We start from the raw sequence: 57,671 nt of genomic DNA on the forward strand, positions 1-57,671 counted from the left end.
GTTTTAGCGGAAGTCCAGCGTACAGCACCAGCATTTGAAAGTGATGTGTTGGTCTTAAACTTAAGTGATGTCGACCACATCATCGACACCATTATTAGCGATAACGCAGACTAGCTTGAAAGGAGCCGTTGTGGCAGATATTCAACCACTTAAGGGTGCAAAACTGGTATGGGCAACCATTGCGTTGTCCCTTGCGACCTTCATGCAGGTGCTTGATTCCACGATTGCTAACGTGGCTATCCCGACTATTGCCGGTGACCTTGGGGTTTCTATGTCTCAAGGGACATGGGTGATTACCTCTTTTGGCGTATCGAATGCGATTTCAATTGCCATTTCTGGTTACTTAGCGAAGCGTTTTGGTGAAATCCGTGTTTTCTTATGGGCAACGGCACTTTTCACATTATTTTCATTACTTTGTGGGTTTTCCGATAGCCTTGGTATGCTGATTTTATACCGCGTATTGCAAGGGGCCGTCGCCGGGCCAGTGATCCCGCTTTCACAAAGCCTTATCATGCGTTGCTATCCGCCAAAAATGCAAAATATGGCGTTAGCATTTTGGTCGATGACGATTATTTTAGCCCCAGTATTCGGTCCTATTTTTGGTGGTTATATTAGTGATAACTTCCATTGGGGCTGGATATTCTTTATGAATGTGCCTTTAGGCATTTTCGTCATTATTGTCGGCTCAATTATCCTAAAAGGGATGGAGTCGACGGTTGTGAAAGTGCCATTCAATGTGATTGGTTTGGCACTACTTTCTGTGGGAGTTGGTTGCTTACAAGTTCTGCTCGACAAAGGTAAGGAACTGGGATGGTTGGCGTCTAATGAAATTGTTATCTTAGCCGTTGTTTCAGCGATTGCATTGGTATTCCTCGTTATTTGGGAACTCACAGATAAAAACCCAATTGTCGAATTATCGTTATTTAAATCGCGCAATTTTACCATCGGAACGATTTCTGTCAGCTTGGCATATATGGCCTATTTCGGCGCTATTGTTTTGTTGCCACAACTTTTACAGGAAGTTTATGGCTATACGGCAACATGGGCAGGGCTCGCATTGGCGCCCATTGGCTTATTGCCTGTGTTGTTCTCGGCTCCAGTGGCAAAATTATCCGATTTTCTCGATATTCGCTGGATAGTGACCTTTAGCTTTGTATTCTATGCAATTTGCTTCTTCTGGCGTGCATATACTTTTGAACCTAGTATGGGCTTTTCTGCTGTGGTTTGGCCGCAATTGGTACAAGGGATGGCTGTGGCTTGTTTCTTTATGCCACTGACTACATTGACACTTTCAGGTTTACCGCCGGAAAAACTCGCTTCCGCGTCGAGTTTAGCTAACTTCTTCCGTACCTTAGCGGGTTCAATAGGGACTTCCATTACCACAACGCTGTGGAGTGATAGAGAAGCCGTGCATCATAGCCAATTAACGGAATTTATTACCGATTACAATCCTGAATCTTTAGGGATGTATCAAGAAATGGCCGCTCATGGGCTGAGTACCGAACAGACTTCCGGTTTTATTGCCCAGCAAATTACTAGCCAAGGGTTAATTATTGCTGCAAATGAGATTTTCTGGTTATGCGGTTGGGTATTTATTGCGCTGATTATTACCGTTTGGTTTGCTAAGCCACCATTTGGCAGTAATGCGAAATAATTAATGGATGGGGCTACGTATTTTAGCCCCATCTAGCTTATAACTGGGATTTAGGGATCACATTCTCGAAACTTAGAGTGGGTCGGTTCGTTTCGATTTCTTTGAGTGGTTCGATTTCTTTAAAGGTGTTTAAGCAGCGTGTGACTAAGTTTTGATAATCTTTAGTTCCGCTGGTTTTCCAGGCAATTTCTTTGTCTGATAAAGCGCGCAAGACTTTGGCTGGAGTACCGACAATTAAACTATTTTCTGGAAAGATAGCTTCAGCTTTGACGAAGGCGCATGCGCCCACTATGGAATTTTCGCCAATTACGGCTCCATCCATAATTACACTATTCATCCCGACTAGCGCATTACGTTTGATATGGCAGCCATGCAAAATTGCCCCATGACCAATGTGCCCATTTTCCTCGACGATCGTTTCATATTGCGGGAAACCGTGCATGACACAATTATCTTGCACATTGGCACCATCTTTAATGACCAAGCGACCAAAGTCCCCACGTAAGCTGGCGTTTGGGCCAATATAGACATTTTTGCCAATAATAACATCACCAATCACCACAGCAGTAGGGTGCACAAAACTTTCAGGGCTTACGACGGGCGTAATACCATCGATTTGATAAAAAGGCATACAGGCTCCTGTAATGTGTATTTAGGCGGCTATATCTCTGAGTACTCCACCAAAGCGGCGATAATAAGCGCTGGATGGCTGAGGTAGTTCGCCAACCGTCGTTTCGCACTGTTCAGAAACATATTGGGTTGCCGCTTGATCAATGCGTTGATAAATATTGGTGCAAAGATGGCGAGCAATATGGCCTTCCCATTGTGTAGGAAGGAGTTCATCAGGTAATAACGGGTCTTTAAGCGTGACACGGCGGTAGAAGTGGATCAGTAACAAACGTAGCTGAAAACAGTGTTCAGGGGAAATCTGTGCGTCAGTATTTTCTTTAAGGAGTAGTGCAAGTGGCCTAAATAAGGAAATAAACTGATGGTAATGCTCTGAAATTTCTTGCAAAGACCAAGCGTGTGAAACCAGTTCTTTGAGGTTTTTTTCTGAGCGGCTATAGGGGTAATCGGCATGAAAATAAATGGCATTTTCCGTGGCATTGAGTTCATTGAGTAATGTCGGTACATCACTTTGTGCACAGCTTGGTGCCGCCATGAGTGACGTGTTAAATTGCCCGAAACCGAGCCAACTCAGTTCCTTTTTTAGCCTAATTTTTTCGTCTTTATCAGCCGCTTCGAGGAGTAGTAAATCCCACTTTCCATCCCAATCAGGCTGCCCTGCGAGGTAAATTTTATTTTCTGCTCGGCGAAACCGACTTTGCCCACGCTCAGAAATGCGGTAATAGCTGCGACGGCCGATTTTTTCTACATCGAGCCAACCTTCTTTTTGTAAACGGAAAACGGAGGTTCGAACAAAGCGGTCAGTAAAGCCCATCGGTTCTAACAGCTTAGTTAAGCTTCCTAGCCACACTTCACCACCACGATGGTGCAAAGCATCACCATAGAGTGAGCTAATTAGAGACGTACCACTAATGGGCTGGCTTGCTATTGCATGTTGTATGAATTGGCTAAGTTTATTTTCCATTTATATTTCATCTATAAAATTTATGTATCAGAAGGCTTACTGAATAGTAGACATAAATTTAAAGGTTGTCTTCCATTACCTGTTTTGAACACTTTCTCAGAGATTAAGGCATATCAGAGTAGTTCATCTCAATATGCCTTAATAATTTGAATTAAATCGCAATTCTAGTATCAATTACTCGTTCGGCTTTGCCTTGAGAACGAGGGATATCGCCGCAATTGACAATACTAATACGGGTGCTAATGCCAACCATGGATTTGATTCGGTGCTTTAAATGGTGGCAGATATTACAGCGTTCATCATAAGTGAGTTGTTCAGGGTGTTTGAGCTCAACACGGACAGATAAGTTGTCCATATTGCCTTGGCGACCAATCTCTAACTGATAGTGGGGAGAAAGCTCCTTAAACTGCATAATTTGTTCTTCAATCTGAGAAGGGAACACATTCACGCCGCGAATAATCATCATGTCATCTGAACGACCGGTGATTTTACCAATTCGACGCATATTACGATTTACCCCCTGCATAAGGTGGGTGAGGTCGCGAGTTCGGTAACGAATCACAGGCATAGCTTCCTTTGTCAGGGTAGTAAACACTAACTCACCATGTTCACCCGCCCCCAAGGTTTTTAAGGTATTGGGGGAAATAATTTCGGGATAAAAATGGTCTTCCCAAATCGTTGGGCCACTCTCTCCTGAGTCTGCACACTCCATAGCGACACCAGGCCCCATGACTTCAGATAAACCGTAAATGTCCAATGCCTTAATACCAAGGCGGGTTTCAATTTCTGTTCTGAGGGATTCTGTCCAAGGTTCAGCGCCAAAGACACCCAATCTAAGTGAGCACTTACTAGCGTCTCCACCCATGATTTTTTCAAGCTCATCAATAATACTCAGGCAGTAAGATGGAGTTACCATGATCACATCGGGTTTGAAATCCGCGATTAGTTGCGCTTGTTTTTCAGTTTGCCCACCAGACATAGGAATAACTGCGGCTCCTAGGCGCTCCGCACCATAGTGGGCACCTAGGCCTCCGGTGAATAAACCATAGCCGTAAGCAACATGGACTTTATCGCCTCGGACAGTGCCTGCTGAACGTAAACTACGTGCGATCAGGTCAGCCCAGTTATCGATATCTCGTTGGGTGTAACCCACCACCGTTGGGCGCCCAGTCGTTCCCGAAGAGGCGTGAATGCGGATGATTTGGTCCATTGGCACGGCAAAGGTGCTAAATGGGTAGTTTTCACGTAAATCCTGTTTGGTCGTGTAAGGGAATTTTTCGATATCACTCAGTTGTTTGAAATCGTCAGGGTGTACACCCGCATCATCGAATTTTTTACGATACATGGGGACGTTTTCATAGGCGTGAGTGAGTGTCCACTTCATTCTAGAGTACTGTAAAGACTCGATCTCATCCCGCGATGCAAATTCAATTGGGTCGATGCTATCTTGTATATTGCTCATAATTGCCTGTCCTCATAATTATTATGGTCACCAGTTCACGTGAATAAATGACGTTTCTGGTATTTGCCTGAGCAGGTGTCGGGTTTTCAGGCTGCTTTTATTTGTATTAAGACGTTGTTCAGACTCGTTCAATAATCATTGCTATCCCTTGGCCAACACCGATACACATGGTGCATAATGCATAACGCCCCTGCTTGCGGTGCAGCTCATTGATAGCGGCAATAACAAGCCTTGCTCCACTCATTCCAAGTGGATGGCCTAACGAAATGGCTCCCCCGTTAGGGTTAACGTGTGAGGCATCATCAGGTAAACCAAGCCCCCTTAAAACGGCGAGTGCTTGAGCGGCAAAGGCTTCGTTTAGTTCAATAACATCCATTTGTTCGATGGTGAGCCCTGCCATTTTTAATACTTTTTGCGAGGCAGGAAGTGGACCGATCCCCATCAATCTTGGCTCAACGCCGCAAGTGGCTGTAGCGATGATACGAGCCCGTGGTGTTAGCCCTTGCTGCTTGGCAATAGTGCCGGATGCGATAATCAGTGCGGCAGCTCCATCATTAACACCAGAAGCATTACCTGCCGTTACAGTCCCGTTATCGCGAAACGGGGTTTTTAGTTTTTGTAATTGTTCAAATGTCGTTTCTGCTCTTGGATGCTCATCTTCACTGACGACGTATTCATTTTGACGTTGTTTAACCGTGACAGGGATGATTTCTTGCGCAAAAATACCGTTAACTTTTGCAGTTTCAGTACGCTGTTGACTGCGTAATGCAAAAGCATCTTGGTCTTCACGGCTAATTTGGTAGGTTTCAGCCACATTTTCCGCAGTTTCTGGCATCGAATCTGTGGAAAACTGTTGTTCCATCAGCGGGTTGATAAAGCGCCAGCCAATAGTGGTATCAAATACTTGCGCTTGGCGTGAGAATGCAGATTCTTGTTTGCCCATGACAAACGGCGCTCGGCTCATGGACTCGACGCCTCCGGCAATCATGAGCCCGGACTCACCAGATTTGATACTTCTTGCCGCTAATGCAATGGCATCTAGCCCAGAACCACATAGGCGGTTAATGGTGGTACCAGAAACTGAAACAGGGAGCCCGGATAACAGTCCTGCCATGCGAGCTACATTACGGTTGTCTTCTCCTGCTTGGTTTGCGCAACCTAAAATGATGTCGTCAGTTAATGACCAATCGAGTTGCGGGTGCCTTTCCATTAAGGCTTTTAATGGCACTGTGGCAAGGTCATCAGGACGTAATGGTGATAAAGCGCCACCGTAGCGGCCAATTGGGGTGCGGACACCATCACAAATAAACGCATCTATCATGATTGTTCTCCTGTTAAACGATGGCCTAACCGATGAGAGCGACCGTGAAATAGAGCGAGTGTTTTGCCATCTTGGTTAGTTATCTCGACTTCATATAAGCCGTTACGTTTGCCTTGGTGTTTCATCGTGGCAGTGGCAGTCAGTAAGTCACCTTCAAAACCGGGACGAATAAAATCAATGGAACACATTGAGGCAACAGCGGCATGCCCTTGGCTATTACAGGCGTAGGCAAATGCAGTGTCGGCAAGGCTAAATAATTGCCCGCCGTGGCAGGTTTTATGGCCATTAAGCATTTGTGCTGTGATAGGCATCTTCAATTGCGCAAAGCCTTCTTCGACTTTTTCAATGGACATACCCATAGCTTTTGCACATGCATCATCACGGTACATAATGTGAGCTGATTGCTGGGCCAGTGTATCGTTTGGCAGTGAAATCATGGTTGCTCCTTGAAAGATAAAGATTGATAACCGGCTGCTAATTGCCTTAAAAGTGGGTTTGGCCGATAACGGCTATCGCCATAAAACTGTGCTAAATTTTCAAGTACGGACAGCACGCGTTGCCAGCCAAGTTGCATCCCCCAAGCGAGTGGGCCTTTGGGGTAATTCACACCAAAACACATGGCATTATCGGTATCTAACGCAGTTGCTATTCCCTTATTGACGATATCTAATGCCTCATTGCACAACATCGCGACCGTTCTCATGGTTAACAGCGCAGGGTAGTCTGGTAATACAATCACGTGTTTGCCTAATGATTGAAAAAATGCGATTGCTTGTTGGTTTTGCTGCGTATTATTTTGTGCTGCACAGCTTATCGTGATGGCTTTTGCTGTAAGGTAATTTGCTGACAAATCAAAATGTACGACCGCTTGTTTTTGTATTTGCGCATGTGATGACGCCAATTCACCATTCGTTAACATAATAATAACGTCATTAACAATAAGTGTTGGGAATTGTTCGGAATGTTGTGTTAATCCTTCGAGAGAGATCCCATTTTCAGTTAAAAGCTGCGCAAACTCAGGAAATATCTGCCAATCGCCATGAGCTTTTATGTTTAGAGGCTGGTCAAGGTGAATTTTTTCTGCGACTAAAGGTAAAGGCTGGGGTTTATTATCATCATAATGATAAAATCCTTGCTTCGATTTACGGCCTAAATGACCCGCTTGGACTAATTCCAATTGCATTAATGAGGTTTGAAAGCGTGGGTCATACCCAAAGGCCTGAAATACCGATTCAGTCACCGCATAGTTCACATCATGACCAATTAAATCTGTTAGTTGTAATGGCCCCATAGCGAAACCACCGGCGTCACGTATGGCGCTGTCTAATGTGGCAGGGGACGCAATTTGTTCTTCAAGGGCACGCATTGTTTCTGCGTAGAAAGGCCGAGCCACACGGTTGACAATAAAACCAGGGGTGGAACGGCAAATCACTGGCACTTTTCCAAATGATAGCGTCAATTCTTTTAGCTGTTTTATCACCGTATCTGATGTTTCTAGCCCGCGGATCACTTCAACCAATTTCATCACGGGAGCGGGATTAAAAAAGTGTAATCCTGCAAGACGTTCTGGATGAGTTAATTGTCTACCGATTGCGGTAATTGATAACGATGAAGTATTACTAGCAAAAATGGTTTTTTCGTTACAAATGCCTTCAAGTTCACTGAAAATGGTTTGCTTTACCTCAAGTTTTTCAGCAACAGCTTCTATTACCAATTGTGCTTCTGAGAGCTCAGGTAAACTTTGCGCAACGCTAATGCAGTTAAGCAGTTCTTTTGTTGCTACAGCTTGGGCTTTTCCTTGCTCCACGCGCTTATTGAGCCGTTGAGTCATTTCGGTAAGGGAGTGACGTAAAACCTCTTGGTTAACATCAAACAACAAGACACGTAAACCCGCGCTCGCGGCAACTTGCGCAATACCAATACCCATAGTGCCTGCGCCAATAACGGCGACGGTATTGATGGCTAAATTCAAAGGTAAGGTCATGATTATCTTCCTTTAAACTGGGGTTCACGTTTATTTAAAAAAGCACTAACTCCTTCACGATAATCTTCACTTCTCCCGCCAAGGCGCTGTAAGTCGCGCTCAAGGTTGAGTTGCTCATCAAGAGTGTTAGTTGCCGCGGCATAAATGGCTTTTTTGATAAGCCCTAAGCCATAAGTGGGTTGGGTCGCAAGGTGTTGCGCAAGCTGTTGAGTGGTATTAATGAGTTCTTCATTTTCAGTGACTTGCCAAATCATTCCCCACTGTAATGCTTGCTCCGCACTTATTTTATCGCCTAATAATGCCATCCCCATTGCCCGTGCATGGCCGACTAATTGAGGTAAAAACCAACTCCCCCCTGAGTCAGGAACCAAGCCAAGGCGGCAAAAAGATTGAATAAAACTGGCACTTTTTGCGGCAATGACAATATCACCAGCGAGTGCAATGGCGGCTCCTGCACCCGCTGCAACACCATTGACCGCGCAAATAATTGGTTTTGGTAATGCGGTTAGGCGACGGATCAAGGGGTTATAATAAGTTTCAACAGAGAAACCGAGATCAGGAACTTCACTACCCACGCTCACATTGCGATCATTCAGATCTTGTCCGGCACAAAATCCACGGCCTGCGCCAGTGATCACTAAACAGCGTACGGTTTCATCGCGTTCTGCTATTTTGATTACTTCACTGAGCTGACGATGCATTTCATCGTTAAAACTATTCAGCCTATCGGGGCGGTTGAGAGTGACGGTGAGAACCCCATTTTCTAAAGTAGTGAGGATCATTGCTTCATTGGTCATGATTATTGTCCTGTAAACTGAGGTTTTCGTTTTTCGAAGAATGCCTCGATCCCTTCACGTCGATCGTTGGTACCCGCTAAAGTCACAAAATATTGGCGCTCAAGCTGTAACCCCTCAGTAAGGTGGTTTTCTTGAGAATGCACCAGTGATGCTTTCGCGGCTTGTACCGCTAAAGGCGCATGCATCGCGATGCGCTCTGCCAGTTTTTGGGCGCGTTCTACCACCAATTCATCCACACAAATCTCACTGATTAACCCTGCTTGCAACGCGTGTTTTGCATTGATTGGTTCACCCGTTAGTACCATTTGCATGGCGAGGGATTTGCCCACCGCGCGGATTAAACGCTGCGTTCCTCCCGCGCCTGGCATTAAACCCAGAGTAATTTCGGGTAAGCCGAAGCGAGCGGACTCACCGGCAATGATGATGTCGCTGGCGAGTAATAATTCAAAACCTGCCCCTAGTGCATAACCATTTGCAGCAGTAATAATAGGTTTTGATATCATGGATAACCTGCGCCAAACTTGTGGGCGTTTATCGGTGATCGCATTCGCAACGGTTTGTTGCTGTAGTTCTTTAAGGTCGGCACCGGCTGCGAAAAAACGTGGATTTCCGGTGATTACGATCGCACCGACCTCATCATTTATTTGTGCTTGTTCGAGGTGCTGAACGAGCAACTCTAAGCAGGCGGTGTTCAGGGCATTACGCACTTCAGGTCGGTTTAACGTGAGTGTCAAAACGCGGTTATGTTGTTGTGACAAAATCCAGTGGTTTTCCATTACAGCTCCTACACGTCAAAGTCTAAAACAACACCATCGCCTTTTGGCCACGCTTGGCAGCTAAGAATGTACCCCGCAGCGATTTGGTCGGGTTCGAGGCTGTAATTGACCCCCATTTCCACTTCACCAGAGCGCAATTTACATTTGCAGGTTGCGCAAACGCCCCCTTTACAGGCGTAGGGCAAATCCGCACCTTGGCGCAGTGCGGCATCCAAAATACTGTCGTCTTGGCTATCCATGGCGATATCCATCGTTCTGCCATCAAGGTGAATACTGACTTGACGTGTTTCGCTAGTCATAGCTGTTGTGGGTTTGAATTTAGCGCCTGAAGTATTGAAACGCTCGGTGTGAACATATTCCTTTGGCATGCCATAGCCGACTAGCGTGTCATGTACCTCATCCATCATGCTGTCGGGCCCACAAATAAATGCCCGATCAAATTGTTTAAAATTTAATAAGGTGTTATTTAAGGCGCTGAGCTGTTGTTGGCTAATCCTGCCGCTGAGTAGTTCGCTATCTTGCTGTTCTTGGCTGAATAGGTAGAGAACTTGGAAACGTGTTGCAAAACGGTTTTTTAGGTCTGCGATGCTTTCTTTAAACATCACTGAGCGGCTATTTCGATTACCATAAATCAACACAAAACTGCTTTTGGGTTCAGTTTGTAATGTGGCTTTAATAATGGAGAGCAATGGTGTGATCCCAGAGCCAGCAGCGACGGCAAGGTAGTGTGCGTGGTTATCTGCTTCTGGCTGATAGCCAAATTGCCCTTGCGGAATCATCACATCAAGGCTATCGCCAACTTGTAGCTCTTGGTTAACGAAATTAGAGAAACGCCCCTCGTAAATGGCTTTCACCCCAATTTTTAGCGTGTTTTCATCCGGTGAGCTGCAAATGGAATAACAGCGACGTAGGTTTTCACCATTAATAGAGGCTTTTAATGTGAGGTGTTGCCCCGGGCGGTAATGATATTGCTCTCGTAATGCATCGGGTACGTTAAAAGTAATAGCGACAGCATCAGGGGTGTCACGCTCAATGGCAGCAATACTTAAACGATGAAATACAGTCATATAGGTGCCCCTAAATACATTTAAAGTAATCAAACGGTTCTAAGCATTCAGTGCATCGATACAATGCCTTGCATGCAGTGGAACCAAATTCACTAATTTTTTCGGTCTGCTCGCTGTCACAACGTGGGCAACGAACCGCACCTTTGTGTTCTGGGTGCTCGCAGGACGTACCTTGTGGTGGTGCGATACCGAATTCACGCAAGCGTCTTTTTGCATCTTGGTTCATCCAATCTGTTGTCCACGCAGGGGTTAACAGAATTTCGATATCGATATTTGAAAAACCCGCATTACCTAGAACAGTTTTAATTTCATTGAGTAAAAATTCAGTTGCTGGGCAACCTGAATAGGTAGGTGTAAAAATAACTTTCCAACCCTGAGCCGCAGGTAGCACATTGCGGATCATGCCAAGATCAGTAATAGAGAGTGCGGGTAGTTCAGGATCGGGTATTTGGTGGAGCTGTTGCCAGATCTGGTGAACCTGGGGCGATTGAAGTTCGCAATGTTGCAGTCTCTGTTCCATAGCATCACCACTGGCAGTTCGGGTAAGCGCGTTGCACAAACTGCAATTGTGTTAATAACAAGCCCAAATGTTCAGTATGGCTGCCTTGCTTGCCGCCTAAGCGATACGCTTTTTTCTCCGGCACAGTGAGGGTCGCTTCAGTGAATGTTTCGTTAATGGTGTTTAACCATGCGGCTTGTAAAGAACGTGGGTCAACAGCGATGCCTAATTCGCTAAGTGCGACTTCAACGTTATCAGCATGGAAAAGTTCGCCAGTAAAACGCCATAACTCATTGACTGAACGTTGGATTCGTTGATGACTTTCTTCACTGCCATCCCCTAAACGGATCATCCAACCACGGCTAAAACGCAAGTGATAAACGGCTTCTTTGAGGGATTTCTCAGCAATGGCAGACAGTTGTTCATCACGGCTATGAATTAGTGCTTCATATAATGGAACATGATAAGCATCCATAAAAAATTGGCGCACTAAAGTGTCATCAAAGCCATTGTTGGGTTGCTCAACCAGTAATAAATTGCTGAATTCTCGTTCATCGCGCAAAAAAGCAAGGGTGTCTTCATCGCACTCAGTTCCTTTTAATTGCGCGGCATAGTTCAAAAAGTTACGCGCTTGCCCTAGCAAATCTAAGCCGATATTGGATAACGCAAGGTCAATTTCGAGCTCAGGAGCATGGCCGCACCATTCGCACAGGCGCTGCGCTAAAATTAAGGGGGTATCGCCAAGTCGTAATGTGTAATGGTGGAGCTGTTCTTGTTGGTTCATGGCAAGCTCCTTACATGTTTTTGATACCATCAGGGATGGTATAGAAGGTTGGGTGACGATAGACTTTGGTATCCGCAGGGTCGAAGAAGGTGCTTTTATCTTCGGGCTGTGAGGCAATTAAATGTGCGGCCTTCACCACCCAAATTGAGCAGCCTTCGCTACGCCTTGTATATGCATCGCGGGCATTCTCCAGTGCCATTTGGTCATCAGCCGCATGTAAACTGCCGACATGACGATGCGCAAGCCCTTGCTTACTACGGACAAAAACTTCATATAAAGGCCAATCTTGATTGCTCATGGTGTTTTCCTTTTTGTAAAATGGTCAGTGATTAAGCCGCCGTTTTAACGGATTTTTGTTTGCGGCTATGTGCCATTGCACCTTCACGTACCCATGCGCCGTCTTCCCACCCTTTGCGCTTAGCGCTAAGGCGTTCGTGATTACAAATGCCATTGCCTTTAATAACTTGATAAAACTCTTCCCAGTCGATTTCACCAAAGCGGTAATGACCAAGTTCTTCATCCCAAACCAGATCAGGGTCAGGGATCGTCATACCTAACGCTTCCACTTGCGGAACGGTGTTATCAACAAACTTTTGCCGTAGCTCATCATTACTGAAGCGTTTGATTTTCCAAGCCATGCTTTGAGCGCTGTGCGGGGAGTCCGAATCGTTGGGGCCGAACATCGTGAGAACGGGCCACCAAAAGCGGTTTATCGCATCTTGCAGCATCGCTTTTTGCTCATCGGTGCCTTCTGCAAGTGCCATAACAGCTTCATAACCTTGGCGTTGGTGAAAACTTTCTTCTTTACAGATTTTCACCATTGCTCGTGCATAAGGGCCATAAGAGGCACGGCACAATGCAACTTGGTTCACAATTGCCGCACCATCGACAAGCCATCCAATCACTCCTATGTCTGCCCAACTTAATGTCGGGTAGTTAAAAATGGAGGAATATTTCATTTTTTCATCAAGTAACTTTTGGTAGATATCTTGACGAGAGCAACCGAGAGTTTCGGCAGCGCTATACAGGTATAAACCATGACCTGCTTCATCTTGAATTTTGGCCAGTAAAATCGCTTTACGGCGGAGTGTTGGGGCTCGAGTCAGCCAATTCGCTTCTGGTAGCATGCCGACGACTTCTGAATGGGCATGCTGACCAATTTGGCGGATAAGGTTTTGCCGATACGCATCGGGCATCCAGTCCTTGGGCTCGATGGAAATATCTGCTTCGATTTTGGCTTCGAAGTTAGCCTGATTATGCTCGCTCATTGATCTTTCCATTAAGTGATTCGTTAATGTTATTTTTTATTAAAATAGTGAATCATGTTTATTTAACATCAATGCTAGGAATTGTTAACATAAAGATCAACGTTCATTAACCTTGTTTTGCGATGCACTTCACAATCAATAAGTAAAATTAAAGAAAAAACAATTAGTTAAATTTATTGCTTTTTGTGTGGTTTTAATGGAAATAGGCATTTTATATAAAATTGTTCTTAATTTGTTAAATTTAAATTAGCTTCTATGATTATTTTTATGATACATATTTGTCATCTGATTTGAATTGATGTTTTTTATTTCTGGAGAGGAATATGCAGCATTTAACAAGTTACATTATGGGAAAATGGGTACAAGGTGAGGGCGAAGGGCGAAAAATTCACCATGCGCTAACGAATGAAACCTTATATACGGTGACGACTGAAGGGTTGCCGTTAGCAGAAAGTTTGCAATATGGCCGCCAAGTAGGGGGCGAAATATTGTCAGCGATGACATTCCAGCAACGCGGGCAAATGCTTAAGGCCCTAGCAAAATACCTACTGGAACATAAAGCGCAGTTATATGCGATTTCGGCACAAACTGGCGCAACCAAAGCGGATAGCTGGGTGGATATTGAAGGGGGAATTGCCACATTGTTTTCTTATTCGGGGCTCGCTAACCGTGAGCTACCAGATGACACGATTTGGCCTGAAGATGAAATGATCCCGTTATCAAAACAAGGGCAATTTATTGGCCATCATATTTTAACATCTCGCCGTGGCGTTGCCCTGCACATTAATGCATTTAACTTCCCGTGCTGGGGTATGTTAGAAAAACTGGCTCCAACATGGCTTGCTGGCATGCCTGCTATTATCAAACCAGCAACCGCCTCAGCACAGTTAACACAGGCGATGGTGAAGTTAATGGTGGATAGCGGCCTGGTACCTGATGGCGCAATTCAACTGGTTTGCGGTGGTGTTGGCGATATGTTTGAACACCTCGATTTTGAAGATGTGGTGACTTTTACAGGGTCGGCTAGTACAGGGCAAAAACTAAAATCGCATCCATGTATCATTGCCAAATCAGTGCCTTTTACAATGGAAGCGGATTCACTGAATTGTGCAATTTTAGGTGATGACGTCCAGCCAGAACAGCCTGAATTTGCTTTATTTATTAAAGAAGTCGTTCGTGAAATGACAGCGAAAGCGGGACAGAAGTGTACCGCGATTCGTCGCATTATTGTGCCGAAAAACCAGCTCGAAAATGTGAAGCAGGCGTTATTGAAACGTTTATCTGCCACAACAGTGGGCGATCCTGCGGTGGAAGGGGTTAGAATGGGTGCATTGATTAACTTAGAACAGCGCCAAGACGTACAAGAGAAAGTGAATTATTTACGTGACCATGGCTGTGAAGTCCTATGTGGTGGGCAATTCGAAAAGCTGGATGTTATTGGAGCAGATAGCCAGTACGGGGCTTTCTATCCACCAACGTTGTTGTATTGTGCAGAGCCGCTTAATTCGACTGCGGTACATGAAATTGAAGCTTTTGGCCCTGTCGCCACATTAATGAGCTATGACAATATCGAACAGGCGGTGCAGTTGGCGATTTTAGGTGGAGGTAGTCTTGCGGGGACGTTAGTCACTGCTGATGCACAAGTCGCGCAAACGGTCATTCGTGCGAGTGCGCGGGCACATGGGCGGATGCTAATTTTAAACGAAGCATCCGCCGCGGAGTCCACAGGCCACGGTTCACCGCTTCCGTTACTGGTACACGGCGGCCCAGGTCGTGCAGGTGGTGGTGAGGAGCTTGGTGGGTTGAGAGCAGTCAAACACTATATGCAGCGTACTGCCATCCAAGGCAGCCCTTCGATGCTAACAGCCATTACCAAGCAATGGATTCGCGGGGCAGACACTATCGCTGATGTGGTTCATCCATTCCGTAAACATTTTGAAGACTTAGCGATTGGCGACACATTACTGACTGCAAGGCGTACCGTTACAGAGGCCGATATTGCTAATTTTGCTTGTCTCAGCGGTGATAATTTTTATGTTCACGTCGATAAAATTGGCGCAGCACAGTCGTTATTTGGTGAACGAATTGCGCACGGCTATTTTGTCGTTTCAGCCGCTGCAGGGTTATTTGTTGATGCAGGTGTTGGGCCCGTAATCGCCAATTATGGCATGGAAAGTTTGCGTTTTATTGAACCGGTGAAAATCGGAGACACCATACAAGTTCGCCTAACGTGCAAGAAAAAGATCAAAAAAACGCAAAAACTTGCTGAAGATAAACCCAATGGTGTTGTTGAATGGGATGTGCAAGTGTTTAATCAGGATGATACCGTTGTGGCGTTGTACAGTATTTTAACGCTGGTGGAGCGTCGTGTAGGTGATTTTCATTAGTCATTATACGATATGAATTAATTATTGAGCTAATAGGTGCATTTTCAATCATTTTCTGTTGTGATGAGTTACTAGCAACTGAATGTAGGGAAACAAAGATGAAAACGCACCACCAAGCGGTTTATCAACAATTTGACCAGCAAGCAAACTCGTATTTAACCAGCCAAGTTCATGCACAAGGTGAGGACTTACTTGTTTTGCAACAATTGCTACAAGACTGTCAGGGCGAGGACGTGCTTGACCTTGGCTGTGGAGCAGGGCATGCCAGTTTCCATGCAGCGCCGTTGGTGAAGTCAGTGACGGCTTATGATTTATCGGACTCAATGCTCAATGTTGTGGCTAAAAATGCACAAGAACGTGAATTAAACAATATCACTACCTGCAAAGGGACTGCGGAGTCTCTACCGTTTGATGACAATTGTTTTGACCGAGTGATTAGCCGTTATTCAGCACACCATTGGCACGATGTGGAACAAGCACTACGTGAGGTGCGCCGAGTGCTCAAACCGGGTGGAAAAGGCATTTTTATTGATGTGGTATCACCGGGGCATCCATTATTGGATATTTACTTACAAACTGTCGAAGTGCTTCGGGATACTTCACACATTCGTGATTATTCCGTTGGAGAATGGTCTGGTATGTTTAATAATGCAGGGCTATTTGTTCAACGAGTACAAAGTTTCCGTTTAGCGCTGGAATTTACCAGTTGGGTCGAACGGATGCGTACACCAAAGGCACTCGTTGAGGCTATCCGCCACTACCAAGGAACATTAAGTGATGAGGTAAAAAGCCACTTTGCAGTACAAGCAGATGGCTCATTTACCTCAGATGTGATGTTGTTTGAATTTCAGTGCCAATAACTATTTATTGCGCTAAAAATTGTTGTGACAAAAATTATTGTACTAAAAACTGCGCTTGGTTCAATTGGCTAAGCGCGTTATTTACTGCAAAAATCGCACCGCGAACATCAGGAATACCAAAGGATTTTAATCGTGCACTGTGCTTGGTGAGATAAGCTTGTGCATCAGTTTCTGAAGCAAACAGATACACACCACCTGCCATTTGCGTTTGTGGGTTTTCAGTCCAAATCTTCCAAATAAAGCCCGGCTCTTGGTTAATTGATTCCGCCAAATCATTCATTGCGGATGCCATTTCATCACCCCATGGCCCCTGATACGGAAAATCAACTTGTAAAATAACGCTCATATCTGCTCCTTATGATTGAAACGTTATAGTAGTTCTTAAAGCAAATAATAACTTTGCTATTTATCGTATTTTAAACGATTTATTGCTTCAAACTATTACGCTTACCTGCCTCAAACGCAGCCAAAGTCGCTAACCGAGCTTGTTTATGGTCAACAATCGGCTCTGGGTAATTAAGCGCAGTGTTGCTGATCACAGCCCATTCATGAGGTGTATGAATATATTTGTCGGGGACTTGCTGCAATTCGGGCAACCAATGGCGAATAAAAGCCCCTTGCGCATCAAACTTTTTCCCTTGAGTGGTTGGGTTAAAGATACGAAACCAAGGGGAGGCATCAACGCCAGTAGAGGCTGACCACTGCCAACCGCCGTTATTTGCGGCTAGACTGCCATCAAGTAGTTGGCTCATAAAGTATTTTTCACCTTTGCGCCAATCAATCAGTAAGTCTTTGACTAAAAAGTTAGCCACAATCATTCGTAGGCGGTTATGCATCCAACCCGTTGCATTCAGTTGGCGCATAGCTGCATCAACAATAGGGTAACCCGTTTGCCCCGTTTTCCACGCTGCAAAATCGGTTGAAGAATCATTCCAATGAATGTGTTGCGTCCATTCAATAAATGGTTGGTGGTGGCATAGACGTGGAAACGCGACTAAAAGATGTGAATAAAATTCACGCCAGACTAACTCATTTAACCAAGTGAACGCCCCGCTATCTGGGTAATCCAACACTTGGGGATTTTCTGCTTGTAATCGATTGAAGCATTGGCGAGGGGACAGCACCCCCACCGCGAGGTAAGGTGATAATTGGCTGGTACCATCAATAGAGGGAATATCTCTATCGTTTTGATAATCGCCGACTTTCAGGGAACAAAACTGCCTGAGTCGCGTTAAAGCCGATTTTTCACCGGCAGGAAATTGCTGGGAGTCTTCAATTGGCTGGTGCGGAAATAATGGCAAAGCCTTATCGATGTTGATAGCGGCTGCTCGTTTTTCAGGGGCTCGCAGTGAACGGCAATCTGTCACGGTAAGTTGGGTGAGGAAGGCACGGCGAAAAGGGGTATAGACTTGATACATTTCACCTTTTTGGGTAGTTACGGAGCCGGGGGGCAGTAATAAATAGTCATCGAAAGCATGAATATGTAACCCATGTGGCTGGTTGATTAACCATTCGTCCCGTTGTTTTTCGTTCCATTCATATTGCCGATTAAAAAATAAGGCATCAGCCTGTTGCGCCTTTGCGTAATCAAGTACCCATTGTGCCGCATCGGTGAAATGGTTAACGGTTTGGCAAACCAGTGGAATACCAAGCTCTGCGAGTGAATTCTGCAGTTCAACAAGATTCTGGTGAATGAATGAAATTTGTCGTTCAGCCATATCATGTTGTTGCCACTGCTTAGGGGTTGCCGTAAAAAGGGCAATGACTTTCGCATCTGGGTCTGCACAGGCGGAGGAAAGCGCTTTGTTATCGGTGACCCGCAGATCATTGCGAAACCAGATAAGATGACAAACGTGTTTGGCTGCCATCGCCTCCCTCCTTGGTTGAAGTTTTTGTTGAAACTAAACAAAGAGCCGTTTTACCGGCTCTTCAGACTGCTGACAAACATATTATGTTTGGCGGCAAGTCGAATAGGTTTTGAAAATAAACTAGGAAAATCAATTTATTGATTTTCGGCTGATAACACAAAGTGGGAAAAACCACGCTTTTATCCCGCTTTGTCAACAACCTTAAGAGCCGTTTTACCGGCTCTTTCATGTTTAATCTAATTTAGGGTGCTGATTGATTAAGGATTGGCGTTTTTTCTCAAGCTCAGCAATTTGTTGGTCAATATCTTCAACTTTCTGCTCAATATTGTCAAAGTGCTCGCTAAGAATTTCTTTTGCCTCAGCTTTATCTGATGCCGCAGGTGTTGCTCCACGCAATGGCTTATTCGCCGTTTCTGGCATCCTGATACCCGTATATAAGCCGATTAAAGCAATCACGATTAAGTAATATGCAGGCATATATAAGTTAGTGGTTGATTCGACCAACCATGCCGCAACAGTCGGTGTCGCACCGGCAATTAATACTGAAATGTTAAAGGCAATAGCTAACGCACTGTAACGAATATGTGTCGGGAAAATCGCGGGTAAAATGGAAGCCATAACCCCTGTAAAACAGTTCAACAGCACCGCTAAAATTAATAAACCTAGGAAAATTAAGCCAACAGAACCACTGTTGATTAACATAAATGCAGGGTATGCCAATAAAATCAGACCGACACTACCGGTAATAACAAATGGGCGGCGACCAATTTTATCACTGGTTAAACCGATAATCGGTTGAACAAATAACATACCAATCATAATTGCAATAATAATTAGCACACCATGGTCAGTAGAGTAATTCAGGTTGTGTGATAAGTAACTTGGCATGTAGGTCAGCAACATATAGTAAGTCACGTTGGTTGCGATAACCAAGCCAACACAAATCATCAAGCTTTTCCAATACTTAGTCGCCACTTCACGTACTGAGATTTTTGGTGGATTTTGAATATTGGCTTTATCTTGTTTTTCTAACGATTCAACATGTTGTTGGAACGCAGGAGTTTCTTCCAGTGAATGACGTAGATATAACCCAATGATCCCTAACGGTAACGCTAAGAAGAACGGAATTCTCCAGCCCCAATCATGGAAGTTAGCTTCCCCAACGATACTGGAAATGAGTACTACGACACCCGCACCTAAAACGAAACCGGCGATAGAGCCAAAGTCTAACCAGCTTCCCATAAAGCCACGTTTGCGGTCTGGTGAATATTCGGCAACAAAGATGGCTGCGCCAGAATATTCACCACCTACCGAGAAACCTTGAGCTAACTTAGCAATTAATAACAGAATGGGTGCCCAGATACCAATGCTTTCATATGATGGAATCAAACCAATACAGAAGGTACTGACTGCCATGATGATAATTGTCATCGAAAGGACTTTTTGACGGCCGTATTTGTCACCTAAAATACCAAAAACGACACCACCTAATGGCCTAACTAAGAAAGGCACGGAGAAAGTGGCTAATGCGGCAATCATCTGTACGCTCGGTGATGCGTCCGGAAAGAAAACCTGACCTAGAACATAGGCTAAGAAACCGTATACCCCAAAATCAAACCATTCCATCGCATTACCCAGCGAAGCCGCGGTAATTGCTTTTTTGAGTTTACCGTCATCAATAATAGTAATATCACTAATATTTAACGGTTTTTCTTTTTTCTTCTTGAATCTCATGAAACCATCCTCTTATTTTAATTTCAATAATCGAAACAACAGCACTTAAGATATGGGTTTTCATACATCGGAAAATATAAAACCTTATTATTTAGAATAGACGTTGTTTACGCAATAGATAAGTTTTTAGTGTTTTTATGTCGCGCTGAAATAACAGGCTAAAATAGGTATGTAATAGGTAGAATAATGAGAGTGTCTGTCTTTAAAATACAGCAAAAAAGTCACCTTGAGTTAAAAAATACAGTACTAATACTACATTAATATCGAACAAATGTAAAATGTAGGTGCTTTATACTGATTCATGCGCCTTATTGGGATTTTATATTGGTAATATAACGATTGAATTTAATACTTGAAAAATAGAACTTTGGGGATCAATTAGGTGAATATAAATTGTTTTAAATCAATTTAGTATATGTTTTTTTGGTGAGTTTTAGTCTGTCATAAATATATAAGGTTATTGATTTAATATGGTGGAAACAATGGTGTGACTGTGATGAATAATATATGTAGATAACTCCATCTTTTTATGATGTTCTTGTTTTGCTTAAGTTGTTAATAACTCGTCTATTTATTTATCTTGTTGCTATCCTCTTCTTTTGATAATAACGGTGGATTGTGCTGTTCTGTTTTATATTTAATTTGATGAGTAGGAATGAGGAATTTACTTAGTTACAATCAATCTATTATCGATATTGGGTTTGATATACGCGAGTATGACAAGATTCTACTTTGAATGTTGTTATGTTTCTAAAAGTACCTTTCATATTTTGAGCTGCAAGATATCAAGGGTATCACATCCGACTTAAAAGAGTGCCATTATGAAAAAACAGAGTGTTGCATCCTATATTGCAAAAGTACTTGATAATGCAGGTGTTAAACGTATTTGGGGCGTTACAGGAGACTCGTTGAATGGCTTAACCGACAGCTTGCGTCGTCAAGGCGCTATTGAGTGGCTAGGTACTCGCCATGAGGAAGTCGCTGCCTTTGCTGCGGGTTCAGAAGCTCAGCTAACTGGTAATTTAGCCGTATGTGCAGGCTCTTGTGGGCCGGGAAATATGCACCTTATTAATGGGCTGTATGATTGCCATCGTAATCGAGTGCCCGTGTTGGCAATCGCCGCTCATATTCCATCTAGCGAAATTGGTAGTAATTATTTCCAAGAAACCCATCCAACTGAATTATTCCGCGAGTGCAGCCATTATTGTGAAATGGTCTCTAACCCTGAGCAAATTCCACAAGTTCTTGGTATCGCTATGCGTAAAGCGATTCTGAATAAAGGGGTATCAGTCGTTGTGATACCAGGTGATATTGCGCTAAAAGATGCGCCAGAGTCCGCGAAAGAAACATGGTATCAACCACAAGCGCCACTGATTATGCCTCAGCGAAGTGAAATCGAAAAACTTGCTGAACTGCTGAATCAGTCTAAGAATATCACGTTATTCTGTGGTAATGGCTGCGCAGGTGCCCATGATGAAGTGGTTAAACTAGCAGAAACGCTAAAAGCACCGGTAGTACATGCGTTACGTGGTAAAGAACATATTGAATGGGATAACCCATATAGCGTTGGAATGACAGGTTTAATAGGTTTTTCATCAGGTTACCACGCAATGATGAATGCAGACACGGTTGTTTTGTTAGGGACACAATTTCCATACCGTCCTTTCTACCCAAGCGAAGCTAAAATCATTCAGGTTGATATTAATGCAGGTAGCCTGGGCTCCCACTGCCATATTGATATGGGGCTGATTGGTGATATCAAAGCAACATTAGATGCATTACAGCCACATTTAGAGGCTAAACAAGATACAAAACACCTTGATGGTGCTTTAAAACATTATGCAGAGGCTCGAAAAGGGTTAGATGACCTCGCTAAACCGGGTCATGAGGGGTTAATACATCCTCAGTATCTTGCAACAAAAATTAGTGAATTAGCTGCTGATGACGCGATTTTCACCTGTGACGTTGGAACCCCGACAGTATGGGCTGCGCGCTACTTGAAAATGAACGGTAAGCGCCGTTTAATTGGCTCTTTTAACCACGGGTCAATGGCGAATGCGATGCCACAAGCTATTGGTGCGCAGGCCGTTGATAAAAAACGTCAAGTGGTTGCAATGTGTGGCGACGGCGGTTTCAGTATGCTAATGGGGGACTTTATCTCTCTTTCTCAAATGAAATTACCGGTAAAAATCATCATTCATAACAATGGAGTGCTCGGTTTTGTTGCCATGGAAATGAAAGTGGCCGGTTTCTTAACAGCGGGAACGGATTTACATAACCCTAACTTTGCAGCGATTGCGAATGCTGCGGGTATCAAAGGGATCCGTGTTGAAAAAAGTGAAGATCTAGACGGTGCATTAAAAGAAGCTTTTGCCCATGATGGGCCAGTGGTGGTTGATGTCCTAACCGCCAAACAAGAGCTGTCTATGCCACCAGAAATTGCGGCACAAGAAGCGAAAGGCTTTAGCTTGTATATGTTAAAAGCGATTATGAGTGGTCGCGGTGATGAAGTCGTTCAATTAGTGAAAACGAACTGGTTACGTTAAATCATTATTGTGAATAGTAGGAAAGCCCATTTCAGGTTATTGAAGCGGGCTTTTTAAAATTATTCAATAACCTGCGGCTGATTGGCTACGCCACAAATGAGCGGCAACCAGCGCACGCCATGGGGAGAATTGCGCTAACCATTTTTCTGTTTCTTTGGCGTTGGGTTGTTCTGGTTTATCGAGCAATGTTTGCAAATTACGTCTTACCGCCACATCTCCATGTAAAGAGCCATCTAAATAGTTGAATCCTCTAAGTAAAGCATAGCTCACAGTCCAAGGTCCAATACCTTTGATTTGTAATAATTGTTCAGTTATTTGATTCGCATTGGAATGAGTCACGTGCTGTGATAAATCAATTTGTTGATTTTCGATGGCGTCACAAAGAGCTCTGAGGGCGATAATTTTTCCCTTTGAAAAACCCGTTTGGCGCAGTATTTCGTCATCAACTAACCTGACTTGCGGAACATCGGGGAAACACCAAATACCTGAAGCATGCTGAATCCCCACGGCTTGGATAAATCGCCGACGAATGGCGATAGCTGCATGGACACTAATTTGTTGCCCAATAATAGCCCAAACTAACGCTTCAAATGCACTAGCAGATTGATAAATCCGTAATCCTCTTTGTTTTTCAATGAGCTGTCCAAGTATTGGGGTTTCAAGGTAGCGTTTTTCGAACTCATCAATATTTTGTTTCAAACCAAGTACATGCTGTGCCAGTGTTAGTAAATCTTGCTCATTGATAATGATAGATGGAGAATCAATCGCTAATGAAATCGTTGCTTGTTGTTTTTTAAGTTCCAATGTCATTTTTGTTGCATGTTGTTGCCATATTATGCCTTTATGTAATGTATTTTCTTCTACTATTTCCGCGACATTGTGTTGATCTCTTAAATGAAAGGCAAAAAAATCACCATAAAGGTAATTGGTAGGGAGTGGTAACTGTGCGGTAAATATTTGCATAATGATGGCCTTGTCAGATTGTTCTTTATTAGCAATATAATTGTGAATTAGCGCATTTAGTTACTCATTTTTTGTTGAGTAGGTATGCTATCTTATACAGGGCTATTTATTTTGTATTGATATTATTTGTTTGTTTAATAAGGAAGTGTAAATGAAAACTGAAGGTCACAGTTCATCTCATGGCACTTCGGTACCATCACCACAACCAAGGCAGGAATTAAAAGGCATTGGTGGATGGCTTATTTTACCCATGTTAGGGATAATATTGTCCTTGATTATTTTGCCTTTTTCGATTTATGAGCAAAATGCTCAAGTGATTGAATATTGGATTGAATTAACAGACCCACAATCAAGTTCATTTATTCCATTATTTAAAGAGCTAATCTACTTTGAAGTTTTAGGTAACGTTATTTTATACGCCACCTTACTTTTCCTAAGTTATGTCTTTTTTACAAAGAAAAAACTCACAATTAAAATTTATATTTTTTTCCAGATCTTTTCTTTAGTTTTGACGGTTACGGATATTATACTCGCAAGTATTTTATTGGATTTAGAGGTTGAAGCCTCCGATATCAAAGATATTTTTCGGGCTCTAATTGCTTGTGCCATTTGGATACCGTATTTTTTAGTTTCAAGGCGTGTTAAAAATACTTTTGTAAATTAATAAATAAAATGCTGCGGTTTACTTATTGGGTAGGTAAATGATGATTAAATGCAAACGAGTTTATGACCCTGTTGACGATAATGATGGTTATCGCGTGCTTATCGATAGACTGTGGCCAAGAGGAATAAAAAAAACAGACTTACACCACGACTCTTGGAATAAAGACGTTGCACCTTCCAATGAGTTACGAAAATGGTTTCATCAGAACACAGATCAGTTTGCTCAATTTATCGAGCGATATCAGCAGGAACTTAATAACACAACAGCTTGGCAGGTATTGGTTTCACAAGCAAAACAAGGTGACTTAACACTGTTATACAGTGCTAAAAATACAGAACATAATCAAGCAATTGTACTCAAGACATTTCTTGAAGAAAAAATGCAAAGTAAATAGTAAATAAAGGTTATTTGAATGGATATTCAGCAATCAACCACGCAAACAGAGCCAGCAATAATATCACCAGAGGCTCAGCCGGTAGTTAAAAAGCCGTTACAGGGACTCAGTGGATGGTTAATTTTACCGGTTATTGGTCTGTTTTATATGTTGTACAAAACGGTCACGATGCTATTACAAGAAATTTCGCAAGTACAAACTGCATGGTCATTGGCAACTGAAGCGGATTCTGATTTTTATATTTCAGGCTTTGCGACAGGTTTTTACCTCTTGCAACTAGGTTATGGTGTTTTAATTGCTCTATTTCTTTGGACGTTTATCGCTGCGGTTAAATGGAAAAAACAGGCGAAGTGGCTGTTTATCACCACCATGGTACTGTTTACTTTAATGGTATTAGTTGCTCGTTTTGTGTTCCCATATATATTTGGTTTGGAAATTAACTACTCAAATATTATTACCGCTATAAATGGCAGCTTCTATTGTGTGTTATGGATCCCCTACTTTTTAGTTTCTCATCGCGTCAAAAATACGTTTATCCATTAAAGCAGATGGCCACACCTAATTTGGCAGTGGCCTAGTAGACAGTTATTTATCAGAAAGATTTAGCGTATGGGTTATATTGCAGTTTGCAATAAAGGCGTCATCGTGAGAAACCAGTAAGAGTGTTCCTTGGTAGTCCTGCAATAGCGCTTCAAGTAGTTGTTTTGAATCCAAGTCTAAATGGTTATCCGGTTCATCGAGTAATAAAATAGCGGGTGGGTTCGGGCTATGCGTGAGCGCCAGTAGTGTTGCTTTTAACTGCTCACCACCACTGAGCTGCTGTAGTGGCAGTAATGATTTATCTCCTCGTATTCGCAGCATACCTAATTGCGTGCGCCACTGCTCTACAGTAAACAACGGTTGGTATTGATGAAGTGCTTCAGCGACAGGTAATGTCTTATCGAGTAAGTTGAGGTGTTGGTCTAAATAGCAAAATTCACCGCTTAGGCGGCACTCTCCTGAAGATGATGGCAATAGGCCAGCAAGCACTTTAAGTAGTGTTGACTTACCACAGCCATTACGCCCTTGAATATGCCAATGTTCTCCACTGTATATGGTGAATGAAAGTGGTGATGAATAACCGTAGGGCAAACGCAAGTCAGAAGCAAAAATTGTGACTTTATTACCTTCATTTTGATAGTTAATCGTCATTTTTTGCGGCTTGATATGGCGAGCTCTTTCTTGGTTTTCCTGTTGTTGGCTTTGCAGATTATCCATAACCCGTTGGTGCCGTTCTGCGACATTTGATTGCCTTTTCTCTGCACGGTTCTTTTGCATATCAAGTAGCAGTAAGGATTGCGACCCACCATAGCGAATTTTTTCCCCCTGTTTCTTGCGTTGAGCGGCTTTTTGTAATGTGGCCTGTTGCTGCTTTTTCTCTTGGTGAATACGTTTTTCTAAGCGCTCACTTTGTGCATCAATTGCGGCAATTTCCAAGTTTTTTTGGGTATCGTATAACGCATAATTTCCCCCATATTCGTGTAAGCCTTTTTCCGTTAATTCAAAAATAGCATCCATTTCGCCTAACAGAGTTCTGTTGTGAGAGATAACTAGGCAGCCAGCCCGATGCTCAGTAAGCTTTTGGCTGAGCCATTGCCGACTTTGCGTATCTAAATGGTTATCCGGCTCATCAAGTAGCAAAAAGTGATCTTGATGAAGAAATGCACGGCAAAGGGCTAGACGGGTACGTTCACCCCCACTTAAATGGGAGATAGGAGCTTCCATTGAGATAGCTAGCCCAGCAGAGTCCAATAAACTTTGCCATTGGGAAGGTAAATGCCATTTATCTTCCGTTAGTTCAAAATCTGCCAAAGAACTATTTCCTGCCTCAATGCGTGAAAATGCATGATAAAGTTCCTTGATGCCTAAGGCATCGACGAGTGTTTCGCCCGTTAGCCGAGTTAACTGCTCAACATAGATAAAGGGGAGGTTCCAATGTACATTCCCTTGTGTAGGGCGCAATTGGTTAGCAAGAATACGCATTAAAACCGATTTTCCTCTGCCATTATGGCCAATTAGAGCATTTTTTTGGCATGACAACGTCCCGCTTAGCGGTGGAAAAAGGGCGGTTTGGTTAAATTCAATATTGAGCTGTGAAAAGTGACAAGCTATCGTCATATGCACCTCCAAAATAATGAGGACAGACAACGTCGTTGACTTATCAAGAAGCGTCGATGAAAGCGGTTGCCTGCCAGGAACAGAAAAATGAATACCAAAAGGGTATTAGAAAATATTTTCTGGCAGTGCTTAGTTCATCGTGAGGCGTACCTGCGAAGTTGGGTGAGAAGTAAGGTCGCGTACATTATAAACAGATGGAATTGATTTGTGCAAATTATCGTGATTGGGGTTTTTCTGAAAGTCGTACAAACTAAAAATAGAAAAAACGGTTTAAAAATAGAAAAAGCCAGTCAACAATTGCAACTGGCCTTTTCCATTAACAACGAGATTTTATAACAACGAGATTTTTACGATTATGCAGAGGTGTGCTCTGACAACCCATTTTTTGCTAACCAATGAGCAATGTGCTGTTTTTCTTCTTCATTCAGCCACATACCCAATTTAGTACGACGCCAAATGGCATCATCCAATTCTGTTACCCACTCATGCTTGACTAAGTAACGTAATTCCGCTTCATAGACATTCGCAGAGAAGGCTTCACCGAGGTCGCTGAGTGAATTCGCGCCTTCAAGGATTAACTTACTGTTGCTACCGTAGGTTCTGGCAAAACGTAGCGCTAAGCCTTCAGGAAGCCATTGATAATGTTGACGTAATACACGTGCATAACCATCACGGTCACAACCTTCGATATCACCACCTGGTAACTGACCATTTTTAGTCCATGGGCTACCTGCATTTGGATAGTAAGTCGCTAACTTATTCACAGCAGCTTCCGCTAATTTACGGTAAGTGGTTAATTTACCGCCAAATACAGATAACAATGGCGCTTGGCCTTGTTCATCGTGAATATCCAATGTGTAATCACGAGTAATGGCTTGTGGTGAGTCTGATTCATCGTCGCACAGTGGGCGAACACCTGAATAGTCCCAAACAATATCACTCACGGTTAACTGTTTTTTGAAGTGATCGTTATACACTTTCAGTAAATAGTTAACTTCGTTTTCATCAATTTTGACGTCTTTCGGGTCGCCTTTGTATTCTACGTCAGTGGTGCCGATGATAGAAAATTCATCCATCCACGGGATAACAAATACAATACGGTTATCTTCATTTTGTAAGATGTACGCTTGTGGTTCATCATGAGCACGCGGAACGACAATATGGCTCCCTTTGATTAGGCGAATACCATAAGGTGATTTTAATTTCAGCCCATCATCAAAGAATTCTTTTACCCAAGGCCCTGTGGCGTTAACCAGCCCTTTTGCTTTCCATGTATGGGTTTCGCCTGTACGTAAGTCCTGAGCCTCAACAACCCATAAGCCGTTTTCACGGTAAGCGCGAGTCACTTTTGTGCGAGTACGAACCTCACCACTCTTGCGTACCACTTCTTGAGCGTTTAACACAACTAAACGCGCATCATCAACCCAACAATCGGAATATTCAAAACCTTTTGTTAGTTCAGGTTTTAGTACAGAGTTTTGGTTGAATTTCAGCCCCTTACTACTTGGTAAGCTGACACGTTTGCCTAAATGGTCATATAAGAATAGGCCAATACGGATCATCCAAGCTGGACGTAAATGAGGCTGATGAGGTAAGCGGAAGCGCATTGGGAAGGCAATATGCGGTGCTAATCGTAATAGCACTTCACGTTCTGCCAAAGCTTCGCTGACTAATCTAAATTCATAATGCTCTAAATAACGTAAGCCACCATGAATGAGTTTAGAACTCGCAGATGAAGTCGCACTTGCCAAGTCTTGAGCTTCGAGCAGTAATACCGATAATCCACGACCTGCAGCATCTGCTGCAATTCCAGCGCCGTTGATCCCGCCGCCGATGACAATCAAGTCTTTAGTTTCCATGCATCCCCCTGAGATGTTCGAAACACTTTCAATAATGTTCGTTTTCGCTCATTTGATTGTAGTCAAAATAGATAGTGATGCCAACTATTATTAATGAAAAAAATAACAACTGCGTGATATTGGTAACAATTTTTTTTCAATACCCACATATAAAGTATTGCTATTTACAAGAGGGAAAAGAGGGTTTCGCGCGAAAAAGAAAAAAACACCTGTAAGGTGGGGGACTATGGTGGGGAAGGGGACTAATGAACATGATGGTAGCTGGGACTACCATCATGAAGGTAACTATTTGATTAACAAAGCTCTAATTGAACATTATGTTGCTCAATCACTTTGAGAATGCTGTCTGGTGGCTGTTTATCAGTAAATAAATAGTCAATTAGGTTCATATTACCCAAATTAACCATCGCGTTACGACCAAATTTAGAATGGTCGGTGACAAGCATGACACAACGTGAATTTTCAATAATCGCGCGTTTGGTACGAACTTCGTGGTAATCGAACTCAAGTAATGAGCCATCCATATCAATACCACTGATGCCCAAAATGCCGTAATCTAACCTAAATTGGGAAATAAAATCGAGGGTCGCTTCACCGACAATACCGCCATCTCGTGATCGTACTTCACCTCCCGCTAAAATTAGGCGGAAGTCTTCTTTTGGCATCAGCAAGGTGGCGACGTTAAGATTATTGGTCACCACACGTAGGTTTTTATGGTTAACCAGCGCATGAGCAACCGCTTCAGGGGTTGTACCAATATCAATAAATAGTGTCGCACCATCAGGGATCTGGCTTGCAACATGCTGCGCGATACGCGCTTTTTCATCTGACCACATGATTTTACGGTCATTATAAGCTGCATTCACAGAACTTGAAGGCAGTGCTGCGCCACCGTGGTGCCGCTGAATTTTATTCTGTTCAGCGAGGTCATTGAGGTCTCGACGGATCGTTTGAGGGCTAACCTCAAAGTGTTCGACGAGTTCTTCAGTACTGACATATCCCTGAAGACGCACAAGCTCAACTATTGCATCATGTCTCTGGGTTTGTTTCACAGCGTTAGCCTCTAATTATTAAAATGTTTTATCTGGAGCTCTGGTGTTTAAAACTGTGCCTATTATCCCATACTCCCATCAATAAGCCGATAATTAACCCTGAAGTATGTGCGGCATTGGCAATATGCATACCTAAAACATCGAAGTAACCGAAAAAAAGCCAGATAATCGAGAATATCATTAACCCTCGAGGAACACTGATGCCACTTTCGGGACGACGTTCACCCGTTAACCACACATAGCTGACAAGGGCATAGACGACACCAGATAAGCCGCCAAAGTTGTTTTCACTAAACAGCGACTGCCCCCAGTTACTAAACAGCGCTGAGACCAGTAAGATAGTGAATAATTTACCCGTTCCGAGCTTTCGTTCTACTTGCCCAGCCAAAAACCACCAGAGCGCAAGGTTGAAACCAATATGTGATAGCGAAAAGTGCACCAATGCAGGACTAAACCAACGCCAAAGTTCCGTTTGTTGGTCGCCAATAGGCCATGCCAAATAACGTAGAACTTCTCGTGCATCAGTCATTTCTACCCAAAGATATACAACAATCGACAACAAAATAACAGCGATAGTTAAAGGGCCAGATTGCTCTTTAAGGTAACCCCAAGTTAGGTAATTGCGATATTGAAACTGGGTATCTGCGCTTCCCGTGTGCCAACTGGCTTCTAGGTAGCGAGGGTGATTTGGGTCTTGTAGAAAAATATCTAATTCTTTTTGGACTTGAGGTTGAAGTTGCTCATCTTCTAGCCAAAGATCAAAGACAGCTTGTTCCTGTGATGGCTTTATTTTTAAGTGGATATTTTTGCTAGCCATATAGTCAACAAAGGCTTGCGCCATTCTGGGATTAGCAAAGGAGGTGATGTGGATCATGAATGCGTTTTCTCATCTAGAGAGCCGTAACGGCTTGTGGATATTCCCTTAACCATGCTTCAAATCCACCATTGATGCTATATACAGATTCAAAGCCAATGTTGATCAGATATTGTGCAGCACCTTGGCTACTGTGCCCATGGTAGCACATCACCATAACAGGTTGTTCGTAATCCGTTTGTTCTAAAAATTGGCTCAGTGACTCATTGGTGAGGTGATAGGCTCCACTAGCATGGCCTGCACGGAAACTTTGTGGGTCTCGTACATCTACCAGTATGGCCGTGCCGTCTAACCAATGTTGATAGGCTTGTTCTGGTGTTAGTGTTTCAAAGTGGTCCATAAAATACCTAATACAGTAGGTAACAACCCATTAAAGGTTAAATAATAGGCACTCGTAAAAACAGAGTGCCAAATATTCGTGGTATTGATTAGTAGAAAGAGTGCTCGCCACGTTGGTGTTCAGTCAGGTCTTTAACGCCTTTTAGCTCACCTTCAAACATTTTGAGAAGTTCTTTTTCGATACCTTCTTTAAGTGTGACATCGACCATTGAACAACCGTTACAGCCGCCACCAAATTGCAGAATTGCAAAGCCTTCATCGGTGATTTCCATCAGGGAAACACGGCCACCGTGGCTGGCAAGTTGTGGGTTAATTTGTGACTGTAAAACATACTCAACACGCTCAATTAATGGTGCGTCATCAGAAACTTTACGCATTTTGGCGTTTGGCGCTTTTAACGTCAGTTGTGAGCCTAGTTGGTCGGTAACGAAGTCAATCTCGGCATCATCCAAGAATGGAGCGCTAATTTCATCAACATAAGCAGATAATTTCTCGAACTTTAGTTCTTTATCTGTTGCTTCAACGGCACCCGGAGGGCAGTATGACACACCGCATTCTGCGGTTGGTGTGCCTGGGTTGATAACAAAAACACGGATTTGAGTTCCTGGCTCTTGATTTTCCAACAACTTGGCAAAATGAGCCTGTGCTGCTTCAGTAATATTAATCATAATCATTTGCTCAATAATAGTTGACTGCTTTAGTTGGTTATAATACGCCCATTTACCCCTTTCCTACAAGGTGCGACACAGTGACCATGCATCAACAGTACGTGCTCCCGCACAAATCAACAATTGTGCTGCGGCATTCATCGTGGAACCTGTTGTAATAACATCATCAATAACAGCAACATGTAGGTTTGAAACCGAGTCGTTTAAGGTAAATGCTCCTTTTAGGTTGTTTTGGCGATACTCACGTTTTAGTGTTGTCTGTGCCAGTGTAGCACGACTACGCGATAATGAATTTTGCGAATAGGGGATATTTAACCATCTGGATAAATTTTCGCCTATTAATGCCATGTGGTCAAATCCTCTCCACCACAGACGGCGGTGATGCAATGGAATTGTGACAATTAAGTCCGGTTTGTGCCATTTTTGTTGGCGGTAGCCCGTGAGCCAAAATAACGCAAAAATTCGTGCTAGAGTAAAAGCAAGTTGAGGTTGTTTTTGAAATTTAAACCGATGGATTAACATGCGTAAAGCGGCTTGGTATGGGGTTACAGTGATAATTCTCTGCCATGCAGGAGGGGTTTTTAGGCAGCGTCCACACTCCATGGTAGGCTGTTCACAGGGTAAAGCACAGCGCAAACAGCAGGTTGGCATTTTAGGCAATCCTTCAAGACAAAAACTACAAACACCTTGATGAGGTAATTTTAGTGATTGATGGCATAGCCAGCAGCCCCCCTCCATTGTTAGCATAGTAGAGTCCTGTTAAACGAGTTGACGAATAAATGAATGAAGAGAGTGTAACGATGGCAAAGTTATATTGGCAGACCGTTGGTGAAGGTAAACAAGATCTTGTGTTGCTGCACGGATGGGGATTGAATGCACAAGTCTGGCAAACAATTATTCCGCGAATCGCTTCGCACTTTCGGGTTCATTTGGTTGACTTGCCGGGGTACGGACGTAGCCAAGGGTTCTCCCCCATGAATATTCAATCGATGGCGAATATTTTGTGGGAACAAGCTCCTAAAAACGCGATTTGGCTCGGTTGGTCACTTGGTGGGCTAGTTGCAAGCCGTATTGCGCTTGACCATCCTTATGAAGTCAAAGGGTTAATTACCGTTGCTTCTTCCCCATGTTTTAAAGCAGAAGAAAACGGTTGGGCAGGGATCCGTCCAGAGGTTTTATTAGGTTTCGAGCAGCAACTTTCGGCTGATTTTCATCGCACCGTCGAGCGTTTTTTAGCATTGCAAACTTTAGGCACTGAAAGTGCAAGAAATGATGCAAAAACTTTGAAATCTGTGGTACTTGAGCAGCCTATTCCAACTGTTGAAACACTAAATGCAGGGCTTGAATCATTACGTACCGAAGATTTGCGGGATGAATTAAAACAGTTACCTATTCCTTTCTTGCGCATTTATGGTTATCTCGATGGCTTGGTACCGCGCAAAATAGTGCCTATTTTAGATGAGCTGTATCCGAATTCGCCATCCGTGATTATGCGCAATAGCGCTCACGCGCCATTTATTTCTCATCCTGATGAGTTTTGCGAATACTTGTTGGATTTTCAAAGTCGTACCGAGGAATAAATAAAAAAAATCAGCCTAATTTGGGGCTGATTTTTTGTGGTGTCTCTATTATTTGATTTTATACACAAAATGAGCGCAATCAGTGCTTTCAGGGCAACCTTTACAGCTACTGCCTGTTAAACAAGCACTGATATCGACTTGTTCAATTTTTTCTAAACTGACTAGCTTCTCAACCATTGCTTTAATTAATGGGATTGGCGTATTTAGCTGCTCACTAAGTAGTGCGATGTCAGCTTGCCCATATAAGGCGATTAAATCTCTTATTTGTAGCAAGCTGGTCATCGTTTCATTCCTTAGTGGCAAGCATCTCTTGAACAGCCAGAGCATTGCTCTGCGGTTTTGCTCTTGATATTCAAGGTTACGCGGCTACGCATGCGACGTAAGAATATAAACAAGGCAAGGTTGAACAGGATAACCGCAGTAATGGTAATCAAGCTACTTTGTGGGTGTTCGCTGAAAGTCGCTGTTTGGTAAAATAGAGCTGCAAGACTATAAGCCACATTTAAACCCCACAGAATGGAGAAACTCATCCAGCTTTTATTGGTTTCACGTGCGATAGCCCCCATCACCGAGACGCAAGGCACATACAGCAAGACGAAGATGAGGTAGCTGTAAGCTGCAATTCCTGAACCAAATTTTGCAGCCATGGTTCCCATTGAGCCGGATTCCATCTCTCCATCGCCTTTACTAGCTTCGATAGGGTTTGATAGCGCGCTTAAGGTAAAGGTTTCTTTTAAGCTATCCCAAGTTTCAGAAACCGCATCTCCCAGTTCTTCCCATAAATTGAAAGATTCTGCATCAAACGGCTCAGATGTAATGGCTTCAGCGGTATACAGGGTGTTTAGTGTTCCCACTACCACCTCTTTGGCCATTGCCCCGGTAATCAACCCAACGGTCGCTTGCCAGTTATCAGCATGCACGCCAATAGGTTGTAAAGCAGGGGTTATGACTTTACTGACAGAAGCCAGTGCGGAGTCATTAATATTATCAACAGGCTTACCAGAGAAAGAAAAGCTATTTAATGCACCAATAAAGATACTGGCAACGATAATGACTTTACCTGCACGTACCACGAAGCCTTTGAGGCGTTGCCATGTTTGAATCAGTAGTGTTTTGATGTGTGGCACATGGTAAACCGGAAGTTCCATGATAAATGGAGAGGCTTCGCCACGCATGAGGGTATGTTTTAGTAGTAACCCAGTTAAGATAGCGACAACAATCCCTAAAATATAGAGAGAAAAGACCACACTTGCCCCATTTTTGCCAAAGAAAGCGGCAGCAAAAACGGCGAAAATGGCCAGTCTTGCCCCACAAGACATAAACGGAGCCATTAATACAGTAATTAGTCTTTCACGGGGTGCGTCTAACGTGCGGGCACCCATAATGGATGGTACGTTACAACCAAAACCGACAATCAAAGGTACGAAGGATTTACCCGGTAAACCTAGTGCTTGCATGAGGCGGTCCATTACGAAAGCCGCTCGCGCCATATAGCCCGAGTCTTCCAGTATTGAAAGGAACAGGTACATCATCCCGATTTGTGGCACTAACGGTAAAACCGTGTTAATACCGCCACCAACACCTTGAGCAAGGAAAATAGTTAGCCAATCAGGGAAGCTGAAATAATCTCCTAACCATTGAATTCCATGGATAAATATCGCTTCTGATGCGCCTTCAAAGAAGGGTTGTAAGGCGCCGCCAATGTTGATGGCTAAGACGAACATCAAATACATCACAAACAAGAAAATTGGTACGCCGAGCCAACGGCTCAGAATAAATTTATCCAGTGATTGTGTTAGTCGATTTGGTTCAGCGGCACTATTGTTAATCGCAGCATTGCAAATTGTGGCAATAGATTGATAACGTGCGTCGGCAATGAGTAATTCAGGTTCTTCGTTTAAGCTTTCTTTCAGTGTTTGGCGTATCGCCAGCAATTGCCCTTCAGATATTTCCGCGCGTTGGCGGCTATAAATATCCCCTTCGAGGATCTGCAATGCTAGCCAGCGGCGTTGCTGGTGGCTAAATTGTTGTGCTGAAATTTGTTCAGATAATGAATCTACAGCTTGCAATAACTCAGCTGGATATTCCACAAGGGCTTGCTGGCTATTTTGTGGATGTGTATCAATGGCTTTTTTCAGTTTATCGATACCAGTTGCTCGAGTTGAAACCATTGGGATCACAGGGCAGCCGAGCTGTTTTTCTAATTCAGCGATATTAATATCAATATGTTGGCTTTGAGCGATATCCAACATGTTCAAGGCGACAATACATGGAACGCCTAACTCGACTAATTGTAATGTCAGATAAAGGTTCCGTTCTAAATTAGACGCATCGACAACATTAATGAGCATGTCTGCCTCACCACTTAAAATAAAGTAGCAGGCGATTTGTTCGTCGAGAGAGGTTTGTTCGGAAATCGTGGTCAGAGAATAGGTGCCAGGTAGGTCAACGAGCTCGATTTTATGGTCATCTGTATGGAAGCGACCGACTTTTCGTTCAACAGTGACCCCAGCCCAGTTACCGACACGCTGTCTTGACCCTGTGAGCTGGTTGAATAAGGTCGTTTTGCCTGCATTGGGGTTACCAATTAAGCCGATGGTTAAACGTTTCATAGTGTTTGCCAATAATAAAAAAGAAATACTTAAGCGGTGGTCGCTTCATCTAGGTTGAGTAGGGCGAGATCCTTTTTGCGTAGCACTAAGCTGACACGATGAGTTTCTATTTGTACAGGATCGCCAAAAGGCGCTAAACGCACCACTTTAAAGACAGAACCCGGAAGTAAACCGAGCGAGAGCAGTTTTTGTCGGTATGCAGGACTGATTTCTGGGGAGAAACCAAGTATTTTGTAACTGCATTGAGGAAGTATTGCCATAGTGTCTTCCTAATCATTTAATTCATAATGATATCGATGACAATTGTTAATGATTACAATTGCTCAGGTAACGAGACCACCAAACAACAATAAATCTAATTAACAATGAGAATCATAATCATCCACCTTTTATTATATTTAGCCTCTTTTTTCGTCAATTTGACTTGATATGGATCAACGAAGCATTGAGTTTGCGGTGTTTCGTTAGCAAAAATAATGGTGGGATAAACGGGGGAGAGGGTTTAATTATGCCTAATATATTGGCTGGGGTAATTAATTACAGCATTATTTATTGAAATAGGCACCACAACAGGTACATTGCGATGCCTATTAACAGAGTTAACGTTTCTTGCCAAATGCAGCAGCAAGGGCATCACTCATGGCACTATTACCCGAAGATGCGTTGTTTTGGCGTGAACTTCCTCTTGATTGAAGTGTTTTACGCGTATTTTTTTCCTGTTCAGGGGCGGCACGGCGAGGAGAACTATTAGAATCCCCCGCTTGCTCATCTAAACGCATCGTTAAAGCGATACGTTTACGTGCAATATCAACATCTAACACTTTTACTTTAACAATGTCGCCCGCTTTTACCACCTTGTGTGGGTCTTCGACATAACTATTTGAAAGTGAAGAAATATGAACTAAACCGTCTTGGTGAACACCAATATCCACAAAAGCACCGAAGTTGGTCACATTAGTGACTGCGCCTTCTAATATCATGCCAGAAGTCAGGTCATTCATCGTTTCTACACCTTCTGCGAAGGTGGCAGTTTTAAACTCAGGACGTGGGTCGCGACCCGGTTTTTCCAGTTCTTTAATGATATCAGTGACAGTTGGAACCCCGAATTGCTCAGTAGTAAAGTCACGTGGGCTCAAGGCATTAAGCACCTGTGAGTTACCCATAATTTCTTTGAGCGGCTGGCGGACAGACTCAAGAATTTTTTCAACAATCGGGTAAGCTTCAGGGTGAACAGTAGAAGCATCTAACGGGTTTTCACCATTGGTGATACGTAAGAAGCCCGCACATTGTTCAAAGGCTTTTGGCCCAAGGCGTGCAACTTTGAGTAACTGTTTTCTATCACTAAACTGGCCATTCTGGTCGCGCCAGTCCACCACGTTTTGCGCAATCATTTTGCTTAAACCGGCAACGCGAGTCAGTAAGGCAACAGAAGCGGTATTCAAATCAACACCAACGGAGTTTACACAGTCCTCGACGACCGCATCGAGTTTACGCGCTAACTGAGTTTGGCTAACATCATGCTGATATTGGCCAACCCCAATGGATTTAGGGTCAATTTTCACTAATTCAGCAAGCGGGTCTTGTAGGCGACGAGCAATAGATACGGCACCACGTAAAGACACATCTAAGCTAGGAAACTCCAAAGCCGCAAGTTCAGAAGCGGAATAAACAGAAGCGCCAGCTTCGCTGACAATGACTTTCTGTGCAGTGACTTCAGGGTACTGTTTTTGTACTTCAGCAAAGAAACGTTCCGTTTCACGAGAAGCGGTGCCGTTACCAATCGCCACTAATTCGACGTTATGTTTTTGGCAAAGTGCCGCAACGATGGTTGCCGCTTTTGCAGCTTGTCCGGTGTGCGGATAAATCGTATCCGTCGCAATTAATTTACCTGTCGCATCCACAACTGCGACTTTTACCCCAGTACGTAAACCTGGATCTAAGCCCATGGTGGCACGCATTCCCGCTGGCGCCGCCATCAGTAAGTCACTAAGGTTACGAGCAAACACGTTAATAGCTTCCTCTTCAGCTTTTTCGCGCAGTGAGCTCATGACCTCTGTTTCTAAGTGCAGTAATACTTTGACACGCCATGTCCAGCTGATCACGGCTTTACGCCATTGGTCAGCCGGAGCATTATTTAAACGAATATCTAAATGGCGGGTGATAATTTCTTCGCAGTAACTTTCTTTTGGCGGTTCATCGAACTGCGGATCACAGTTTAATGAAAGTTGTAAAATTCCTTCGTTACGACCACGGAACATCGCAAGCGCTCGGTGAGAAGGGACTTGAGCAACAGGCTCGTGATGTTCAAAATAGTCACTAAATTTTACCCCTTCTTCTTGCTTACCTTCTGCAACAACAGAAACAAGGTGGGCATTTTTCCAAATATAGTCACGAACTTTCGCTAAAAGTGCCGCATCTTCGGCGAAACGCTCCATAAGGATATAACGAGCACCATCTAAGGCGGCTTTGACATCAGCAACACCTTTATCTGCATCGATATACGTTTTTGCAAGTTCGTCAGGTGATTGGCTAGGGTCATTCCATAAGGTGTCCGCTAAAGGCTCAAGCCCTGCTTCGATAGCAATTTGCCCACGGGTGCGACGTTTCGGTTTATAAGGAAGATACAGGTCTTCAAGTTCGGTTTTATTAAGCGTAGTGTCGATAGCGGAGGCAAGCTCTGGAGTCAATTTACCTTGCTCTTCTATCGATTTGAGAATGGTTTGTTTACGGTCATTTAATTCGCGCAAGTACCCTAAACGGCTTTCTAGCTGGCGAAGCTGAGTATCGTCCAACCCACCGGTAACCTCTTTACGGTAACGTGCAATAAACGGGACAGTATTCCCTTCATCTAATAGTGTGATGGCAGAAAAAACTTGTTTCGGCTGGGCTTGCAGTTCCGCTGCAATAATTTGGCTTAGAGTTTCATTCATGTCGAGTTTAAATACCTACTGAAAGAACAGTTAAAAAATTTACTGCACTGTTATACTTGGTGGTAACGAGAATTTCCAGACTGAATTTGAGCCTATTGGTAGGAAAGTCTCAGATTATGTTCTATAAAATACTATAATTATGGTTTCACTGATTAATATTCAAAGGTTATGACTAAAAGTCTTTTAATTACACGTGAAGGTTGGGATGCATTAGATAAAGAGCTGAAATACCTGTGGAAGGAAGAACGTCCTCGGGTTACTCAATCTGTTTCAGAGGCCGCAGCTCAAGGGGATCGCTCAGAAAATGCAGAATATATTTACGGCAAAAAAAGGTTGCGCGAAATTGATAGACGCATCCGTTTCTTATCCAAAAGATTGGATCAATTAAGGATTATCGAGCCTGATCCTCGCCAAGAAGGCCGTGTGTTTTTTGGAGCATGGGTTAAACTAGAAGATGAAAATGAAAATATCAGAATATTCCGTATCGTCGGTGCTGATGAATTCAACCCTACAAAACAATGGATTTCAATTGATTCTCCCGTAGCACGAGCCTTGATAGGTAAACAGGTTGATGATGAAATAACAGTAAATACGCCAGGAGGGCAGGTGACTTATTTTGTGTTAGAAATAAGCTACCAGCCACTAACCACCTGAAGTGTAAAATGATTCATTAAATCCTACGTTAGTGGTAAATTAGTGAGCATTAATATTGTTTTACTTACATTCATTAAAAAAATAATTTGAAAGATGCACATCTTGAGGGCTACAAAATGCAGGAAAGTTATAAGGTTCTTGTCGTCGATGATGATATGCGTTTACGTGCACTGCTGGAACGTTACCTCACTGAGCAGGGTTTTCAGGTAAGGAGTGCCGCGAACGCAGAACAGATGGACAGAATCCTGACAAGAGAATCTATTCATCTGATCGTCTTAGATCTAATGCTACCGGGTGAAGATGGCTTATCAATTTGCCGTCGCTTACGTAGTCAAAATAACCCAATTCCTATTATTATGGTAACAGCGAAAGGCGAAGAAGTTGATCGCATCGTTGGCTTAGAAATCGGTGCGGACGACTATATTCCAAAACCTTTTAATCCACGGGAATTGCTAGCTCGTATTCGTGCGGTTTTACGTCGCCAAGCTAATGAATTACCGGGTGCGCCATCTCAAGATGATGCGATAATTACTTTTGGTAAATTTAAATTAAATCTTGGGACACGAGAAATGTTCCAAGGTGATGAGAATATGCCATTAACCAGCGGTGAATTCGCGGTGTTAAAAGTGTTGGTTTCTTACCCAAGGGAACCGTTATCTCGTGACAAGTTAATGAGCTTAGCGCGAGGTCGTGAATACAGTGCGATGGAACGTTCAATCGATGTTCAAATTTCACGTTTACGCCGCATGGTTGAAGAAGACCCAGCACACCCTCGTTATATCCAGACGGTTTGGGGCTTGGGCTATGTGTTTGTTCCTGATGGAAGTAAAGCATGAAGCGACTGAGGTTCTCAAGGCGTAGTACATTTTCTCGCTCGTTATTTTTATTTGTAGCCTTACTGTTTGCGAGTCTCGTAACCAGTTATATGGTCGTGTTGAATTTTGTTGTAATGCCTAGCTTACAGCAATTCAACAAGGTACTGGCATACGAAGTAAGAACATTAATGACAGAGAAAATGGTTCTACAAGATGGAACCTCAGTGCGGGTATCTCCCGCGTTGCGTAAGAAAATCTACAATGAATTAGGAATTACCTTTTATGCACATTCAGCGGCGATGGAAGAAGGACTGAATTGGGCAAAAGAGTATGATTTTCTAAGTGAACATATGTCGGAATATATTGGTGGTAAGGCGAGTGTTCACCTTGAATTAGGCCGAGAATACCCCATTCTATGGCTAACGTCTTATCTCGCACCTGATATTTGGGTGCGAGTTCCACTGACTGAAATCGGCCAAAACCAGTTCTCCCTTGTTTTTCGCTATACATTAACAATTTTTCTCACCATTTTTGCAGGGGTATGGTTGTATATACGCTACCAGAACAAGCCGTTGCTTGAATTGGAATACCACGCAGGTGAAGTCGGCAAAGGGGTAATTTTACCCCCAATGCAGGAAAAAGGCGCCACTGAGGTTAGAGCTGCTATTCGTTCTTTTAACCACATGGCTGCAGGGATTAAAACCTTAGAAAATGACCGAACTGTCTTAATGGCAGGGGTAAGTCATGACCTAAGAACTCCCTTAACCCGTATTCGTTTAGCGACAGAAATGATGAGCCCAGAAGATAGCTATCTGGCTGAATCTATTAATAAAGATATTGAAGAATGTGATGCGATCATCGGCCAATTCATGTCTTATCTGAAAACAGGTCAAGAAATGGATATGGAATTCTGTGACCTTAACGCTATTTTAATGGAAGCGGTGAACTCAGAAAGTAATGTCATCGGTGAAATTGAAACCGCACTTGAGCCTGGCTCAATGATTGTTAATGGTAACCCATTAGCAATTAAACGCGCGATTACCAATATGATTGTTAACGCTTATCGCTATGGTAATGGCTGGATCAAAGTCAGTAGTGGAAAAACGGAAGACTCCGTTTGGTTCCAAGTCGAAGATGACGGTGCAGGTATCAAAGAAGAAGATATTCATCGCCTGTTCCAGCCATTTGTACAGGGTGAAAAAGCTCGTAGCAACAAAGGCACAGGGCTAGGGCTAGCGATTATTCGCCGAATTGTCGATGCTCATGAAGGGAGCATTGAGATCCATAAGAGTGAGCGTGGTGGGTTTGCGATTAGGGCTTTGCTGCCTCTTAAAGAGAAAGAAGACTAAATACTCTTCACACTTTGTGCCGCAGCGTTGTTGGCTGCGTTCGGCTACTCAGGTCATATACTTGTGTATGCTCCCCGAGCTAAATACTCTTCACACTTTGCACCGCAGCGTTGTTGGCTGCGTTCGGCTACTCGGGTCACATACTTGTGTATGCTCCCCGAGATATCCTCACTTGCCGCCTAGCTGCAACACAAATTGTTTTGAGTATTATTTTATGGTTGCAGGATAAAAATATTTTTCGCTTTTATGACAGTCTGTCATTTTTCTTTTTGACGTCAGCTTTGAAATAATAGTTTTTTAACTATTTGAATTTTATAATATAAAATCTAATTCATCTTCGTTTTTGTTTCCTCGCTAGTGAAAAAATCAGCAATTGTCATAAAACTGTCATAAAAACGACATGTTGTCGTAACTAAATTGTCCTATTTTTCCTACCGTGACATACACCCAACAATTTCATACTTGATTGTTTCTATACATCCCCGGAGGGATTATGAAAATGACGCGTACCACCTTAGCAAGCGTAATGGCAGCAACTTTATCTCTGACTGCAATGTCTTCTTTTGCTGCTACCAGCCTGACCGGAGCTGGCGCGACCTTTCCTGCTCCTGTTTATGCGAAGTGGGCAGACTCTTATCAGAAAGAAACAGGTAATAAAGTAAACTATCAGGGGATTGGTTCTTCTGGTGGTGTCAAACAAATCAATGCAAAAACAGTTGATTTCGGTGCATCTGATGCCCCATTAACTGATGAAAAATTAAAAGAAGATGGCTTGTTCCAGTTCCCAACTGTTATCGGTGGTGTGGTACTGGCTGTTAATGTAAAAGGAATTGAGTCAGGGCAACTGACTTTAGATGGCAACACATTAGGCGACATCTATTTAGGTAAAATTACCAAATGGAATGACCCAGCAATCGCTAAATTGAACCCAAATGTTAGTTTGCCAGACCAAGCTATCGCAGTTGTTAGACGTTCTGACGGTTCTGGTACCACGTTCGTATTCACCAGCTACCTTGCTAAAGTCAGTGCAAGCTGGAAATCAGACGTTGGCGCGGGTTCTACCGTTAACTGGCCGAAAAATAGCGTAGGTGGTAAAGGTAATGATGGCGTTGCAGCTTTCGTACAGCGTCTACCAGGTTCTATCGGTTATGTTGAATATGCATACGCAAAACAGAACAACCTTGCGTATACTAAATTAATCTCTGCTGATGGCGAGGCGGTTTCACCAACGGGTGAAAGTTTCAGTGCCGCAGCGAAGAAAGTTGACTGGTCTAAATCTTTTGCACAAGATTTAACAAACCGTGATGGCGCGAATGCATGGCCGATTACTTCAACCACATTTATCTTAGTTCACAAGCAGCAAGCGAATGCGGAAAAAGGCAAAGCGGTTCTTGACTTCTTCAACTGGGCTTATGATAAAGGTGGTAAACAAGCTGAGGCATTAGATTACGCAATTTTACCTCAAGAAGTCGTGACCGCAGTACGTGCAGCATGGAAAACAGAAGTTAAAGATAGCCAAGGTAAAGCATTATTCTAGGTGAACTTAGGTTTTCTAAGTGCACTTAGGGTTGGAAATGGCGGGTAAGTGCTGAGGAACAGGGCTTACCCGCTCATCGTTGTAACGCAATCCTGTAGAAAAGAGCAGGAATGAAATGAGAACAAAGCGCATGGCCGAGAAAACAACGGCATTTAGAGCTCCCAGCAAATCAGGTGATGTGATTTTTAGTGCACTGGTAAAGATTGCCGCGCTCATCACTTTGTTAATGCTCGGAGGTATTATTATTTCCCTTATTTTTGCATCTTGGCCAAGTATGCAAAAGTTTGGGTTTTCGTTTTTGTGGACCAAAGAATGGGATGCACCGGCTGAAGAATTCGGTGCTCTTGTGCCTATTTACGGCACTATCGTTACATCGTTAATTGCTCTGATTATCGCCGTTCCCGTTAGTTTTGGTATAGCACTGTTCCTAACAGAACTGGCACCCAATTGGTTAAAACGTCCTCTTGGTATCGCGATTGAACTTCTTGCTGCTATCCCAAGTATCGTTTATGGGATGTGGGGGTTATTTGTCTTTGCTCCTCTGTTTGCAGAATATTTCCAAGAGCCAGTTGGTAATGTGATGTCGAGTGTGCCGATTGTCGGTGAATTATTTTCAGGGCCTGCATTCGGGATCGGTATTTTAGCAGCGGGGATAATCCTCGCGATTATGATTATTCCCTACATTGCGTCAGTGATGCGCGATGTATTTGAACAAACGCCTGTGATGATGAAAGAGTCAGCTTACGGCATTGGTTGTACGACATGGGAAGTGATTTGGAATATCGTGCTGCCGTATACCCGCAATGGGGTAATCGGTGGAGTGATGTTAGGCCTTGGCCGTGCATTGGGTGAAACCATGGCGGTGACGTTCGTGATTGGTAATACTTACCAACTTGATAGCGCATCACTGTTTATGCCAGGTAACAGTATCACCTCGGCACTGGCAAATGAGTTTGCGGAAGCAGAGAGCGGTTTACATACCTCGGCCTTGATGGAACTTGGACTTATCCTGTTTGTTATCACTTTTATTGTGTTAGCGATTTCCAAGTTGATGGTCATGCGTCTTGCGAAGAATGAGGGCCGTTAATATGTCGATATCTCAACCTATCGCAGTGAATGAAAAAGAACGAGCACGCCGTCAAGCGTGGCGTCGTCAAGTTAACAGAATGGCTCTATTTGTCTCAATGTTAACCATGGCTTTCGGCTTGTTCTGGTTAGTGTGGATTTTGTTTTCTACAGTCACTAAAGGGATTGATGGCATGTCCCTCAATCTGTTTACTGAAATGACTCCACCACCGAATACTGAAGGTGGCGGGCTGGCAAATGCCATCGTAGGTAGTGGTTTATTAATCTTATGGGCGACAGTTATTGGTACGCCTTTAGGGATTTTAGCGGGAATTTATTTAGCAGAATATGGCCGTAAGTCATGGCTAGCTTCAGTCACCCGCTTTATTAATGACATTTTATTATCAGCTCCGTCTATCGTTGTAGGGTTGTTTGTGTACACCATTGTGGTTGCTCAAATGCAGCACTTCTCGGGTTGGGCTGGGGTTGTGGCGCTTGCATTGCTGCAAATTCCAATTGTTATCCGAACCACTGAAAACATGTTGAAATTAGTTCCGGATAGCTTGCGTGAAGCCGCTTATGCACTTGGCACACCAAAATGGAAAATGATTTTATCTATTACGCTAAAAGCATCTGTGTCAGGGATTATCACTGGGATCTTGCTTGCAATTGCGCGTATTGCTGGGGAAACCGCACCGCTTCTGTTTACTTCTCTGTCAAATCAGTTCTGGAGTACAGATATGAGCGAACCAATTGCTAACTTACCAGTGACAATCTTCAAATTTGCAATGAGCCCATTCTCCGAATGGCAAGAGCTTGCATGGGCTGGGGTTCTTTTAATTACCCTATGTGTCCTGCTCATTAACATCATTGCACGTGTTGTGTTCGCACAGAAAAAACACTAAGCGCCAGATAAATAAAGATTTAGAGAGAAAAGCAAACCATGATTAATGCAAACGATATTGCAAATAGTAAAATTAAAGTACGTGACCTCAACTTCTATTATGGCAAGTTTCACGCACTGAAAAATATCTCTTTAGACATTGAAAAAAATAAAGTCACTGCGTTTATCGGCCCATCAGGCTGTGGTAAATCGACGTTATTACGTACCTTCAATAAAATGTATGAATTGTATGGCGAGCAGCGCGCAGAAGGTGAAATTTTACTGGATGGTCAAAATATCCTGACAGATAAACAAGATATCGCGTTATTGCGTGCGAAAGTCGGAATGGTTTTCCAAAAACCAACACCATTCCCGATGTCAATCTACGATAATATTGCATTTGGTGTGCGTTTATTTGAAAAATTATCTCGTGTAGAAATGGATGAACGTGTGCAGTGGGCGTTAACAAAGGCTGCATTATGGAATGAAACCAAAGATAAGCTACACCAAAGTGGTTATAGCTTGTCGGGTGGGCAGCAACAGCGTCTCTGTATTGCTCGTGGTATTGCTATTCGTCCAGAAGTTTTATTGTTGGATGAGCCCTGTTCTGCTCTTGACCCAATTTCAACCGGTCGAATTGAAGAACTGATTAGTGAATTAAAGTCAGAATACACCGTGGTAATTGTTACCCACAATATGCAACAAGCAGCACGCTGTTCTGACTATACGGCTTTCATGTATTTAGGGGAGTTAGTTGAGTTTAATCATACTGACAAAATGTTTACTACCCCAGAAATGAAGCAAACTGAAGATTATATTACTGGCCGCTACGGTTGATATGGAGCCGACGATGGATACGCTGAATCACAACAAACATATATCGGGGCAGTTCAATGCTGAACTGGAACATATCCATACTGAATTGATGACGATGGGGGGGCTGGTCGAAGAACAGCTTACCAAAGCCATTACGGCCATGCATAATCAGGATGAAGCCTTAGCGCGTGAAGTTATCGAAAATGACCATAAAGTCAATATGATGGAAGTGGCCATTGATGAAGAATGCGTTAAGATCATCGCGAAACGCCAACCAACGGCGAGTGATTTGCGCCTGATTATGGCAATTTCAAAAACCATTGCTGAGCTGGAAAGAATCGGCGATGTTGCAGACAAAATTTGCCAAACTGCATTGGAAAAATTCTCTCATCAACATCAGCCCCTGTTAGTGAGCTTAGAATCATTAGGTCGCCATACAGTGCAAATGCTACATGACGTATTAGATGCATTCGCACGAATGGATCTCGAAGAAGCCATTCGTATTTACCGTGAAGATGAGAAAGTTGACCAAGAGTATGAGGGCATCGTACGCCAATTGATGACCTATATGATGGAAGACCCTCGGACGATCCCAAGTGTATTAACGGCATTGTTCTGCGCACGTTCAATTGAGCGCATCGGTGACCGCTGCCAAAATATCTGTGAGTTTATTTTCTACTATGTGAAGGGGCAGGATTTCCGTCATGTGGGTGGGGATAGTCTTGAAAAGATGCTAACGAACAAATAAATGCTCGTCATATTTCGTACTGTGGCGGTGTTGGCTTCGCTCGGCTACTCGGGTCACATACTGGTGTATGCTCCCCGAGATATCCTTGCTTGCCGCCTAGCCACAATACGAACTATTTAGAGCATAAACGCTGGTCATATTTCGTGCTGTGGCGGTGTTGGCTTCGCTCGGCTACTCGGGTCACATACTGATGTATGCTCCCCGAAATATCCTAGCTTGGTGCCTAGCCACAATACGAACTATTTAGAGCATTGATACGTTTGAACAGTTATTTCTTTAATGACTATTGGCGATTTTCAGGTACAAAGCATCTAAAAATTTAGCTTAAGATTTTTATACCGACTTTCTTCTTGCTCAATAAGAGTCTATTGATGGTTTAACCATGTTGGGGCCTTTGTACAAAGCTTGCCCCTTTTTTGTGTGGTTTTATATTCTATTTTGTTATAAATATATTATTTAATATTATTTCAAGTGCTAAGTAATAGTTGATAGCTTGTGATGGTCGATTTACAAAAATTTACCGTCAGGGGTGTTCAATGAAAGCTCGTATTCTAACGACTGTTTTACTTACAGGTTTAGCGCTGACAGCGAATGTCGCTAGCGCAGATAAATTAGATGATATCAAACAAGCGGGTGTGATCCGCATTTCAGTATTTGATAGTAACCCACCATTTGGTTTTATTGACCCACAAACTAAAAAATTAGCGGGTTATGATGTTGATATTGCGCAAGAAATTGCAGATGGCCTAGGGGTAAAACTTGAGCTTCGTCCAACTAATCCAGCAAATCGCATTCCACTTCTAACTTCAGGTAAAGTTGACTTGATTGGTGCTAACTTCACCATTACAGATGAACGCGCAAAACAAGTTGATTTCTCAATTCCTGATTTTGCGACAGGCCAAAAATTTATTGCCCGTAAAGGCGTATTAAAAACACCTGACGACATCAAACCACTGCGTATTGGCGCAGACAAAGGTACTGTGCAGGAAGTGACTCTGCGTGAGCGGTTCCCTGAGACTAAAGTGATTTCTTATGACGATACCCCACAAGCTTTCGCTGCACTGCGTAATGGTAACGTCCAAGCTATCACACAAGATGATGCAAAACTGGTGGGCTTATTAGGTAATTTACCTGAAAAAGTGAAAGCAGATTTTGAGATTTCCCCATTTAGCCTGACGAAAGAATACCAAGCATTGGCAGCAAGCAAAGGTGAAACGCGTTTGGTTGAAAACGTCAACGAAACACTGTTGAAACTGGAGAAAGAAGGTAAAGCCGAGGTGATCTATAACCGCTGGTTTGGGCCAGATACCAAAGCTGCACAGCCACGCGGAGACTTTAAATTCGCACCACTGAGTGAGCAACAGCCACAGTCTTAATGGGTAACGGTAAGTACTCAGTGATTTGAAGCCCCGCACTCTGTGTGGGGTTCTTGGTTATAAAGGATGAGTTTTTAATCACAAGCTGTGAAGGCAATAGGTCGTGAACAATGTTTGAAAAATTTTTAAATGGTGATTTTTGGTCTGCCCATTTCTTGGCACCGCAGTATTTAGAATGGTTTGGCTACGGCTTTTTGATCACTATTTGGATCTCGATTTGTACCATTGTTGCAGCCACTGTATTGGGTTTTATAGTTGCATCAGCAAAGGATAGCCAAATTACTCTTGTGCGTTGGGCTGTGAGTATCTACATCTCTATTTTCAGAAATACGCCTTTGTTGGTGCAGTTATTCTTTTGGTATTTCGCTTCTGGTGAAATTTTACCCTCTGCTGCAATGGAATGGCTCAATACTCCCCATGAAGTCCATTTACTTGGAATCACAGTGGGTTGGCCGTCATTTGAATTTTTAGCCGGTTTTATCGGTTTGACCCTTTATACCGTGCCGTTTATCGCTGAAGAAATTCGTGCTGGGATCCGTGGCGTTCGTCAGGGACAGAAATATGCTGCGTTTGCTTTAGGGCTAACCTCATGGCAGGCCATGAAACTGGTGGTATTACCGCAAGCCGTTAAAATCGCGATGCCTCCACTACTGGGCCAATATATGAATGTGGTAAAAAATTCATCATTAACGATGGCGATAGGCGTCGCAGAACTGTCTTATGTCTCCCGCCAGGTTGATAGCCAGACACTGCAAACCTTTGCTGCATTTGGTGTGGCAACCGTTTTGTATATTGCCATTATTGCGGTAATGGAAGGTTGGGGCCAGTGGCGTCAACAGCGTAATTTGGCTCAGGGGGTATAAGATGGATTTTTCGATTATTGAGCAGAATTGGCAATATTTATTGTTTGGTACTTTTCCGGATGGGCCACTTGAAGGTGCTGCACTGACGTTAGTCATTAGTTTACTTGCCGGTGCGGCTTCTATTGTATTAGGAACATTGGGTGGAATAGCTTTAGCCATGCTGCGGGGCTTCTGGGTTAACCTATTTGCTGCGATTTTAGGTTTTTTCCGTGCAATTCCGGTCATTATGTTAATTTTTTGGACCTATTTTCTGTTGCCAATCTTATTGGGTATGGAAATTCCGGGTATTGCAACAGTCGTCTGTGCATTGGCATTAATTACTTCTGCATATTTGGCTCATGCCGTGAAAGCTGGCATTTTAGCGATAGGAGCAGGGCAGTGGCAGGCAGGGTTATCCTTGGGGTTTAGCCGCTGGCAGGTATTGTGGAATGTCGTATTGCCACAGGCCTTACGTATGATGGTTCCTTCATTTATTAACCAGTGGGTAGCATTAATTAAAGATACCTCGTTGGCTTATGTTGTTGGTGTTGCGGAGCTTTCTTTCTTAGCAACCCAAGTGAATAACCGTGAAATGGTTTATCCTCTCGAAGTTTTCTTATTCGTAGCATTTATTTATTTTGTTATGTGTTTTGCGGTAGAAATTATTGCGAATAGGGTGGCGACAAAGCTGAGTGCGCAACATCAACCCCAGAAACTGGCTGCGAAACATCGTTTATTGTTTTGGCGCCGACAAAAATTGTTAGCACTTTCCTAAATCAAAAGTGGTGGTGAAATACTCACCACTTTTTCACTCCACTATTTTGGTTTCTATTATTATTTCATCTTGGCGTATCAGTTAGTTAGGACATTTTTGCCCCTTATAGTTTACGCAATCGTTTTCTTTTGTGATTTTTAATTGTAGTATAGGGCGAAAAAAACTTTTTTTGGGCGCAATATCTAATGAGTAATCAATCTTCTAGCTCGGCACAACCGCAGGGCTTGTTTCAGCGTGTTTTTAAATTGCAAGAGCACGGCACGACAGCACGGACAGAAGTTGTTGCAGGCTTCACCACCTTCCTAACGATGGTATATATCGTTTTTGTTAACCCTCAAATTCTCTCAGTTGCAGGCATGGATATCAAAGCTGTGTTTGTCACCACCTGTTTGATTGCGGCTATTGGTAGTATTTTGATGGGGCTGTTGGCAAATTTACCGATTGCAGTAGCACCTGCTATGGGGCTGAATGCTTTTTTTGCTTTCGTTGTAGTTGGCGCGATGGGCTATTCATGGCAAGTTGCAATGGGGGCCGTATTTTGGGGGGCAGTCGGGTTATTTATTCTGACATTATTCCGTATCCGTTATTGGATTATCGCCAATATCCCGCTTAGTCTTCGCGTCGGGATCACCAGTGGTATCGGCCTATTTATTGCGATGATGGGGCTGAAAAACTCCGGTATTATTGTCGCTAACCCAGACACGTTAGTCTCTATCGGTAATTTGACTCACCATAATGTTTGGCTGGGAGCCCTCGGGTTCTTTATTATTGCAATCTTAGCGGCTCGTAATATTCATGCCGCGGTATTAGTTTCTATTGCAGTGACCACCTTGATTGGCCTAGCTCTGGGGGATGTGAAATATTCTGGGATATTCTCAATGCCGCCAAGTATCACGAGTGTCGTCGGGCAGGTTGATTTCGCTGGCTCTTTAGACTTAGCGTTATCCGGTGTAATTTTTGCCTTTATGTTAGTAAACCTGTTTGACTCATCAGGCACCATGATAGGTGTGACTGACAAAGCGGGTATCACAAATGAACGCGGAACTTTCCCACGGATGAAGCAAGCGTTATATGTGGACAGCTTGAGCTCTGTTGCAGGTTCAGCGATGGGGACATCTTCTGTCACCGCCTATATTGAAAGTTCTTCTGGTGTTTCTGTTGGTGGGCGTACAGGTTTAACCGCGATCGTCGTTGGTGTTTTATTCCTATTGACCATGTTTATCTCACCTCTTGCCGGTATGGTTCCAGCTTATGCAACTGCGGGAGCCTTGATTTACGTGGGCGTGTTGATGACATCAAGCCTAACTCGCGTGAAATGGGATGACTTAACTGAGTCTGTACCCGCATTTATTACTGCAGTGATGATGCCATTTAGTTTCTCGATTACTGAAGGTATTGCGTTGGGCTTTATTGCTTACTGTGCAATGAAAATTGGTACTGGTCGATGGCGTGACCTAGGCCTGTGTGTGATTTTAGTCGCGGCGATGTTCCTACTAAAAATGGTGCTCGTCGACGCCTAATATTCGTCATACTTCAAGCTGTGGCGTTGTTGTCTTCACTCGGCTACTCGGGTCACATACTTATGTATGCTCCCCGAGATAACCGCGATTGACGCCTAGCCACAACTTGAATTATTTAGAATATTTCTCAAGATGGCTCTCTATTTTTTTTAGGTAAAACCACTTGGAAGATTAATCCCCCTTCAGATGGCTTTCCCGTCTTGTTACTTGCATGCAACTCAAATTATTTAAGGTATAATCATTAAAGTACTATTGCGAAGGCAGGGTGGAGTAAAAAATCCGCTGAAATTGCAAACTAGTGCTTTCCCCCTTTATGGGATCCTGCTAGATTTCGCAGCAGAAACTGACTTTATCAAGGTATCAGACCATGAATGCACCAAAAAAACCGGCTGCTAAGCCAAAGAAAAAATACCGTAAAACTAAAGAAGAGATAAATGCGGAAGGCCGTGAGCGTAAGCGCGAGAAAAAACATCGTGGTCATAAATCTGGTAGCCGTAACCAAGAATCTGCTTCTAACAATGCTAAAGGTGGGATATCTACCACCACAGACCCGCGTATTGGTAGCAAAAAACCGATTCCATTAGTTGTGGATGATAACAAACCTGTAGCGCGTCCAGTGGTGAAAGAGATGCCAGTCGCTAAAGAAAAATTGACGCCAGAAAAAGAGTTGGAAATGCTAGAAAGCGATGACCGCCTAGATAGCATTTTGGCGCGTCTGGAGGATGGCGAAACTATCACTGCGCAAGAACAGCAGTATGTTGATACCTGTTTAGACCGTATTGATGAACTGATGAATATTCTCGGTATTGAATATAGCGAAGAAGAAGAGGAAGAAGACGAAGAAAAACTTGATGACATTATGCGCATCTTAAAAAGTAAATAATTTCGTTTAAAAGATCCCTCGCGCTAGCGGGGGATTTGGCTATTTTTTCTGCTAACTCACTTTTCTTTGATGTTGAATCAAGTCTCTTTTCTCTAACATATTTATACTGGTCATATTCAAAGCTGCAGCGTTGTTGACTATGTTCATTCGCACGAGTCTCATACTTATGTATACTCCTAGCGACTCATTCACTTGTCGCCTAGCTGCAACTCGAAATATTTAGAGTCTATAATGCTTATGCAGGTTATAAAATTTTCACTCTCATCGAATAACAAATTAAATAGAGTGAAGTCATCGTTATAGTTTGAGCTTTTGGTCAATTGAGGAATGTTATGTCAGAGCAAAATATTGTTTGGGATCTTTCTCTCATTCAAAAATACAATTATTCAGGGCCTCGTTATACCTCGTATCCCACAGCCTTGGAATTCAATCAAGATTATGATGAGAATGCGTTTGTTCAAGCAACACAACGTTATCCTGATCGACCTTTATCGCTCTATGTCCATATCCCTTTTTGCCATAAACTTTGTTATTTCTGTGGCTGTAATAAATTAGTGACACGCCAAAAACATAAAGCCGATGAATATCTTAAAGTAATTGAACAAGAAATTATTCAGCGCGCAGCTTTATTAAAAGGCCGTATTGTGACCCAGATGCATTGGGGCGGTGGTACTCCGACTTACCTCGATAAAGCTCAAGTCAGCCATTTGGTTGGTTTATTGAAAAAGCATTTTCATTTTGCGGATGATGTTGAAATGTCCATCGAAGTCGACCCGCGTGAAATTGAACTGGATATGATAGACCATCTGCGCCATGAAGGGTTTAACCGCTTAAGCATGGGAGTTCAGGATTTTAATAAAGAAGTTCAGGTGCTGGTTAACCGTGAACAGGACGAAGAATTTATTTTTGCCCTAATTAAACGAGCAAAAGAAACGGGTTTTACCTCAACGAGTATTGATTTGATTTATGGTTTACCTAAACAAACTCCTGAAAGCTTTGCATTTACCTTAAAGAAAGTGGCTGAATTATCACCAGATCGCTTAAGTGTGTTTAATTACGCGCATTTGCCTAATTTATTTGCGGCGCAGCGTAAAATTAAAGATGCTGATTTACCAAGTGCAGAGCAAAAACTCGATATTCTGCAAGACACAATCGCAACCCTCACCAGAGATGGCTATCAATTCATTGGTATGGACCACTTTGCTCGCCCTGAAGATGAGCTCGCTGTGGCCCAACGAGAAGGGGTTTTACACCGTAATTTCCAAGGTTATACGACTCAAGGCGACTGTGATTTATTAGGATTAGGCGTTTCTGCGATCAGTATGTTAGGCGATAACTACGCGCAAAATCAAAAAGATTTGAAAACCTATTATGCGCAAGTTGAAGAGCAAGGCCAAGCGCTGTGGCGAGGTCTCGTCTTAACCGATGATGATTGCTTGCGCCGTGATGTTATTAAAACCTTAATCTGTAACTTCCAATTGGATTTTGCACAAATTGAAGCAATCTATCCAATTGACTTTAAATCTTATTTTAAAGAGGATTTAGAGCTATTGAAGCCAATGGCAGAAGATGGATTAGTCGAAATGACAGACAAAGGAATTAAAGTTACGCCGCAAGGGCGTTTACTTATTCGTAATATTTGTATGTGTTTTGATGTTTATTTACGTAGTCAGATGAGGCAGCGGCAGTTTTCCCGCGTTATCTAAATGCTCTTCATAATTCGTGCTGTCGCGTTGTTGTCTTTAATACTCTTCATATTTCGCGCAATAGCTGCGTTGGCCTTATTCGGCTACTCGGGTCATATACTTTTGTATACTCCCCGAGATAGCCGAATTTTGCCGCCTTGCTCTAGCACGAACTATTTTGAGTATTACTGGTTCGTTATCTGATTATTTAGAACATTGGATGTTCTGCGTGGGCTAGTGTTTCGCTTTTTCGATTAGCTGGTAGGCCGCAGTGATGCGGTCAGGGATTGGATACCATTTGTTGGATAAAATAATAATACCCACTTGGTTTTCCGGAATAAATGCCGCATAGGTTGCAAAACCATTGGTTGAACCTGTTTTATTGTAAAAAGCCTGTGTTTCAGGTGGCATTACAGGATGGATAGCTTCAACTTTTTGCGGTGTGAGCGCCATTTCATTTCGGTTACCTTGCTGTAATTGAGCAAGAGATACTGGCCACGAATAGCTTTCCCACATCATATCTTGCATAAATGAATCGGTCATATAGAACCCAGTATGGGTGTTTTCTACAGCTTCTTGCCACGGCTTAGCGACTTTCTTCGTTTGCATATTAATATCTAAGAAGCGAATTAGATCTTTAGCATTAGATTTCAAACCATAAGATTCAGCATCTAAAATTTGTGGTGCTACACGAATGGGCTGATCGTGCTTATTATAACCTTGAGCATAATTTTTCTGTTGGTTTTTAGGGACATGAATATAGGTATGTTTTAGCCCAAGTGCAGGCAACATTAATTTTTCCATCGCTTGCTCAAATGGCATTTTGAGTTGTTTAGCGGTAACGATACCGAGTAGCCCCACGCCAAGATTTGAATAAGAGCGATATTGCCCAATGGCTTTGGTAGGTTTCCACTGCTGGTAATAACGGATTAATTCAGCTGAATTAGTAATGCTATCAGGCACAAATAACGATAAACCGGAAGTGTGAGTAGCCAAGTTCATTACTGTGACTTGGTCAAAAGCAGACCCTTTTAATTCAGGAAGATAGTGGCTTACCTTTTGCGAAAAATCGAGTTTTCCTTGGTCTTGTGCATAGGCTGCGAGTGTGGCAGTAAACGTTTTAGACAAAGAACCAATCTCAAATAAAGTCTCATCACTGACAGGTACTAAGCTTTGCTTAGACTGCACACCATAGTGATAAATATAGTGTTTCCCTTCAACGGAAATTGCGACAGACATCCCTGGGATCTGTTTTTGTTCCATCAGAGGTTTAATAATGTCATCCACATCCTTTTGAGTGAACGCATTAGCGGATAGCGTGGTTAACGCCAAACTCAGTGCGACAAAAATTCGCCCCTGACGAAAAAGAGTTTTCATAGAGTTATTCCAATAAGTACAAGTTTAAGTTATTGCTAACAGGAATTGAAAGCACTTCATTGTAAATTTAAAGTGCTTTAATATAGGCTATTAGGCGGTTAAACCGCAATTGCAAAGCAGTATGCATGCTTTCGGTCATTATTTGAAACGATATAAAATTCGATGAGGTAAAAGAAAATCTTATGGCAGAAAATTATCGTCATCGGCTTCCACTCAATGCGCTTAGGGCATTCGAAGCTTCAGCGCGGCATTTAAGTTTTACACGAGCAGGAATAGAGTTGAATGTCACTCAGGCAGCTGTTAGTCAACAAGTTAGGTTGTTAGAGGAGCAGCTGGGACTAGAACTCTTTATTCGTTTACCTCGAGGGCTTGCATTAACTGATGAAGGGCTTGCATTGCTGCCCGTATTGAGCCGCTCTTTTGACCAGATTGAGTCATTACTATTGCAATTTGAAGATGGCCATTATCGAGAAGCTTTAAGTATTTCAGTGGTCGGTACATTTGCTGTGGGCTGGTTATTGCCAAGATTAACCCAATTCTCGGAATTATACCCTTATATTGATTTACGCATTATGACTCATAACAATGTGGTGAATCCCGCTGCCGAAGGCGTTGATTTTGCTATTCGCTTTGGGGAGGGCTTATGGCCACTGGTTGAAAATATTCCTCTATTTTCAACGGCTCATACTGTACTTTGTTCAGAGAAAGTCGCGAGCCAGCTCAAACATCCATTAGATTTAAAATCCCACCAGTTAATGCGTTCATATCGTAAAGATGAATGGGAAAAATGGTTTTTAGCTGCGGAGATTGAACCTTGGCGTGTCAAAGGCCCTGTATTTGATTCATCACGTTTAATGGTTGAGGCTGCGTTATTAACCGACAGTATAGCATTGGTGCCAAGTTGCATGTTTAGTCATGAATTAAGTGCTGGGGCGTTAGTTCAACCTTTTGATATATCTGTAACACTGGGTGGATATTGGTTAAGCCGTTTAAAGTCAAGAGTCATGACACCAGCGATGGCGATATTTCGTCATTGGTTGGTGGAGGAGTCTAAAAAAGAATAATAAGTCGGTGCTATACTATAAATAGAAATAGCACCGATATTTAATTTATTGGCATATTATAATGCTCATATTTAGAGGTTAGAATACCAAAGCTTCAGCAGAGAAATAATTCTTTTTATTAACAGAGAGCTCTGTACTATTAATATCCGTAATGGTTTCAGTAAAGAAATAGGTCGGCGAAACATTAAATATTTGTGCCAACTGGTAAATGGTGTCGACATGAATATTAACCTCACCATTTTCATAGCGTGATTGGTGTTGTTGGCTAATGCCTAACAATATGCTTAAATCTTTACCACTCATTCCGTGACTTTCTCTTAATGATCTTATTTTTAAACCGACGGATTTAGATATTTTTCGTTTCATGATTTTCTCTCTAATTTATTTTAAATATTATAATGTTAATATAATTAAATATTTTTAATGTAATTGGATCTTCTAGTGATATGTATTATTACTTAATTTATTAAAAATCATGGGACTGAAAGAAGGTTTTAATATCAATCTCAAAATACGTTGCATACTGGAACAATCTATCTAAAGTAATTCTATTTACTCCTCTTTCATATCGTGACTGTTGTTGTGGGCTGATGCCAATAACCTCGGATAGTTCATTAACTGAAAGTCCATTCGTTTTCCGATAAAAAAGTATTTTTTTGCCAATTAGGTGAGATGTTGAATAAGGCATATATACTCCTATAATTATATTTTTTATTTCTAACTAAACACGATGAAAGATTACCTCTCTATCTTAACCATTTTAATAAAATAGTAAATTTGCTATTTATCAATTGTTCGATGATATTTTTCGATGTTAGCAATAAAAATCAAGTTATAAATAAATTAATATCTTTTTATGATTAATGTTGGATGCTATTTATTCATATCTTATGTTAACCGAAGCTGTTGAGTTTGCAGTTCCTGCAGTTATATTATTAGCAGTCTTAATATATCTAGCTTTCCAATTAAAAATATAATCGCCACCTGCAACATTGTTTTGCAAAGTGAACTTTGAGTTGAGCTTTATCGGGTTACTATTTCTATCCAATAATTGAATGGCGACTCCGGTTGCTTGCCCTTGCCCAGACAATTTAATCTTCCCTGTATTGATATCAACATACCCAGCACTACTTGTGACTGTCACTTTTAGATTGGTGCCTGCAGCGCAGCTTAATGTAATGGGTATATTGACACTATTGCTAGTAGAGCCAATAGCTTTAAACTGAGTATCATACCAAGTCCCTAAGTTAACATTGTAACTTGTCGCTTTTGTTGAGCACTTTAATACGTTTATTTTTATCGCATTCGCTGGAATGTTCAGCGATGTTAAATTCCACGTACTGTTATGTGGCGCAGGGTTACGCTGTGTTAGTCTTCCCACATGCCCTGCCTTTAAATTTCCCCCTTGTGTGACTTGTCCTGTTTTTTTTATGGTAATCGTCCAATATGGGTTAGCAATAGTCCAAGCGGCTGGGTTGGCTGCTGTTGGTGGTCCATAACGTGTATTTAAAAAACCGATATTGGTTGCTTTCACTTGAATGCTGATGCCCGGTATATTACTGGCTGCAATTTTATTGCCGTTTGGTACCCAA

Annotated in this window: 56 protein-coding genes (2 of these 56 cut by a window edge); 24 read left to right on the top strand and 32 right to left on the bottom strand. The window is 42.8% G+C overall.

The window, feature by feature from the left end:
- Nucleotides 1–114 carry the 3' end of a multidrug efflux MFS transporter periplasmic adaptor subunit EmrA gene (emrA, locus tag SJ312_RS12105; protein ID WP_004262941.1) on the top strand. It extends 1,059 nt beyond the left edge of the window, so the window shows 114 of its 1,173 coding nt (coding positions 1,060–1,173); its start codon lies off the left edge, out of view; it ends in the stop codon at nt 112–114.
- A gap of 16 nt (nt 115–130) precedes the next feature.
- The gene (locus SJ312_RS12110; protein WP_094960846.1) at nt 131–1,654 is read left to right on the top strand and encodes a DHA2 family efflux MFS transporter permease subunit; all 1,524 of its coding nucleotides are present in this window, start codon (nt 131–133) and stop codon (nt 1,652–1,654) included.
- A gap of 37 nt (nt 1,655–1,691) precedes the next feature.
- Here SJ312_RS12110 and paaY read toward each other — a convergent pair whose 3' ends face one another.
- The 13 genes from paaY to paaA form a co-directional block, all read right to left on the bottom strand.
- The gene (paaY, locus tag SJ312_RS12115; protein WP_319867821.1) at nt 1,692–2,285 is read right to left on the bottom strand and encodes a phenylacetic acid degradation protein PaaY; all 594 of its coding nucleotides are present in this window, start codon (nt 2,283–2,285) and stop codon (nt 1,692–1,694) included.
- Between the two features lie 21 nt (nt 2,286–2,306).
- Nucleotides 2,307–3,245, bottom strand: coding sequence for a phenylacetic acid degradation operon negative regulatory protein PaaX (paaX, locus tag SJ312_RS12120; protein ID WP_004262932.1), 939 nt, complete (start codon nt 3,243–3,245; stop codon nt 2,307–2,309).
- 151 nt (nt 3,246–3,396) lie between these two features.
- Entirely contained in the window at nt 3,397–4,707 is a 1,311-nt protein-coding gene (paaK, locus tag SJ312_RS12125; RefSeq protein ID WP_094960845.1) for a phenylacetate--CoA ligase PaaK, read from the bottom strand.
- A gap of 118 nt (nt 4,708–4,825) precedes the next feature.
- A complete protein-coding gene (pcaF, locus tag SJ312_RS12130) occupies nt 4,826–6,028 on the bottom strand; it encodes a 3-oxoadipyl-CoA thiolase (RefSeq protein ID WP_004262928.1) in 1,203 nt (400 codons plus the stop codon).
- Entirely contained in the window at nt 6,025–6,465 is a 441-nt protein-coding gene (paaI, locus tag SJ312_RS12135; protein WP_004262926.1) for a hydroxyphenylacetyl-CoA thioesterase PaaI, read from the bottom strand. Before paaI ends, pcaF begins: the two co-directional genes overlap by 4 nt.
- On the bottom strand, nt 6,462–8,012 hold the full coding sequence (locus tag SJ312_RS12140) for a 3-hydroxyacyl-CoA dehydrogenase (RefSeq protein ID WP_319867823.1): 1,551 nt from the start codon (nt 8,010–8,012) through the stop codon (nt 6,462–6,464). Before SJ312_RS12140 ends, paaI begins: the two co-directional genes overlap by 4 nt.
- Before the next feature lie 2 nt (nt 8,013–8,014).
- On the bottom strand, nt 8,015–8,809 hold the full coding sequence (gene paaG, locus SJ312_RS12145) for a 2-(1,2-epoxy-1,2-dihydrophenyl)acetyl-CoA isomerase PaaG (protein ID WP_004262922.1): 795 nt from the start codon (nt 8,807–8,809) through the stop codon (nt 8,015–8,017).
- 2 nt (nt 8,810–8,811) lie between these two features.
- A complete protein-coding gene (paaF, locus tag SJ312_RS12150; protein ID WP_110592697.1) occupies nt 8,812–9,585 on the bottom strand; it encodes a 2,3-dehydroadipyl-CoA hydratase PaaF in 774 nt (257 codons plus the stop codon).
- 8 nt (nt 9,586–9,593) lie between these two features.
- Nucleotides 9,594–10,652, bottom strand: coding sequence for a 1,2-phenylacetyl-CoA epoxidase subunit PaaE (gene paaE, locus SJ312_RS12155; protein WP_153673269.1), 1,059 nt, complete (start codon nt 10,650–10,652; stop codon nt 9,594–9,596).
- A gap of 10 nt (nt 10,653–10,662) precedes the next feature.
- The gene (paaD, locus tag SJ312_RS12160; RefSeq protein ID WP_094960839.1) at nt 10,663–11,172 is read right to left on the bottom strand and encodes a 1,2-phenylacetyl-CoA epoxidase subunit PaaD; all 510 of its coding nucleotides are present in this window, start codon (nt 11,170–11,172) and stop codon (nt 10,663–10,665) included.
- 4 nt (nt 11,173–11,176) lie between these two features.
- Nucleotides 11,177–11,935, bottom strand: coding sequence for a 1,2-phenylacetyl-CoA epoxidase subunit PaaC (paaC, locus tag SJ312_RS12165; protein WP_110592695.1), 759 nt, complete (start codon nt 11,933–11,935; stop codon nt 11,177–11,179).
- Nucleotides 11,936–11,945: 10 nt separating this feature from the next.
- On the bottom strand, nt 11,946–12,233 hold the full coding sequence (gene paaB, locus SJ312_RS12170) for a 1,2-phenylacetyl-CoA epoxidase subunit PaaB (RefSeq protein ID WP_004262911.1): 288 nt from the start codon (nt 12,231–12,233) through the stop codon (nt 11,946–11,948).
- Nucleotides 12,234–12,264: 31 nt separating this feature from the next.
- Nucleotides 12,265–13,203 (bottom strand): 1,2-phenylacetyl-CoA epoxidase subunit PaaA, encoded by a 939-nt coding sequence (paaA, locus tag SJ312_RS12175; protein WP_036958609.1) that lies wholly within the window; start codon nt 13,201–13,203, stop codon nt 12,265–12,267.
- A 323-nt stretch (nt 13,204–13,526) separates the two neighbouring features.
- On the opposite strand from paaA, the gene paaZ reads away from it, so the two are divergent.
- Nucleotides 13,527–15,590, top strand: coding sequence for a phenylacetic acid degradation bifunctional protein PaaZ (gene paaZ, locus SJ312_RS12180; protein WP_165879109.1), 2,064 nt, complete (start codon nt 13,527–13,529; stop codon nt 15,588–15,590).
- A gap of 50 nt (nt 15,591–15,640) precedes the next feature.
- Nucleotides 15,641–16,450 (top strand): class I SAM-dependent methyltransferase, encoded by an 810-nt coding sequence (locus tag SJ312_RS12185; protein ID WP_319867894.1) that lies wholly within the window; start codon nt 15,641–15,643, stop codon nt 16,448–16,450.
- Nucleotides 16,451–16,484: 34 nt separating this feature from the next.
- On the opposite strand, the gene SJ312_RS12190 is transcribed toward SJ312_RS12185, so the two are convergent.
- From SJ312_RS12190 to proP, 3 genes are all read right to left on the bottom strand, one after another.
- Nucleotides 16,485–16,796: a monooxygenase gene (locus SJ312_RS12190; RefSeq protein ID WP_153673265.1), complete on the bottom strand. Its 312-nt coding sequence runs from the start codon at nt 16,794–16,796 to the stop codon at nt 16,485–16,487.
- 79 nt (nt 16,797–16,875) lie between these two features.
- Nucleotides 16,876–18,318 carry a deoxyribodipyrimidine photo-lyase gene (gene phrB / locus SJ312_RS12195; protein WP_319867827.1) on the bottom strand — a complete coding sequence of 481 codons (1,443 nt, stop codon included), beginning with the start codon at nt 18,316–18,318 and terminating at the stop codon, nt 16,876–16,878.
- Nucleotides 18,319–18,549: 231 nt separating this feature from the next.
- Complete coding sequence (proP, locus tag SJ312_RS12200) at nt 18,550–20,052, bottom strand: glycine betaine/L-proline transporter ProP (RefSeq protein WP_096863534.1); 1,503 nt, start codon at nt 20,050–20,052, stop codon at nt 18,550–18,552.
- An 821-nt stretch (nt 20,053–20,873) separates the two neighbouring features.
- Between proP and poxB the strand changes: the two genes are divergently transcribed.
- The gene (gene poxB, locus SJ312_RS12205; protein ID WP_094960833.1) at nt 20,874–22,598 is read left to right on the top strand and encodes a ubiquinone-dependent pyruvate dehydrogenase; all 1,725 of its coding nucleotides are present in this window, start codon (nt 20,874–20,876) and stop codon (nt 22,596–22,598) included.
- Nucleotides 22,599–22,661: 63 nt separating this feature from the next.
- Here poxB and SJ312_RS12210 read toward each other — a convergent pair whose 3' ends face one another.
- Complete coding sequence (locus tag SJ312_RS12210; protein ID WP_319867829.1) at nt 22,662–23,561, bottom strand: 3-methyladenine DNA glycosylase 2; 900 nt, start codon at nt 23,559–23,561, stop codon at nt 22,662–22,664.
- 151 nt (nt 23,562–23,712) lie between these two features.
- On the opposite strand from SJ312_RS12210, the gene SJ312_RS12215 reads away from it, so the two are divergent.
- Genes SJ312_RS12215 through SJ312_RS12225 form a run of 3 tightly spaced genes read left to right on the top strand, consistent with a single transcriptional unit; the run spans nt 23,713 to nt 25,162 of the window.
- Complete coding sequence (locus tag SJ312_RS12215) at nt 23,713–24,225, top strand: DUF2569 domain-containing protein (RefSeq protein WP_004262890.1); 513 nt, start codon at nt 23,713–23,715, stop codon at nt 24,223–24,225.
- A gap of 40 nt (nt 24,226–24,265) precedes the next feature.
- Complete coding sequence (locus tag SJ312_RS12220; RefSeq protein ID WP_136134158.1) at nt 24,266–24,619, top strand: DUF488 domain-containing protein; 354 nt, start codon at nt 24,266–24,268, stop codon at nt 24,617–24,619.
- 18 nt (nt 24,620–24,637) lie between these two features.
- Nucleotides 24,638–25,162, top strand: a complete 525-nt coding sequence (locus tag SJ312_RS12225; protein WP_004262888.1) for a DUF2569 family protein — start codon at nt 24,638–24,640, stop codon at nt 25,160–25,162.
- 42 nt (nt 25,163–25,204) lie between these two features.
- Here SJ312_RS12225 and SJ312_RS12230 read toward each other — a convergent pair whose 3' ends face one another.
- The 7 genes from SJ312_RS12230 to SJ312_RS12260 form a co-directional block, all read right to left on the bottom strand.
- On the bottom strand, nt 25,205–26,776 hold the full coding sequence (locus SJ312_RS12230; protein ID WP_319867831.1) for an ATP-binding cassette domain-containing protein: 1,572 nt from the start codon (nt 26,774–26,776) through the stop codon (nt 25,205–25,207).
- 353 nt (nt 26,777–27,129) lie between these two features.
- The gene (glpD, locus tag SJ312_RS12235) at nt 27,130–28,635 is read right to left on the bottom strand and encodes a glycerol-3-phosphate dehydrogenase (RefSeq protein WP_004262885.1); all 1,506 of its coding nucleotides are present in this window, start codon (nt 28,633–28,635) and stop codon (nt 27,130–27,132) included.
- Between the two features lie 293 nt (nt 28,636–28,928).
- The gene (locus SJ312_RS12240) at nt 28,929–29,687 is read right to left on the bottom strand and encodes a DeoR/GlpR family transcriptional regulator (RefSeq protein WP_004262881.1); all 759 of its coding nucleotides are present in this window, start codon (nt 29,685–29,687) and stop codon (nt 28,929–28,931) included.
- A 28-nt stretch (nt 29,688–29,715) separates the two neighbouring features.
- Nucleotides 29,716–30,561, bottom strand: a complete 846-nt coding sequence (gene glpG / locus SJ312_RS12245; protein WP_153673261.1) for a rhomboid family intramembrane serine protease GlpG — start codon at nt 30,559–30,561, stop codon at nt 29,716–29,718.
- Nucleotides 30,562–30,577: 16 nt separating this feature from the next.
- Nucleotides 30,578–30,901, bottom strand: a complete 324-nt coding sequence (gene glpE / locus SJ312_RS12250) for a thiosulfate sulfurtransferase GlpE (protein ID WP_004262879.1) — start codon at nt 30,899–30,901, stop codon at nt 30,578–30,580.
- An 88-nt stretch (nt 30,902–30,989) separates the two neighbouring features.
- The gene (nfuA, locus tag SJ312_RS12255) at nt 30,990–31,568 is read right to left on the bottom strand and encodes a Fe-S biogenesis protein NfuA (RefSeq protein WP_004266130.1); all 579 of its coding nucleotides are present in this window, start codon (nt 31,566–31,568) and stop codon (nt 30,990–30,992) included.
- A 63-nt stretch (nt 31,569–31,631) separates the two neighbouring features.
- The gene (locus tag SJ312_RS12260) at nt 31,632–32,315 is read right to left on the bottom strand and encodes a DNA utilization protein GntX (protein WP_272670302.1); all 684 of its coding nucleotides are present in this window, start codon (nt 32,313–32,315) and stop codon (nt 31,632–31,634) included.
- A 53-nt stretch (nt 32,316–32,368) separates the two neighbouring features.
- Here SJ312_RS12260 and bioH point away from each other — a divergent pair, with 53 nt between their 5' ends.
- The gene (gene bioH / locus SJ312_RS12265) at nt 32,369–33,148 is read left to right on the top strand and encodes a pimeloyl-ACP methyl ester esterase BioH (protein ID WP_036958605.1); all 780 of its coding nucleotides are present in this window, start codon (nt 32,369–32,371) and stop codon (nt 33,146–33,148) included.
- A 48-nt stretch (nt 33,149–33,196) separates the two neighbouring features.
- On the opposite strand, the gene SJ312_RS12270 is transcribed toward bioH, so the two are convergent.
- The 4 genes from SJ312_RS12270 to SJ312_RS12285 form a co-directional block, all read right to left on the bottom strand.
- Nucleotides 33,197–33,430, bottom strand: coding sequence for a FeoC-like transcriptional regulator (locus SJ312_RS12270; RefSeq protein WP_004262872.1), 234 nt, complete (start codon nt 33,428–33,430; stop codon nt 33,197–33,199).
- 11 nt (nt 33,431–33,441) lie between these two features.
- Nucleotides 33,442–35,760, bottom strand: coding sequence for a Fe(2+) transporter permease subunit FeoB (gene feoB, locus SJ312_RS12275; RefSeq protein ID WP_153673259.1), 2,319 nt, complete (start codon nt 35,758–35,760; stop codon nt 33,442–33,444).
- Between the two features lie 29 nt (nt 35,761–35,789).
- Nucleotides 35,790–36,020: a ferrous iron transporter A gene (gene feoA, locus SJ312_RS12280; RefSeq protein ID WP_004262866.1), complete on the bottom strand. Its 231-nt coding sequence runs from the start codon at nt 36,018–36,020 to the stop codon at nt 35,790–35,792.
- A gap of 339 nt (nt 36,021–36,359) precedes the next feature.
- Complete coding sequence (locus tag SJ312_RS12285; protein ID WP_110592687.1) at nt 36,360–38,690, bottom strand: Tex family protein; 2,331 nt, start codon at nt 38,688–38,690, stop codon at nt 36,360–36,362.
- A 168-nt stretch (nt 38,691–38,858) separates the two neighbouring features.
- Between SJ312_RS12285 and greB the strand changes: the two genes are divergently transcribed.
- From greB to hemN, 14 genes are all read left to right on the top strand, one after another.
- Complete coding sequence (gene greB / locus SJ312_RS12290; RefSeq protein WP_004262861.1) at nt 38,859–39,344, top strand: transcription elongation factor GreB; 486 nt, start codon at nt 38,859–38,861, stop codon at nt 39,342–39,344.
- 116 nt (nt 39,345–39,460) lie between these two features.
- Complete coding sequence (gene ompR, locus SJ312_RS12295) at nt 39,461–40,180, top strand: two-component system response regulator OmpR (RefSeq protein ID WP_004266122.1); 720 nt, start codon at nt 39,461–39,463, stop codon at nt 40,178–40,180.
- On the top strand, nt 40,177–41,508 hold the full coding sequence (envZ, locus tag SJ312_RS12300) for a two-component system sensor histidine kinase EnvZ (RefSeq protein ID WP_036958604.1): 1,332 nt from the start codon (nt 40,177–40,179) through the stop codon (nt 41,506–41,508). The genes ompR and envZ overlap by 4 nt, the downstream gene beginning before the upstream one ends.
- A gap of 493 nt (nt 41,509–42,001) precedes the next feature.
- Entirely contained in the window at nt 42,002–43,045 is a 1,044-nt protein-coding gene (gene pstS, locus SJ312_RS12305; protein ID WP_004262850.1) for a phosphate ABC transporter substrate-binding protein PstS, read from the top strand.
- Nucleotides 43,046–43,175: 130 nt separating this feature from the next.
- The gene (gene pstC, locus SJ312_RS12310) at nt 43,176–44,132 is read left to right on the top strand and encodes a phosphate ABC transporter permease PstC (RefSeq protein WP_004262847.1); all 957 of its coding nucleotides are present in this window, start codon (nt 43,176–43,178) and stop codon (nt 44,130–44,132) included.
- A gap of 1 nt (nt 44,133) precedes the next feature.
- Complete coding sequence (gene pstA, locus SJ312_RS12315; protein WP_036958603.1) at nt 44,134–45,015, top strand: phosphate ABC transporter permease PstA; 882 nt, start codon at nt 44,134–44,136, stop codon at nt 45,013–45,015.
- Between the two features lie 38 nt (nt 45,016–45,053).
- Nucleotides 45,054–45,830, top strand: coding sequence for a phosphate ABC transporter ATP-binding protein PstB (gene pstB / locus SJ312_RS12320; protein WP_004262838.1), 777 nt, complete (start codon nt 45,054–45,056; stop codon nt 45,828–45,830).
- Between the two features lie 13 nt (nt 45,831–45,843).
- Nucleotides 45,844–46,557: a phosphate signaling complex protein PhoU gene (gene phoU, locus SJ312_RS12325; RefSeq protein WP_036958602.1), complete on the top strand. Its 714-nt coding sequence runs from the start codon at nt 45,844–45,846 to the stop codon at nt 46,555–46,557.
- A gap of 536 nt (nt 46,558–47,093) precedes the next feature.
- On the top strand, nt 47,094–47,933 hold the full coding sequence (locus SJ312_RS12330; protein ID WP_004262826.1) for an ABC transporter substrate-binding protein: 840 nt from the start codon (nt 47,094–47,096) through the stop codon (nt 47,931–47,933).
- 110 nt (nt 47,934–48,043) lie between these two features.
- Nucleotides 48,044–48,796 (top strand): amino acid ABC transporter permease, encoded by a 753-nt coding sequence (locus SJ312_RS12335; RefSeq protein ID WP_004262824.1) that lies wholly within the window; start codon nt 48,044–48,046, stop codon nt 48,794–48,796.
- A gap of 1 nt (nt 48,797) precedes the next feature.
- Entirely contained in the window at nt 48,798–49,550 is a 753-nt protein-coding gene (locus SJ312_RS12340) for an amino acid ABC transporter permease (protein ID WP_004262820.1), read from the top strand.
- Nucleotides 49,551–49,735: 185 nt separating this feature from the next.
- Nucleotides 49,736–51,070, top strand: coding sequence for an NCS2 family permease (locus SJ312_RS12345; RefSeq protein WP_110592685.1), 1,335 nt, complete (start codon nt 49,736–49,738; stop codon nt 51,068–51,070).
- Nucleotides 51,071–51,437: 367 nt separating this feature from the next.
- Nucleotides 51,438–51,953, top strand: a complete 516-nt coding sequence (gene yihI, locus SJ312_RS12350; RefSeq protein ID WP_153673258.1) for a Der GTPase-activating protein YihI — start codon at nt 51,438–51,440, stop codon at nt 51,951–51,953.
- 332 nt (nt 51,954–52,285) lie between these two features.
- The gene (hemN, locus tag SJ312_RS12355; protein WP_153673257.1) at nt 52,286–53,659 is read left to right on the top strand and encodes an oxygen-independent coproporphyrinogen III oxidase; all 1,374 of its coding nucleotides are present in this window, start codon (nt 52,286–52,288) and stop codon (nt 53,657–53,659) included.
- 213 nt (nt 53,660–53,872) lie between these two features.
- On the opposite strand, the gene ampC is transcribed toward hemN, so the two are convergent.
- Nucleotides 53,873–55,015 carry a class C beta-lactamase gene (ampC, locus tag SJ312_RS12360; RefSeq protein ID WP_243750174.1) on the bottom strand — a complete coding sequence of 381 codons (1,143 nt, stop codon included), beginning with the start codon at nt 55,013–55,015 and terminating at the stop codon, nt 53,873–53,875.
- 182 nt (nt 55,016–55,197) lie between these two features.
- Between ampC and SJ312_RS12365 the strand changes: the two genes are divergently transcribed.
- The gene (locus SJ312_RS12365) at nt 55,198–56,079 is read left to right on the top strand and encodes a LysR family transcriptional regulator (RefSeq protein WP_319867837.1); all 882 of its coding nucleotides are present in this window, start codon (nt 55,198–55,200) and stop codon (nt 56,077–56,079) included.
- 78 nt (nt 56,080–56,157) lie between these two features.
- On the opposite strand, the gene SJ312_RS12370 is transcribed toward SJ312_RS12365, so the two are convergent.
- The 3 genes from SJ312_RS12370 to SJ312_RS12380 all read right to left on the bottom strand — a co-directional run.
- The gene (locus SJ312_RS12370) at nt 56,158–56,445 is read right to left on the bottom strand and encodes a helix-turn-helix domain-containing protein (protein WP_004262793.1); all 288 of its coding nucleotides are present in this window, start codon (nt 56,443–56,445) and stop codon (nt 56,158–56,160) included.
- 100 nt (nt 56,446–56,545) lie between these two features.
- The gene (locus SJ312_RS12375; RefSeq protein ID WP_094960821.1) at nt 56,546–56,767 is read right to left on the bottom strand and encodes a helix-turn-helix domain-containing protein; all 222 of its coding nucleotides are present in this window, start codon (nt 56,765–56,767) and stop codon (nt 56,546–56,548) included.
- A gap of 189 nt (nt 56,768–56,956) precedes the next feature.
- Nucleotides 56,957–57,671: the 3' portion of a fimbrial protein gene (locus tag SJ312_RS12380; RefSeq protein WP_319867839.1), read on the bottom strand. The gene runs 272 nt beyond the window's last position; the window shows 715 of its 987 coding nt (coding positions 273–987); its start codon lies off the right edge, out of view; its stop codon occupies nt 56,957–56,959.

Source organism: Providencia sp. CIM-Carb-044 (assembly GCF_033901115.1).
GTDB lineage: Bacteria > Pseudomonadota > Gammaproteobacteria > Enterobacterales > Enterobacteriaceae > Providencia > Providencia hangzhouensis.

Excerpts from the sequence above, each read along its gene's own strand:
- paaY (WP_319867821.1), bottom strand. The coding sequence starts at position 2,285 with ATGCCTTTTTATCAAATCGATGGTATTACGCCCGTCGTAAGCCCTGAA.
- paaX (WP_004262932.1), bottom strand. The coding sequence starts at position 3,245 with ATGGAAAATAAACTTAGCCAATTCATACAACATGCAATAGCAAGCCAG.
- paaK (WP_094960845.1), bottom strand. The coding sequence starts at position 4,707 with ATGAGCAATATACAAGATAGCATCGACCCAATTGAATTTGCATCGCGG.
- pcaF (WP_004262928.1), bottom strand. The coding sequence starts at position 6,028 with ATGATAGATGCGTTTATTTGTGATGGTGTCCGCACCCCAATTGGCCGC.
- paaI (WP_004262926.1), bottom strand. The coding sequence starts at position 6,465 with ATGATTTCACTGCCAAACGATACACTGGCCCAGCAATCAGCTCACATT.
- SJ312_RS12140 (WP_319867823.1), bottom strand. The coding sequence starts at position 8,012 with ATGACCTTACCTTTGAATTTAGCCATCAATACCGTCGCCGTTATTGGC.
- paaG (WP_004262922.1), bottom strand. The coding sequence starts at position 8,809 with ATGACCAATGAAGCAATGATCCTCACTACTTTAGAAAATGGGGTTCTC.
- paaF (WP_110592697.1), bottom strand. The coding sequence starts at position 9,585 with ATGGAAAACCACTGGATTTTGTCACAACAACATAACCGCGTTTTGACA.
- paaE (WP_153673269.1), bottom strand. The coding sequence starts at position 10,652 with ATGACTGTATTTCATCGTTTAAGTATTGCTGCCATTGAGCGTGACACC.
- paaD (WP_094960839.1), bottom strand. The coding sequence starts at position 11,172 with ATGGAACAGAGACTGCAACATTGCGAACTTCAATCGCCCCAGGTTCAC.
- paaC (WP_110592695.1), bottom strand. The coding sequence starts at position 11,935 with ATGAACCAACAAGAACAGCTCCACCATTACACATTACGACTTGGCGAT.
- paaB (WP_004262911.1), bottom strand. The coding sequence starts at position 12,233 with ATGAGCAATCAAGATTGGCCTTTATATGAAGTTTTTGTCCGTAGTAAG.
- paaA (WP_036958609.1), bottom strand. The coding sequence starts at position 13,203 with ATGAGCGAGCATAATCAGGCTAACTTCGAAGCCAAAATCGAAGCAGAT.
- paaZ (WP_165879109.1), top strand. The coding sequence starts at position 13,527 with ATGCAGCATTTAACAAGTTACATTATGGGAAAATGGGTACAAGGTGAG.
- SJ312_RS12190 (WP_153673265.1), bottom strand. The coding sequence starts at position 16,796 with ATGAGCGTTATTTTACAAGTTGATTTTCCGTATCAGGGGCCATGGGGT.
- phrB (WP_319867827.1), bottom strand. The coding sequence starts at position 18,318 with ATGGCAGCCAAACACGTTTGTCATCTTATCTGGTTTCGCAATGATCTG.
- proP (WP_096863534.1), bottom strand. The coding sequence starts at position 20,052 with ATGAGATTCAAGAAGAAAAAAGAAAAACCGTTAAATATTAGTGATATT.
- poxB (WP_094960833.1), top strand. The coding sequence starts at position 20,874 with ATGAAAAAACAGAGTGTTGCATCCTATATTGCAAAAGTACTTGATAAT.
- SJ312_RS12210 (WP_319867829.1), bottom strand. The coding sequence starts at position 23,561 with ATGCAAATATTTACCGCACAGTTACCACTCCCTACCAATTACCTTTAT.
- SJ312_RS12215 (WP_004262890.1), top strand. The coding sequence starts at position 23,713 with ATGAAAACTGAAGGTCACAGTTCATCTCATGGCACTTCGGTACCATCA.
- SJ312_RS12220 (WP_136134158.1), top strand. The coding sequence starts at position 24,266 with ATGATTAAATGCAAACGAGTTTATGACCCTGTTGACGATAATGATGGT.
- SJ312_RS12225 (WP_004262888.1), top strand. The coding sequence starts at position 24,638 with ATGGATATTCAGCAATCAACCACGCAAACAGAGCCAGCAATAATATCA.
- SJ312_RS12230 (WP_319867831.1), bottom strand. The coding sequence starts at position 26,776 with ATGACGATAGCTTGTCACTTTTCACAGCTCAATATTGAATTTAACCAA.
- glpD (WP_004262885.1), bottom strand. The coding sequence starts at position 28,635 with ATGGAAACTAAAGACTTGATTGTCATCGGCGGCGGGATCAACGGCGCT.
- glpG (WP_153673261.1), bottom strand. The coding sequence starts at position 30,561 with ATGATCCACATCACCTCCTTTGCTAATCCCAGAATGGCGCAAGCCTTT.
- glpE (WP_004262879.1), bottom strand. The coding sequence starts at position 30,901 with ATGGACCACTTTGAAACACTAACACCAGAACAAGCCTATCAACATTGG.
- nfuA (WP_004266130.1), bottom strand. The coding sequence starts at position 31,568 with ATGATTAATATTACTGAAGCAGCACAGGCTCATTTTGCCAAGTTGTTG.
- SJ312_RS12260 (WP_272670302.1), bottom strand. The coding sequence starts at position 32,315 with ATGCTAACAATGGAGGGGGGCTGCTGGCTATGCCATCAATCACTAAAA.
- bioH (WP_036958605.1), top strand. The coding sequence starts at position 32,369 with ATGGCAAAGTTATATTGGCAGACCGTTGGTGAAGGTAAACAAGATCTT.
- SJ312_RS12270 (WP_004262872.1), bottom strand. The coding sequence starts at position 33,430 with ATGACCAGCTTGCTACAAATAAGAGATTTAATCGCCTTATATGGGCAA.
- feoB (WP_153673259.1), bottom strand. The coding sequence starts at position 35,760 with ATGAAACGTTTAACCATCGGCTTAATTGGTAACCCCAATGCAGGCAAA.
- feoA (WP_004262866.1), bottom strand. The coding sequence starts at position 36,020 with ATGGCAATACTTCCTCAATGCAGTTACAAAATACTTGGTTTCTCCCCA.
- SJ312_RS12285 (WP_110592687.1), bottom strand. The coding sequence starts at position 38,690 with ATGAATGAAACTCTAAGCCAAATTATTGCAGCGGAACTGCAAGCCCAG.
- greB (WP_004262861.1), top strand. The coding sequence starts at position 38,859 with ATGACTAAAAGTCTTTTAATTACACGTGAAGGTTGGGATGCATTAGAT.
- ompR (WP_004266122.1), top strand. The coding sequence starts at position 39,461 with ATGCAGGAAAGTTATAAGGTTCTTGTCGTCGATGATGATATGCGTTTA.
- envZ (WP_036958604.1), top strand. The coding sequence starts at position 40,177 with ATGAAGCGACTGAGGTTCTCAAGGCGTAGTACATTTTCTCGCTCGTTA.
- pstS (WP_004262850.1), top strand. The coding sequence starts at position 42,002 with ATGAAAATGACGCGTACCACCTTAGCAAGCGTAATGGCAGCAACTTTA.
- pstC (WP_004262847.1), top strand. The coding sequence starts at position 43,176 with ATGGCCGAGAAAACAACGGCATTTAGAGCTCCCAGCAAATCAGGTGAT.
- pstA (WP_036958603.1), top strand. The coding sequence starts at position 44,134 with ATGTCGATATCTCAACCTATCGCAGTGAATGAAAAAGAACGAGCACGC.
- pstB (WP_004262838.1), top strand. The coding sequence starts at position 45,054 with ATGATTAATGCAAACGATATTGCAAATAGTAAAATTAAAGTACGTGAC.
- phoU (WP_036958602.1), top strand. The coding sequence starts at position 45,844 with ATGGATACGCTGAATCACAACAAACATATATCGGGGCAGTTCAATGCT.
- SJ312_RS12330 (WP_004262826.1), top strand. The coding sequence starts at position 47,094 with ATGAAAGCTCGTATTCTAACGACTGTTTTACTTACAGGTTTAGCGCTG.
- SJ312_RS12335 (WP_004262824.1), top strand. The coding sequence starts at position 48,044 with ATGTTTGAAAAATTTTTAAATGGTGATTTTTGGTCTGCCCATTTCTTG.
- SJ312_RS12340 (WP_004262820.1), top strand. The coding sequence starts at position 48,798 with ATGGATTTTTCGATTATTGAGCAGAATTGGCAATATTTATTGTTTGGT.
- SJ312_RS12345 (WP_110592685.1), top strand. The coding sequence starts at position 49,736 with ATGAGTAATCAATCTTCTAGCTCGGCACAACCGCAGGGCTTGTTTCAG.
- yihI (WP_153673258.1), top strand. The coding sequence starts at position 51,438 with ATGAATGCACCAAAAAAACCGGCTGCTAAGCCAAAGAAAAAATACCGT.
- hemN (WP_153673257.1), top strand. The coding sequence starts at position 52,286 with ATGTCAGAGCAAAATATTGTTTGGGATCTTTCTCTCATTCAAAAATAC.
- ampC (WP_243750174.1), bottom strand. The coding sequence starts at position 55,015 with ATGAAAACTCTTTTTCGTCAGGGGCGAATTTTTGTCGCACTGAGTTTG.
- SJ312_RS12365 (WP_319867837.1), top strand. The coding sequence starts at position 55,198 with ATGGCAGAAAATTATCGTCATCGGCTTCCACTCAATGCGCTTAGGGCA.
- SJ312_RS12370 (WP_004262793.1), bottom strand. The coding sequence starts at position 56,445 with ATGAAACGAAAAATATCTAAATCCGTCGGTTTAAAAATAAGATCATTA.
- SJ312_RS12375 (WP_094960821.1), bottom strand. The coding sequence starts at position 56,767 with ATGCCTTATTCAACATCTCACCTAATTGGCAAAAAAATACTTTTTTAT.